The 56,094-nt window shown below is 71.7% G+C and carries 54 protein-coding genes, 1 tRNA gene and 1 pseudogene (2 of these 56 cut by a window edge); 39 read left to right on the forward strand and 17 right to left on the reverse strand.

The window, feature by feature from the left end; genetic code table 11:
• From IOE58_RS04995 to IOE58_RS05005, 3 genes are all read left to right on the forward strand, one after another.
• Positions 1-752, forward strand: partial view of an ABC transporter ATP-binding protein gene (locus IOE58_RS04995; protein ID WP_193865304.1) — the 3' portion only. The gene continues 73 nt to the left of window position 1, outside the view; 752 of the gene's 825 nt are visible here — the last part of the coding sequence; the start codon falls outside the window, past its left edge; the stop codon is at positions 750-752.
• Entirely contained in the window at positions 749-2,092 is a 1,344-nt protein-coding gene (locus IOE58_RS05000) for an FtsX-like permease family protein (RefSeq protein WP_193865305.1), read from the forward strand. The genes IOE58_RS04995 and IOE58_RS05000 overlap by 4 nt, the downstream gene beginning before the upstream one ends.
• Before the next feature lie 116 nt (positions 2,093-2,208).
• On the forward strand, positions 2,209-2,532 hold the full coding sequence (locus IOE58_RS05005) for a rhodanese-like domain-containing protein (protein WP_193865306.1): 324 nt from the start codon (positions 2,209-2,211) through the stop codon (positions 2,530-2,532).
• A gap of 69 nt (positions 2,533-2,601) precedes the next feature.
• Here the strand turns inward: IOE58_RS05005 and IOE58_RS05010 are convergent, their stop codons facing one another.
• Positions 2,602-3,372 carry a CPBP family glutamic-type intramembrane protease gene (locus IOE58_RS05010; RefSeq protein ID WP_193865307.1) on the reverse strand — a complete coding sequence of 257 codons (771 nt, stop codon included), beginning with the start codon at positions 3,370-3,372 and terminating at the stop codon, positions 2,602-2,604.
• A gap of 113 nt (positions 3,373-3,485) precedes the next feature.
• Between IOE58_RS05010 and IOE58_RS05015 the strand changes: the two genes are divergently transcribed.
• Both IOE58_RS05015 and IOE58_RS05020 read left to right on the forward strand, forming a co-directional pair.
• Complete coding sequence (locus IOE58_RS05015; protein ID WP_193865308.1) at positions 3,486-4,196, forward strand: SDR family oxidoreductase; 711 nt, start codon at positions 3,486-3,488, stop codon at positions 4,194-4,196.
• A gap of 41 nt (positions 4,197-4,237) precedes the next feature.
• Positions 4,238-4,594 (forward strand): VOC family protein, encoded by a 357-nt coding sequence (locus IOE58_RS05020; RefSeq protein ID WP_193865309.1) that lies wholly within the window; start codon positions 4,238-4,240, stop codon positions 4,592-4,594.
• Between the two features lie 81 nt (positions 4,595-4,675).
• Here the strand turns inward: IOE58_RS05020 and IOE58_RS05025 are convergent, their stop codons facing one another.
• From IOE58_RS05025 to IOE58_RS05050, 6 genes are all read right to left on the reverse strand, one after another.
• Positions 4,676-5,416, reverse strand: a complete 741-nt coding sequence (locus IOE58_RS05025; RefSeq protein WP_259890731.1) for a DNA-3-methyladenine glycosylase — start codon at positions 5,414-5,416, stop codon at positions 4,676-4,678.
• Positions 5,413-5,835 carry a metal-sensitive transcriptional regulator gene (locus IOE58_RS05030; RefSeq protein ID WP_193865310.1) on the reverse strand — a complete coding sequence of 141 codons (423 nt, stop codon included), beginning with the start codon at positions 5,833-5,835 and terminating at the stop codon, positions 5,413-5,415. The genes IOE58_RS05025 and IOE58_RS05030 overlap by 4 nt, the downstream gene beginning before the upstream one ends.
• Entirely contained in the window at positions 5,835-7,259 is a 1,425-nt protein-coding gene (gene purB, locus IOE58_RS05035) for an adenylosuccinate lyase (protein WP_193865311.1), read from the reverse strand. The genes IOE58_RS05030 and purB overlap by 1 nt, the downstream gene beginning before the upstream one ends.
• 78 nt (positions 7,260-7,337) lie before the next feature.
• Complete coding sequence (locus IOE58_RS05040; RefSeq protein WP_228018941.1) at positions 7,338-7,772, reverse strand: phage holin family protein; 435 nt, start codon at positions 7,770-7,772, stop codon at positions 7,338-7,340.
• Between the two features lie 12 nt (positions 7,773-7,784).
• On the reverse strand, positions 7,785-8,195 hold the full coding sequence (locus IOE58_RS05045; RefSeq protein ID WP_193865312.1) for a type II toxin-antitoxin system VapC family toxin: 411 nt from the start codon (positions 8,193-8,195) through the stop codon (positions 7,785-7,787).
• Positions 8,195-8,437, reverse strand: a complete 243-nt coding sequence (locus IOE58_RS05050; RefSeq protein ID WP_193865313.1) for a type II toxin-antitoxin system Phd/YefM family antitoxin — start codon at positions 8,435-8,437, stop codon at positions 8,195-8,197. The genes IOE58_RS05045 and IOE58_RS05050 overlap by 1 nt, the downstream gene beginning before the upstream one ends.
• 111 nt (positions 8,438-8,548) lie before the next feature.
• On the opposite strand from IOE58_RS05050, the gene IOE58_RS05055 reads away from it, so the two are divergent.
• The gene (locus IOE58_RS05055) at positions 8,549-9,490 is read left to right on the forward strand and encodes an alpha/beta fold hydrolase (protein ID WP_193865314.1); all 942 of its coding nucleotides are present in this window, start codon (positions 8,549-8,551) and stop codon (positions 9,488-9,490) included.
• A 58-nt stretch (positions 9,491-9,548) separates the two neighbouring features.
• Here IOE58_RS05055 and IOE58_RS05060 read toward each other — a convergent pair whose 3' ends face one another.
• Both IOE58_RS05060 and IOE58_RS05065 read right to left on the reverse strand, forming a co-directional pair.
• A complete protein-coding gene (locus tag IOE58_RS05060; protein WP_193865315.1) occupies positions 9,549-9,932 on the reverse strand; it encodes a type II toxin-antitoxin system VapC family toxin in 384 nt (127 codons plus the stop codon).
• Entirely contained in the window at positions 9,929-10,153 is a 225-nt protein-coding gene (locus IOE58_RS05065) for a FitA-like ribbon-helix-helix domain-containing protein (protein ID WP_193865316.1), read from the reverse strand. Before IOE58_RS05065 ends, IOE58_RS05060 begins: the two co-directional genes overlap by 4 nt.
• A 91-nt stretch (positions 10,154-10,244) precedes the next feature.
• On the opposite strand from IOE58_RS05065, the gene IOE58_RS05070 reads away from it, so the two are divergent.
• From IOE58_RS05070 to IOE58_RS05080, 3 genes are all read left to right on the forward strand, one after another.
• Positions 10,245-11,351 carry a histidinol-phosphate transaminase gene (locus tag IOE58_RS05070; RefSeq protein WP_193865317.1) on the forward strand — a complete coding sequence of 369 codons (1,107 nt, stop codon included), beginning with the start codon at positions 10,245-10,247 and terminating at the stop codon, positions 11,349-11,351.
• Between the two features lie 118 nt (positions 11,352-11,469).
• Complete coding sequence (locus IOE58_RS05075) at positions 11,470-12,792, forward strand: MFS transporter (protein ID WP_193865318.1); 1,323 nt, start codon at positions 11,470-11,472, stop codon at positions 12,790-12,792.
• Positions 12,793-12,957: 165 nt separating this feature from the next.
• Positions 12,958-14,247 carry a Gfo/Idh/MocA family protein gene (locus tag IOE58_RS05080; protein WP_193865319.1) on the forward strand — a complete coding sequence of 430 codons (1,290 nt, stop codon included), beginning with the start codon at positions 12,958-12,960 and terminating at the stop codon, positions 14,245-14,247.
• Between the two features lie 36 nt (positions 14,248-14,283).
• Here the strand turns inward: IOE58_RS05080 and IOE58_RS05085 are convergent, their stop codons facing one another.
• Positions 14,284-14,886: a hypothetical protein gene (locus IOE58_RS05085; RefSeq protein WP_193865320.1), complete on the reverse strand. Its 603-nt coding sequence runs from the start codon at positions 14,884-14,886 to the stop codon at positions 14,284-14,286.
• A 47-nt stretch (positions 14,887-14,933) separates the two neighbouring features.
• Positions 14,934-15,911, reverse strand: a complete 978-nt coding sequence (locus IOE58_RS05090) for a CPBP family intramembrane glutamic endopeptidase (RefSeq protein WP_193865321.1) — start codon at positions 15,909-15,911, stop codon at positions 14,934-14,936.
• A 322-nt stretch (positions 15,912-16,233) separates the two neighbouring features.
• On the opposite strand from IOE58_RS05090, the gene IOE58_RS05095 reads away from it, so the two are divergent.
• The 8 genes from IOE58_RS05095 (at position 16,234) to IOE58_RS05130 (ending at position 23,781) form a co-directional block, all read left to right on the forward strand.
• Entirely contained in the window at positions 16,234-17,487 is a 1,254-nt protein-coding gene (locus tag IOE58_RS05095; protein ID WP_259890728.1) for a thiamine pyrophosphate-dependent dehydrogenase E1 component subunit alpha, read from the forward strand.
• A complete protein-coding gene (locus IOE58_RS05100) occupies positions 17,484-18,473 on the forward strand; it encodes an alpha-ketoacid dehydrogenase subunit beta (RefSeq protein WP_193865322.1) in 990 nt (329 codons plus the stop codon). The genes IOE58_RS05095 and IOE58_RS05100 overlap by 4 nt, the downstream gene beginning before the upstream one ends.
• Positions 18,474-18,503: 30 nt before the next feature.
• The gene (locus IOE58_RS05105) at positions 18,504-20,057 is read left to right on the forward strand and encodes a dihydrolipoamide acetyltransferase family protein (RefSeq protein ID WP_193865323.1); all 1,554 of its coding nucleotides are present in this window, start codon (positions 18,504-18,506) and stop codon (positions 20,055-20,057) included.
• A gap of 87 nt (positions 20,058-20,144) precedes the next feature.
• A complete protein-coding gene (locus IOE58_RS05110; protein ID WP_259890727.1) occupies positions 20,145-20,696 on the forward strand; it encodes a fluoride efflux transporter FluC in 552 nt (183 codons plus the stop codon).
• On the forward strand, positions 20,693-21,112 hold the full coding sequence (locus IOE58_RS05115) for a Fluc/FEX family fluoride channel (protein WP_193865324.1): 420 nt from the start codon (positions 20,693-20,695) through the stop codon (positions 21,110-21,112). The genes IOE58_RS05110 and IOE58_RS05115 overlap by 4 nt, the downstream gene beginning before the upstream one ends.
• The gene (locus tag IOE58_RS05120; RefSeq protein WP_348981875.1) at positions 21,109-23,037 is read left to right on the forward strand and encodes a CopD family protein; all 1,929 of its coding nucleotides are present in this window, start codon (positions 21,109-21,111) and stop codon (positions 23,035-23,037) included. The genes IOE58_RS05115 and IOE58_RS05120 overlap by 4 nt, the downstream gene beginning before the upstream one ends.
• 97 nt (positions 23,038-23,134) lie before the next feature.
• Complete coding sequence (locus tag IOE58_RS05125; protein ID WP_193865326.1) at positions 23,135-23,356, forward strand: CopG family transcriptional regulator; 222 nt, start codon at positions 23,135-23,137, stop codon at positions 23,354-23,356.
• Positions 23,353-23,781 (forward strand): TA system VapC family ribonuclease toxin, encoded by a 429-nt coding sequence (locus tag IOE58_RS05130; RefSeq protein WP_193865327.1) that lies wholly within the window; start codon positions 23,353-23,355, stop codon positions 23,779-23,781. Before IOE58_RS05125 ends, IOE58_RS05130 begins: the two co-directional genes overlap by 4 nt.
• A gap of 150 nt (positions 23,782-23,931) precedes the next feature.
• Here the strand turns inward: IOE58_RS05130 and IOE58_RS05135 are convergent, their stop codons facing one another.
• The 3 genes from IOE58_RS05135 to IOE58_RS05145 form a co-directional block, all read right to left on the reverse strand.
• A complete protein-coding gene (locus tag IOE58_RS05135; protein ID WP_193865328.1) occupies positions 23,932-25,359 on the reverse strand; it encodes a flavin-containing monooxygenase in 1,428 nt (475 codons plus the stop codon).
• A gap of 117 nt (positions 25,360-25,476) precedes the next feature.
• Positions 25,477-26,325 (reverse strand): DUF1345 domain-containing protein, encoded by an 849-nt coding sequence (locus IOE58_RS05140; RefSeq protein WP_193865329.1) that lies wholly within the window; start codon positions 26,323-26,325, stop codon positions 25,477-25,479.
• Complete coding sequence (locus tag IOE58_RS05145) at positions 26,322-27,326, reverse strand: N-acetylglucosamine kinase (protein WP_193865330.1); 1,005 nt, start codon at positions 27,324-27,326, stop codon at positions 26,322-26,324. The genes IOE58_RS05140 and IOE58_RS05145 overlap by 4 nt, the downstream gene beginning before the upstream one ends.
• Positions 27,327-27,429: 103 nt before the next feature.
• Here IOE58_RS05145 and IOE58_RS05150 point away from each other — a divergent pair, with 103 nt between their 5' ends.
• From IOE58_RS05150 to IOE58_RS05210, 14 genes and pseudogenes are all read left to right on the forward strand, one after another.
• Positions 27,430-28,737: a sugar ABC transporter substrate-binding protein gene (locus tag IOE58_RS05150; RefSeq protein ID WP_193865331.1), complete on the forward strand. Its 1,308-nt coding sequence runs from the start codon at positions 27,430-27,432 to the stop codon at positions 28,735-28,737.
• On the forward strand, positions 28,734-29,696 hold the full coding sequence (locus tag IOE58_RS05155) for a carbohydrate ABC transporter permease (RefSeq protein ID WP_193865332.1): 963 nt from the start codon (positions 28,734-28,736) through the stop codon (positions 29,694-29,696). Before IOE58_RS05150 ends, IOE58_RS05155 begins: the two co-directional genes overlap by 4 nt.
• A gap of 131 nt (positions 29,697-29,827) precedes the next feature.
• Complete coding sequence (locus IOE58_RS05160; RefSeq protein WP_193865385.1) at positions 29,828-30,598, forward strand: carbohydrate ABC transporter permease; 771 nt, start codon at positions 29,828-29,830, stop codon at positions 30,596-30,598.
• Positions 30,595-32,136, forward strand: coding sequence for a glycoside hydrolase family 3 N-terminal domain-containing protein (locus tag IOE58_RS05165; protein WP_193865333.1), 1,542 nt, complete (start codon positions 30,595-30,597; stop codon positions 32,134-32,136). The genes IOE58_RS05160 and IOE58_RS05165 overlap by 4 nt, the downstream gene beginning before the upstream one ends.
• Before the next feature lie 14 nt (positions 32,137-32,150).
• Positions 32,151-33,329, forward strand: a complete 1,179-nt coding sequence (locus IOE58_RS05170) for an anhydro-N-acetylmuramic acid kinase (RefSeq protein WP_250646991.1) — start codon at positions 32,151-32,153, stop codon at positions 33,327-33,329.
• Between the two features lie 134 nt (positions 33,330-33,463).
• The gene (locus IOE58_RS05175; protein WP_193865335.1) at positions 33,464-34,492 is read left to right on the forward strand and encodes an N-acetylmuramic acid 6-phosphate etherase; all 1,029 of its coding nucleotides are present in this window, start codon (positions 33,464-33,466) and stop codon (positions 34,490-34,492) included.
• Entirely contained in the window at positions 34,489-35,409 is a 921-nt protein-coding gene (locus tag IOE58_RS05180; protein ID WP_193865336.1) for a MurR/RpiR family transcriptional regulator, read from the forward strand. The genes IOE58_RS05175 and IOE58_RS05180 overlap by 4 nt, the downstream gene beginning before the upstream one ends.
• Positions 35,410-35,725: 316 nt before the next feature.
• Complete coding sequence (locus IOE58_RS05185; RefSeq protein ID WP_193865337.1) at positions 35,726-37,567, forward strand: ABC-F family ATP-binding cassette domain-containing protein; 1,842 nt, start codon at positions 35,726-35,728, stop codon at positions 37,565-37,567.
• 128 nt (positions 37,568-37,695) lie between these two features.
• On the forward strand, positions 37,696-38,982 hold the full coding sequence (locus IOE58_RS05190; RefSeq protein ID WP_193865338.1) for an O-acetylhomoserine aminocarboxypropyltransferase/cysteine synthase family protein: 1,287 nt from the start codon (positions 37,696-37,698) through the stop codon (positions 38,980-38,982).
• Positions 38,983-39,180: 198 nt separating this feature from the next.
• Positions 39,181-39,822 (forward strand): HAD family hydrolase, encoded by a 642-nt coding sequence (locus IOE58_RS05195; protein ID WP_348981876.1) that lies wholly within the window; start codon positions 39,181-39,183, stop codon positions 39,820-39,822.
• A gap of 71 nt (positions 39,823-39,893) precedes the next feature.
• A pseudogene (locus IOE58_RS05200) lies at positions 39,894-40,324 on the forward strand (HAD hydrolase-like protein); the annotation flags it as partial.
• A 9-nt stretch (positions 40,325-40,333) separates the two neighbouring features.
• On the forward strand, positions 40,334-40,492 hold the full coding sequence (locus IOE58_RS14235) for an HAD family hydrolase (RefSeq protein WP_228019036.1): 159 nt from the start codon (positions 40,334-40,336) through the stop codon (positions 40,490-40,492).
• A 67-nt stretch (positions 40,493-40,559) separates the two neighbouring features.
• Positions 40,560-42,479, forward strand: a complete 1,920-nt coding sequence (locus IOE58_RS05205) for a thioredoxin-like domain-containing protein (RefSeq protein ID WP_193865339.1) — start codon at positions 40,560-40,562, stop codon at positions 42,477-42,479.
• A 352-nt stretch (positions 42,480-42,831) separates the two neighbouring features.
• Positions 42,832-45,120 (forward strand): pyrophosphatase, encoded by a 2,289-nt coding sequence (locus IOE58_RS05210; protein ID WP_193865340.1) that lies wholly within the window; start codon positions 42,832-42,834, stop codon positions 45,118-45,120.
• Positions 45,121-45,202: 82 nt separating this feature from the next.
• Here IOE58_RS05210 and IOE58_RS05215 read toward each other — a convergent pair whose 3' ends face one another.
• Both IOE58_RS05215 and IOE58_RS05220 read right to left on the reverse strand, forming a co-directional pair.
• Entirely contained in the window at positions 45,203-45,775 is a 573-nt protein-coding gene (locus tag IOE58_RS05215; RefSeq protein WP_193865341.1) for a TetR/AcrR family transcriptional regulator, read from the reverse strand.
• Positions 45,776-45,969: 194 nt separating this feature from the next.
• Positions 45,970-46,040: transfer RNA gene (locus tag IOE58_RS05220), tRNA-Gly, on the reverse strand.
• Positions 46,041-46,140: 100 nt separating this feature from the next.
• On the opposite strand from IOE58_RS05220, the gene dcd reads away from it, so the two are divergent.
• A complete protein-coding gene (gene dcd / locus IOE58_RS05225; RefSeq protein WP_193865342.1) occupies positions 46,141-46,737 on the forward strand; it encodes a dCTP deaminase in 597 nt (198 codons plus the stop codon).
• Entirely contained in the window at positions 46,734-47,537 is an 804-nt protein-coding gene (locus IOE58_RS05230) for a hypothetical protein (protein ID WP_193865343.1), read from the forward strand. The genes dcd and IOE58_RS05230 overlap by 4 nt, the downstream gene beginning before the upstream one ends.
• Before the next feature lie 96 nt (positions 47,538-47,633).
• On the opposite strand, the gene IOE58_RS05235 is transcribed toward IOE58_RS05230, so the two are convergent.
• Positions 47,634-49,142, reverse strand: coding sequence for an MFS transporter (locus IOE58_RS05235; RefSeq protein ID WP_228018944.1), 1,509 nt, complete (start codon positions 49,140-49,142; stop codon positions 47,634-47,636).
• A gap of 167 nt (positions 49,143-49,309) precedes the next feature.
• On the opposite strand from IOE58_RS05235, the gene IOE58_RS05240 reads away from it, so the two are divergent.
• The 6 genes in view from IOE58_RS05240 to mnhG are tightly spaced (at most 2 nt apart) and all read left to right on the forward strand, a layout consistent with a single transcriptional unit that may run on beyond the window.
• A complete protein-coding gene (locus tag IOE58_RS05240) occupies positions 49,310-52,234 on the forward strand; it encodes a Na+/H+ antiporter subunit A (protein ID WP_228019047.1) in 2,925 nt (974 codons plus the stop codon).
• Positions 52,224-53,036, forward strand: coding sequence for a Na(+)/H(+) antiporter subunit C (locus IOE58_RS14765; RefSeq protein WP_348981878.1), 813 nt, complete (start codon positions 52,224-52,226; stop codon positions 53,034-53,036). The genes IOE58_RS05240 and IOE58_RS14765 overlap by 11 nt, the downstream gene beginning before the upstream one ends.
• A 2-nt stretch (positions 53,037-53,038) precedes the next feature.
• Positions 53,039-54,592 carry a Na+/H+ antiporter subunit D gene (locus IOE58_RS05250; RefSeq protein WP_193865388.1) on the forward strand — a complete coding sequence of 518 codons (1,554 nt, stop codon included), beginning with the start codon at positions 53,039-53,041 and terminating at the stop codon, positions 54,590-54,592.
• Positions 54,592-55,128, forward strand: a complete 537-nt coding sequence (locus IOE58_RS05255) for a Na+/H+ antiporter subunit E (protein ID WP_193865345.1) — start codon at positions 54,592-54,594, stop codon at positions 55,126-55,128. The genes IOE58_RS05250 and IOE58_RS05255 overlap by 1 nt, the downstream gene beginning before the upstream one ends.
• The gene (locus tag IOE58_RS05260; protein ID WP_193865346.1) at positions 55,125-55,583 is read left to right on the forward strand and encodes an MrpF/PhaF family protein; all 459 of its coding nucleotides are present in this window, start codon (positions 55,125-55,127) and stop codon (positions 55,581-55,583) included. The genes IOE58_RS05255 and IOE58_RS05260 overlap by 4 nt, the downstream gene beginning before the upstream one ends.
• Positions 55,580-56,094, forward strand: the 5' portion of a protein-coding gene (gene mnhG / locus IOE58_RS05265; protein ID WP_193865347.1) for a monovalent cation/H(+) antiporter subunit G. The gene runs 73 nt beyond the window's last position; only the first 515 of its 588 coding nucleotides appear in the window; its start codon is at positions 55,580-55,582; its stop codon lies beyond the right edge, outside the window. Before IOE58_RS05260 ends, mnhG begins: the two co-directional genes overlap by 4 nt.

The following is a 56,094-nucleotide window of genomic DNA, read 5'->3' on the forward strand; positions in this document are numbered from 1 at the left end:
TGCACCACGGCACCCCCGCTCCGCTCGCCGATCCGCGCCCGGTTCCCGTGCTCAGTGCTCGTGGCCTGGTCAAGAGCTACGGCGAGGGTGGCGCCGGCACCGTCGCCCTGGACGGCGTGGACCTCGACATCGCCCGTGCCGACTCGATCGCGGTGATGGGACCCTCCGGCTGCGGCAAGACCACGCTGCTGCACACCCTCGCCGGGATCCTCCGCCCCACCTCCGGCACCGTCCTGCACGACGGCACCGACCTGGCCTCCCTGAGCGATCGCCGCCGTACGCGCCTGCGCCGCAGCGCCTTCGGCTTCGTGTTCCAGGACGGGCAGCTGCTGCCCGAGCTCACCGCCACCGAGAACGTGATGCTCCCGCGCATGCTGGGCGGCATCCACCGCGGTGCCGCTGCCACCGAGGCCCGCAGCTGGCTGGACCGCCTGGGCCTGCAGGGCATGCACGACCGCAGGCCGGGCCAGCTCTCCGGTGGTCAGGCCCAGCGCGTGGCGATCGCCCGGGCTCTGGCCGGCCGCCCCTCGGTGGTGTTCGCCGACGAGCCCACCGGTGCCCTGGACCAGACCACCGGAAAGGCCGTGCTGCGGGTGCTGGTGCAGGCCTGCCACGACACCGGGGCGAGCCTGGTGATGGTCACCCACGACGCCTCGGTGGCCACGGCCTGCCTCCGCACCGTCGCCATGCGTGACGGTCGCATCGAGCGCGAGTTCCACCGCCCGACCGACGGGATCGGAGGTGTGCGATGACCGCCCTGGTCTCCGCAGCGCCCTTGCTGCTGCGCCGTCGCGGCGCCCTCGCCGACGCCCTGCCGGTGATCGCCTTCACCGCGGCCACCGCCATCATCGCCACCGTGATCGGGGGCGCCGCGGCCTTCGCCCGCCGCATCCCCGCCGACACCAGTGGCCCTCTCACCGGTGAAGCCGAACTGATGCCGCTGCTGATGCTGTGCGCCGTGTTCGCCTCCGTCCTGCTGGTGCCCAGCGCCATCGCTCTGGGCGGATCCGCCGCCCGGCTCTCCCTGGCCCGGCGCGAGCGCGACCTCGCCGCCATGCGCCTGGTCGGAGGCACCACCGCCCAGGTAGGGGGCATCGCCGTCCTCGACGTGGCCGCCCAGGCCCTGCTGGGTGCCGCGGCCGGTGTGGTGCTGCACATGCTGGTGGCACCTCCGCTGACCGCGCTGGACTTCGGGATCACCCCCTTCACCGTGGGGGAGCTGCTGTTGCCCTGGTGGGCCTATCCGCTGCTGATCGCCGGTGTGGTGCTGCTGGCGGCTGCCTCGGGCGCGGTGTCCCTGGCCGGGGTGGTGCTGAGCCCCCTGGGGGTGGCTCGTGAGTCCCGCACGGTGCGGATGTCCGTGCTGCGCCTGCTGATCTGGGCGGTGGTGATCGTCGGCTTCGTGGCCTTCATGCAGATCATGCCGATGATGGACGCCGACGGCTCGGCGCTCGGCATGCTGATCGCCATCGGCTTCGTGGCCCTCATCGTGGCCGGCATGAACGTCGTCGGTCCGTTCCTGGTGTGGATCGTCGCCCGGATCACGGCGGCCCTCGCCCCCACCCCGGCCCTGCTGGTGGGCGCGCGCCGTCTGGCCGCAGACCCCCGCGCCGGGTGGAGGGCAGTCTCCGGGATCACCTTCGCGATGGTCATCGCCGGGTTCCTCACCATCATCGCCACCATCGAGCCCTCCACGCCCGGGGACCAGATGCTGGCCACCGCCCTGCACACCGGCGGTCTGCTGACCCTCGGGATCGCTGCCGTGCTCGCTGCGGGCACCACGGGGGTGGCGCACACCGCCCGGGTGATCGACCACGCCCCGCGGATCCGGGCCCAGCACATCGCCGGTGCCGAGGTGCCCCAGCTGCACCGCGCCCGCCTCGCGGAGATCACACTGCCGGTGCTGCTGAGCTCCGTGGTGGCCACCTTCACTGCCGGCCTGGTGCTGCTGACCGTGTTCGGCGGGGGAGCGGCCGATGTGCGCACCGCAGGGCTGTACTTCCTCGGGGTGATCGGGGCCTACGCCATGGTGATCGCCGCCGTGGTGGTCTCGGCGCCCGTGGTGCGGCGAGCGGCACTGCGCGCCGCCTGACACCGGGGCCCATGCCATGACCGCGTCGATGCGGGACCCGGGGCCACGACCGCGGCATCCTGCACCGTGCCAGGAGGGTCTCATGGCTGGTGGGTGCGGCGCGTAGGGTGGACGACATGGAAATCGAGACCGTCGCCCCGACCGAGGTGCCGGAGGGCGCCCAGCTGATCGACGTGCGCGAGCAGGCCGAATGGGATGCCGGGCATGCACCCGGTGCCCAGCACCTGCCGGCGAGCTCCCTGCTGGAGAAGCTCGGGGAGCTGCCCGAGGACGGCGACCTGTACATCGTGTGCCGCTCCGGCGGTCGCAGTGTCCAGGTCACCCAGTGGCTCAACGGCAACGGCTATGACGCCATCAACGTGCGCGGCGGCATGGACCAGTGGTTCGAGTCCGGCCTGCCCATGGAGTCCGATGGGGATGCAGAGCCGTACGTGCTCTGAACCTCGCGGCTCGATGAACGGCCGCGGGCCACGTGTGCTGGCAGCCGAGGCTCGCTCCGGGTTCGGCCCTCAGGTGCTGATCACGTCGCGCAGCAGCGCGTAGCCCACGAACGCCACCACGTCCAGCAGGGTGTGGGCGATGATCAGCGGCATGGTGCGGCGCGTGCGCCGGAACCACTCGGCGAACACCACCCCCATCAGCATGTTGGCCAGTCCCGGCCCGATCCCCTGGTACAGGTGGTACGCGCCGCGCAGCAGCGCCGAGGTGGCGGTGATCGCCACCGGCTGCCAGCCCATCTGCTCCAGCCGCAGCACCAGGTACCCGGCAACGATCACCTCCTCCACGAGCGCGTTCTTCAGCGCGTGGAGGATCAGCACCGGCACCGTCCACCAGTGCTGGTCCAGGGCGGCGGGGATCACCTCGAGGGTGGCCCCCAGGGCCCGGCCCAGGTAGTAGATCGCCAGGCCCGGAAGCCCGATGCAGGCCGTCAGTGCGACGCCCCACAGCGCGTCCCGCACAGGGCGCCGCGCATCCATGCCGAGCGCCTGGACGGCCCGGGTGCCGGTCACCGTCAGCAGCAGCAGGACCAGGGCCACGGGGGCAAGGGTGAAGACCACATCGGCCAGCTGGTACACCAGATCGAACCAGGGCCGCTCGGAGGCGGACCGGTTCAGCGCAGTGCTCTGCTCACTGAGCGGCCCCCGCGTGAACGCGTCGATCAGCGCCATGATCGAGTAGAACGCCGAGCGCCCCAGGGACAGCGCCAGCACCACCAAGATCTCCAGGCCCAGCAGCAGCTGGATACGGGACGGGGCAGAAGAGGAGGCGGCGGGCTGCACGGCCCCATCCTCCCACCGGCCGGCAGGAGTGACCGTGCCGCACCCACCCGTGACCGTGCCGCACCCACCCGTGACCGTGCCGCACCCACCCGTGACCGTGCAACACTCGAGGGATGACCACCGATGCTCCCTCCCAGAACCGTCCCGTCGTCCTGATCACCGGTGCCTCCCGCGGCATCGGCCGCGCCATCGCCCACGAGCTCGCCGCCGATCATCACCTGATCCTCGGCGGCCGCGACCGGGACGCGCTCGAGAGCCTGGTCTCCGAGCTCCCCTCGGCCGAGCCCTTCGTCGCGGACCTCTCCGACCCGGCCTCCCTGGCCGATGCGGTGGGCGCACTGGAGCTGCCCCATGGCCTGGACGGCGTGGTCCACTCCGCCGGGATCCTGGTCAGTGGCACCGTCGAGGAGCTCACCGCCGAGGACTGGACCCGCTCCTTCGCCCTGAACGTCACCGCGGTCGCCGAGCTCACCCGAGGGCTGCTGCCCGCCCTGCGCACCGCCCGCGGCACCGTGGTCACCATCAACTCCGGCTCCGGGTACACCTCGGGCGCGGCCGGCGGGGCCTACAGCGCCTCCAAGTTCGCGCTGCGGGCCCTCACGGACGCCCTGCGCGCCGAGGAGAAGGAGCACGGGGTGCGGGTCTCCTCCGTGCACCCCGGGCGCACCGCCACCGACATGCAGCGAGAGCTGCGCAGCTTCGAGGGCGGCGAGTACCAGGAGGAGGACTACATGCGGCCCCAGACGGTCGCCGCGACCGTGGGACTGGCCCTGCGCCTGCCGGCCGACGCCGCGATCGACTCCCTGTCCGTGCGGCCCCGCTGAGCATGCCCTCCGATTCGGACGTCGTGATCGAAGGAGTGACCATGTCAGCAATCCGTGCCGTGACCGTGATCCTCGAGGACCCCTCCGCAGCGGCGCAGGCCCTGCACCGCACCTTCGGATGGACGGTCGACAGCGACTTCGGCACCTTCGCCTCGCTCGCCCTCCCCACGGGCATCCCCCTGTGGATCAACGCCCCGGCACCAGGGGAGAGCGTCACCGGCCACCTGGTGCTGCACCTGTCGGCCGCCGATGTCGATGCCGCCTTCGGCCAGGCCGTGGAGCGCGGCGCGGTGGCCGTGCGCGAACCGCAGGACATGGACTTCGGGGAGCGGTCCGCCTGCGTCGCCGTCGATGCCGCCCCCGGCCTGGTGTTCGACTTCTCCCGGCCGATCGGCTGAGCGCACCCGCAGCCGGGTCAGCATCCGCGCAGGTCCTCGTCGCAGCCGGGCGCGCCCCGCAGCGCACGGGGAGGACTGCTCTCAGCGGTTCAGCGCCCCCGGCCCGGAGACGGTCGGGTCCCCGGCGATGCGGTACCGCCACGGGAAGCGCTCGGGATGGGAGGCCTCCTCGCGCAGCCCGATGCGCGGGCCGACGGCGAGCCGCGGATGCGGCATGAGGGGTTCCTGACCGGAGCGGCCGACGCCCGGATGCTCCTCATCGACCTGATCCCGCGGATCCGCACGGCCCGTCAGGTGGAACTCGCCGCCGCTGCACAGGTCCAGGCCGTCATCGGCGAAGGTCACGCCGCAGGCGACGGTGGCGCGGCCCGGTCCCCGCGCCAGGTCCCGCTCGCTGCGGCACACCCCGGAGGCACGTCGGCGCTCGAGGGCGATCTCCTGGCCGGCGATCACCTCACCGGCCCGGATCAGGCACCCGGTGGCGGTGCCCTCGGCGTCGGCCACGATGTTCATGCAGGAGTGCAGGCCCATGTGCCGGTACACGTACAGGTGGCCGGGCGGCCCGAACATCGTGGCGTTGCGCGCGGTGCGGCCCCGGTACGCGTGGGAGCCGGGGTCCTGCGCGCCCACGTACGCCTCCACCTCCGTGATGCGCAGCGCCACCCCGCGGCCCACGAGCACGCAGCCCAGCAGCAGCGGCGCCAACTCCAGGGCGGGCCGGTCGAAGAAGGAGCGGGGCAGCGGACGCTGGCCGGGCAGGCCCGGCGGTGTTCCGGGGCCGGCCGCGTGGGAGCCGGCTCTCTCGTAGCCAGGCGAGGTCACTTCATCAGCCGCTTCACGGCCTGCATGATCTCCTCCATCTTGCGGTCCAGCTCCGCGGCGTCACCGGACTGCGCTGCGGCGTGCACGCAGTGGTGCACGTGGTCGTCCACCAGCCCCACCGCGACGGACTGCAGGGCCTTGGTGACCGCGGAGACCTGCGTGAGCACGTCGATGCAGTAGGCATCGTCCTCCACCATGCGGTGCACGCCCCGCACCTGTCCCTCGATCAGCTTCAGCCGGCGCAGGTAGGCGGACTTGGATCCCTGGTAGCCGGGGTCACCGTGCCGGCCGTGGTCGGACTCTGGAGCATGGTTCGAGCCACCGCAGCAGCCGGCGGCACCGGGGCCTCCGACAGGAGCCACCGGACCGGACGAGCCCGCGGGCTCGACGGGAGCCACGGGCGGAATGTCGTCGTTCATCAACTGTCCTCCCCCTCGGCCTGCTCGAGGTGGTCCACCAGGCGGGCCGCGTAGCCGACGTAGGTGTGTGGGGTCAGCTCCAGCAGCCGCTCCCGCTCCGCCTCCGGCAGTCCGAGCCCCTCGATGAACTCGCGCATCGCCGCGCCGTCCACCCGCTGCCCGCGGGTGAGCTCCTTGAGCCGCTCATAGGGGCTGTCCATGCCGTCCACGCCCTGCACCCCCAGGGTGCGCATCACCGACTGCACGGCCTCGCCCAGCACCTCCCAGTTGCCCTCGAGATCGGCGGCCATGGCCTGCCCGTCGACATCCAGGCCGGCCAGCCCCCGACGGATGTTGGAGATCGCCAGCAGGGAGTGCCCGAGCGCCGGGCCGATGTTGCGCTGGGTGGTGGAGTCGGTGAGGTCACGCTGCAGACGCGAGGTGACCAGGGTCTGGGACAGAGAGTCCAGCAGCGCCCCGGAGATCTCCAGGTTCGCCTCCGCGTTCTCGAAGCGGATCGGGTTCACCTTGTGCGGCATGGTGGAGGACCCGGTGCCACCCTGGGCGGAGAGCCGTTGGCGGAAGTACCCCAGGGAGATGTAGGTCCAGATGTCGGTGGCCAGGTTGTGCAGGATCCGGCCGGCGCGGGCCACATCCGCGTACACCTCGGCCTGCCAGTCGTGGGACTCGATCTGCGTGGTCAGCGGGTTCCAGGTGAGCCCCAGGTGCTCCACGAAGCTGCGGGAGACCTGCTGCCAGTCCGTGCCCGGCACGGAGATCGCATGGGCGGCGTACGTGCCGGTGGCGCCGTTGATCTTGCCCAGGTACTCATCGGCCTCGATGCGGCGCACCTGCCGCGCCAGGCGGTGGGCGAACACCGCCATCTCCTTGCCCAGGGTGGTGGGGGTGGCGGGCTGGCCGTGGGTGCGCGAGAGCATCGGCACCTCTGCGGTCTCGCGGGCCAGGGTGGTGAGGTCATCGATCACCTCGCGCAGCGCCGGCAGCCACACCCGCTCGATCGCGCCCTTGATCATCAGCGCGTAGGAGAGGTTGTTGACGTCCTCGCTGGTGCAGAAGATGTGCACCACCTCCGCGAGCGGCTCCAGGGAGGTGCCGGCCAGGCGACGCTTGATGTAGTACTCGATCGCCTTGACGTCGTGGACCGTCTCCTTCTCGATCTCCGCATGCTCGGCGATGCCCTCGGCGCCGAAGTCCTCAGGGATGGCGCGCAGCAGCGCGATCTCGTCCTCGGTGAGTGTGCGCAGGCCGGGGATCGCGCCGGCGTCGAGCAGGTGGATCACCCACTCGGTCTCCACCACCAGGCGGGAGCGGTTCAGGGCCGCCTCGGAGAGGTGATCGACCAGGGGCGCGGCCTGTGCGCGGTAGCGCCCGTCCAGCGGGGTCAGCGCGATCGGCGGAGTGATGTCGGCGAAGGAGTGGGCCATGGGGACCATTGTCCCATCACCTCGGGCCCGGCCGGCCGGGAGGTCCGCACCCCCGAGCGACCGGGTCCAGCTCGCTGCTCAGGCCTCGCGGCGCTCGCCGTCACCCAGCCCGGTCACGGCCTCCACGATCGCCGAGAGCACGCCGATCACGATGCCGGCCAGCAGCGCCCACCAGAAGGAGTCGAACTGCAGGGTCAGCCCGAACTGGGCCGAGATCCAGCTGGTCAGCAGCAGCATCAGGGTGTTGATGACGAGTTGGAACAGGCCCAGGGTGAGGCAGGTGATCGGCAGGGCCAGAAGCGAGAGGATGGGCCGCACGATCGTGGTCACCAGGGCGAGGATCAGGGCGATCGCGCCGATGGTGAGCACCTGGGTGAGCAGCGGGGCGCTGTCGTCGCCCAGGTGCATGCCCGGCAGGATCAGCGCGGTCACCCACAGGGCGAGGGCTGTGACGATGAGTTGTCCTAGGAAGCGCATGGGACCAGTGTCCCAGGTGAGCTCGGTGGAGTGCATGTCCCGAGGCGGTCAGGCATCCCAGGGGTTGACCAGCTCGACCTCCAGATGCTGGAAGTCCCGGGTGTTCCGGGTCACCACGCGCAAGCCGTGAGCGAGGGCGGTCGCCGCGATGAAGCAGTCCCGGTCAGGGCGCGGGTCAGGCACCTGCAGTGCTGCGGCACGCCGTGCCACCAGTTCGTCGACCGCGAGCACTCGGCCGTGGAAGGACTGTCGGACAGCGCCGTCCAGCCATCTGCGCAGGGCAGCGCCCTGCAAGGGATCGCGGCGCTCGAGCCTGCGCACTCCCAGATCCAGCTCGAACATGGTGATGGCGCTCAGGAACAGTGCGGTGGGCTCCTGCTCCCGGAACCATGCCACCACGTTCGTATCAGCAGAGGGCTTCCGGATCTCACTGATGACGTTCGTGTCCAGGAGATGCATCAGAACTCCGGCACCTTCGTGTCGATCCGTGCAGGGGTGAACTCGACATCCACGTCCTCGCTCATCCTGAGCCGGTTGAGGAGATCGTCCATGCCGCCCTGCGTGAGGCGCCTGTACTCCTCGAAGGTGAGGAGGACGAACGCCGGTTCACTGCGATCGGTGATGACGACCGGCCCGTGCGCAGCGGCGCGCTTGGCGGCGCTCACGTCCTGGTTGAACTGGCGAGACGTCACAGTTGTCATAGTGCCCTCCCCGTGATGTAGTTACGTACCTACATTGTTTCGCCCGTGCCGAGCTCCCGCAAGGGGTGCGGCCCTCTGGGAACGGAGGGCCTCGGCGCATACCGTGCATGCATGAGTTCGACTGCTCGGCTGTCCACGATCGTCCGCACCCCGGACGGCCGCGCCCTGCACATATACGGCCTGCGTCGAACCGGGGCGGGTGTGACGTCGACCGGGGAGCCGACCCAGGCGGCGGCCAAGACTCATGCCGTCCCATCCGGGTCGGCCTCGCTCCGCCCCCTGGTGGTGCTGGAATCGGGACTGGGCGTGAGCGGGCGGTTCTGGGGACCCGTGCAACGGGCTCTCGCCGCATCCACGGAGGCCCTGGTCCTGGCCTACGACCGGGCCGGCCACGGGCGCAGCGATCCTGATCCGGCCCCGCGCACCCTGCAGCGCCTGGCCGATGACCTCGAGACCGTGGTCCATGTCGTCCCGCACGACCGCCTGCTGCTGGTGGGGCACTCCTGGGGCGGGCCGATCGTGCGCACCCTCGCCGCCCGCCTCGCCGCCCGAGGCGCCCCACCCGCCGGCGTGGTGCTGGTGGACCCCGCCGACGAGAACTGCGACCTCTACTTCGCCCGATCCACCCGTGCCAGCGGGGTGCTGCAGGACCTGCTGTACATGCCCCTGGCCCTCACCGGGCTGCTGCAGCCGCTGGGCCGCGCCATCCTCGAGGGTCTCCCGTCGGCCGATCGTGACGCCGCGGCCCGCGCCTCCTCCACGCTCGCCGCCGCCCGCGCCACCATCGCCGAGAACCGCATGTTCACCCGCGAGATGCGGGGCCTGCTCAGCTCGCCGCCGGATCTCGGGGAGGCACCCGTGACGATCATCTCCGGCACCTCCACCAGCCAGTTCGACGACCGGATGCGGCGACTGCTGAACGAGGCGCACCGGCTCAGCGCGCAAAGCCTCCCGCGCGGGCATGTGGTGGAGGCGGATCGCTCCGGGCACATGGTGCCGATCACCGAACCGCAGCTGGTGGTGCGCGAGATCCGCGCGCTGCTGGATGCCTGAGACGCCGTTGCTGCCATGCTACCGCCTCGGCATCGCAGCGAGACCGCGGCAGGAACCGTCAGGGAACGTTGGCGCAATCGGGCGCTGCCGCGGCCAGACGGGCATCGAGTGTGAGCAGGCGGCAGCCGATGACGCGTGCCAGCACCACGTACATCGCGTCGTAGGCCGTGAGGTTGTGCCGGAGTGCCCAGACGGCAGGCAGCCGGTCGATCATCGGCACCTGTTCCACACCCAGCTGCTGGAACTCACGGAACGCCCGTAGCGCGTCGTCCTCGGTCAGATGGCCGCCCAAGGACCAGCCCCGCACAACAGAGGCCACCTCGGCGGTGAGGTGCTGGGGTGCGATCAGATCGTGGCCCTCGAGATGCGGAACGGCAGATGCACCCCGAGCAGTGCCGAGCAGGACCTCGGCGACCACCGACGCGTCGACCACGAGGGTCATGCGCTCGGCCGCTGCTGGGCCAGCACAGCTTCTGCCGGTGGAAGCTCACGCCGCCCCCGCTCGGAGATGCGGGCCAGCAGCTCGGCGCGACTGGGCTGCGTGGCCAGCCGCTCGAGCTCGTCGCGCAGGTAGTCGCTCAGCGACTTGCCCTCGAGCGCGGCCTTCGCCTTGAGTGCCCGACTGGTCTCCTCAGGAACATTGCGCACCTGGATCGTTGTCATGCACCAAGCATAGGTGGCATGCAGAGTGCATGCACAGCCCATCCCTCGGCCCGCCCGGTACGGCGATCGCGACCGGGCATAACCTGAGGCCATGACCGCTACACCGCGCTCCGAGTCGATCCGACTGCGCTCCGCGCTGGAGGCGCTGCCCGCCTACGTGGCCGGCAAGCCCGCCGCCAACGGGGCAGGCCCTCGGTTCAAGGTCTCCTCGAACGAATCGCCGTTCCCTCCGCCCGCGGCGGTGCGGGAGGCCGTGATCACCGCGATGGACAGCGCGAACCGCTACCCCGACATGGGTGCGGTGGCCCTGCGGGAGGCGCTCGGTGCCCTGCACGGCGTGGACCCCACGCAGATCGCCGTGTCCACGGGCTCGGTGGCCGTCTGCGGCGATCTGGTGCGCGCCGTCGTCGACCCCGGCGACGAGGTGGTCTTCGCCTGGCGCTCCTTCGAGGCCTACCCGATCCTGGTGGGCTCCCACGGTGGGGTCAGCGTCCCGGTTCCCCTGACCGCCACCTTCGAGCACGACCTCGAGACCATGGCCGCCGCCATCACCGACCGCACCCGCCTGGTGCTGCTGTGCACACCCAACAACCCCACCGGGCCCTCGCTGACCACCGAGCAGATCCGCGTCTTCCTGAGCCGGGTGCCGGAGCACGTGGTGGTGGCCCTGGACGAGGCCTACCGGGAGTTCCACGACCCCGACTCCGTGGCCGAGACCGCCACGATCTTCCGCGACCATCCCAACGTGGTGCTGCTGCGCACCTTCTCCAAGATGCAGGGCCTGGCGGGCCTGCGGATCGGCTACGCCGTGGCCCACCCCCGGCTGGCCCGTGCACTTGGCCAGGTCACCGTGCCCTTCGGAGCGGGATCCCTGGCCCAGGCCGCGGCCCTGGCCAGCTGCGAGCCGGCCGTGATGGCCGAGCTCGAGCAGCGGGCCGCATGGATCCGTGAGGAACGCGCGCGCGTGGCCGATGCACTGCGGGCGCAGGGCTGGGAGCTGCCGGTGAGCCAGGGCAACTTCCTGTACTTCCCGCTGGCCGAGCGCAGCGCGCAGTTCGCCGCCTTCGCCGAGCAGCGCGGCCTGGTGCTACGGGCCTATGGGGTGGACGGCGTGCGTGCCACCATCGCCGAGCAGGAGGCCAACGACCTGCTGATCGACATCTGCGGCCAGTGGCGCGAGCGCGACGCGCAGGCCTGAGAGGCGCCGACGGTCCACGGCAACCCACGGGGGCCGGTACGCCCCGAGCGGCCCTTGGGCGTACCCTCCTGGCGGCGGACCGGCAGGACCGGGCCGGATCGAGGAAGGAGCAGAGCGGATGAGCAGCGTCAGCGCGCCACGTCTGGGAGGCCCGCGGGCCTACGTGGTGTGGATCGCGGCCGTGCTCGCCTACGCCTCGGCAGTGCTGCAGCGCACCACCATGGGTGTGGCCGGACTTGACGCCACCGAGCGCTTCGGCGCCTCCGCCCCCATCGTCTCCACCTTCGTGGTGGTGCAGCTGCTGGTGTACGCGCTGGCGCAGGTCCCGGCCGGCCTGCTGCTGGACCGGTACGGCTCCCGGGTCACGCTCACCGCCGGCGCCGTGCTGATGGCCGCCGGTCAGCTGCTGCTGGCCCACGCCGACACCGTCACCGTGGCGATCCTGGCGCGAGTGGTGGTGGGTGCGGGGGACGCCCTCACGTTCTCCAGTGCCATCCGCCTGGTGCCGGCCTGGTTCCCCGCCGCCCGGGTCCCGATCCTCACCCAGCTCACCGGGATCCTGGGCCAGGTGGGGCAGATCGCCTCCGCCGTGCCCTTCGTGATGATCCTGTCCCTGCACGGGTGGACCCCGGCCTTCACCGCCTCTGCCGGGGTGGCGGCCTGCGGAGCGCTGCTGGCACTGCTCCTGGTGCGAGCCACCCCACCCGGGATGCGCCGTCCCACCGTGAAGCAGGACCTTCGGCGCATCCCCCTGGTGCTGGGACGCATCCTCCGTCACCCCGCCACCCAGCTCGGATTCTTCACCCATCTCACCTCCGGGTTCCCCGGGATCGTGTTCTCCATGATGTGGGGGTTCCCGTACCTCACGGCGGGGGAGCGGCTGCCGCTGCCGGTGGCATCCGGGGTGATGACGGTGCTGGTGATCGCGGGCATCGTCTCCGGGCCCGTGATCGGCGCGCTCACCCAGCGCCACCCGCTGCGCCGCTCCACCCTGGTGCTGCTGATCATCGCCACCATCCTGGTGCCGCTGATCGCCCTGGTGCTCTGGCCGGGACCCGCCCCTATGTGGCTGCTGATCGTGCTGGTGGCAGGCCTGGCGATCGGCGGTCCCGGTTCCAACGTGGGCTTCGACTTCCCGCGCACGGACCTGGCCCGGCACCGCCTGGGCACCGCGACCGGTGTGGTGATCATGGGCGGTTTCGTCGGCGGCCTGGTGGCGATCCTGGTGATCGGCCTGGTGCTGGACGCCCTGCGTCCCGACGGTGCCTACGACCTGGAGGCCTTCCGCATCGCCTTCGCGGTGCAGATCCCGCTGATCCTCGCCGGGATCACCGGGATGCTGGTGAGCCGCCGCAACCTGCGCCGCCGCATGGCTGCCCGCGGGCAGGTGGTCCCGCCGTGGCGCGAGGTGTTCCGCAACGGCCGATGGCGGAGGATCTGACCCCCGGTCCGGATGCAGCAGGCCATCCCGGGGGACGCTCGCGGCGTGTCGGCCCGGGAACGATCACTAGGCTGGTCCGCAACCACCCGCCCGGTGCCGCGTGGCCGCGACCCAGCCCCGCAGCCCCGCCTCCACTTCGTCGTCCTTCCAGCTCAGGAGCCTTCCATGACGTTCACTCTCGGCATCGTCGGCATCGGCCAGTTCGGCTCCCACTTCGCGGAGCTGTTCGCCGCTCACCCCGAGATCGACGCCCTCTACGCGGTGGACTCGATCCCCGAGCGGATCGACGCCGTCGAAGCACGCGGTGTGCCGTTCGCCGGGCGCTTCGACACCCTCGAGCAGCTGCTGGACTCCGACGTGGACGCCGTGGCGATCTTCACCCAGCGCTGGACCCACGGCCAGCACGCCCTGGCCGCCCTGCGCGCCGGCAAGCACGTGTACTCCTCCGTGCCGATGGCCATCGAGGAGGAGGAGATCCGTCAGATCACCGAGGAGGTGCAGCGCAGCGGCCTGGTGTACATGATGGGCGAGACCAGCCAGTACAACGCCGCAGTGGTGCTGGCCCGCCGCCTGTACCGGCAGGGCGTGTTCGGTGAGGTGTTCTACGCCGAGGGCGACTACGTCCACGACATGGACCTGGGGTTCTACGACGCCTACAAGTACTCCGGCGGCGAGCAGTGGAAGTCCACCGCCTCCTACCCGCCGCTGCTGTACCCCACGCACTCGATCGGCGGCATCCTGGGCGTGATCCCGAACCACGCGGTCTCCGTCTCCGCGATCGGCCGCCCCGACACCCGCGGCGACGGGGTGTTCGACAAGAGCGTCTCGATGTTCGGCAACGACGTCTCCAACGCCTTCGCCCTGTTCGAGATGGACAACGGCGGCGCGTTCCGCACCAATGAGCTGCGCCGCGTTGGCTACCCCTCCCACAAGCGCGAGTCCCGCTTCCGGTTCTTCGGCGAGGAGTCCTCCTTCGAGGAGACCGTGGAGGTCACCTACTGGCACGACAAGCAGCGGGTGCTGGAGGTGACCGACCTGATCGCCACCGGCGCCACCATGAGCCTGGACGATCCGCGCCTGGCCGACGTCTCCCCGGCCCTGCGCGACGCCTTCGTGGCCGGTGCCGCCCCCGCCCACCACCAGGCGCGCCTGCCCAAGGAGCTCCAGGGCAAGCCCAACGGCCACGAGGGGGCCCACCACTTCCTGGTGGACGATTTCGCCCGCGCCGTGGCCGACGGCATGCAGCCCATGGTCAACGCCTGGCAGGCCGCCCGCTACACCCTGCCCGGGGTGATCGCCCACCAGTCGATGAACCGGGACGGCGAGCGCCTGCCCATCACCGACCTGGGCGACTGCCCCCTGCCGGTGCAGGACCTCGACGTCGACCAGGAGCCGCTGGACCTCGAGGCCCTGTTCGCGGCGCAGGATGCACGGAAGGGCTCCGCTGTGCAGTGAGGAGCTGCCGGGCCGTGACCGGGAGCGTGCTTCCTCTCACTCGGCGTCCGACTCGGTGTACGCCAGTCCCAGCAGCGTGCCGTCCTCGGCCACGGTGATCTCCGCTCGGGTTGCACGTCCGGTGCGTTCCTCGATCCGGGAGACATGCAGGACACGCCCGATCAGCCTGGCCTGCGGGGGGCCGGCGCGGGTGAGCTCCCCGTACACCGCCGGGACGGCGTCGAAGGCGCGCGCCACGCCGCCGGATCCCGCCATGCGGCGGATATGGGCGGAGGCGCGCTGCTCCAGCTCCTCGTAGCGGCGCTCCGCGGCTGCATCCAGCAGCCCGACGGCAGCGGCCACCTGGGAGGCGGAGGGATCCGGCTGCGGGCGCGTGACCTTGAGGGGCACCTGGCGCCCGAACCGCTTCTGCGCGGCCTGCCGAGTGATCCCCAGCTGCTCACCGATGGCGGCCCAGGTCATCCCGGTGGCGCGGGCCTCGGCGACGAACAGGTGCAGGGTGCGCTCGGCGGTATCGGCCAGATGGGCGGCCGCCGCGAGGGACTGCTGGACCTGTGCGCCCGGTGCGTCGGCCAGCGGCCCCAGGCACAGGGCCGAGGCCACGCTGATCTCATCGCGCAGTCGGGAACGGTCGTCCATGGCGGCATTGTCTCGCGCCCCGGGTCCCGTGGCTGCGCGACGTCGAGCTACAGCACATCGGGGGTCTGCGGGCCGTGCTGCTGCGGCCCGAAGGTGCCCCGAGCCCCTCGCGGCATGATCAGGTAGGCGGCGAACACCGTCAGGGCGATCCCGATCACCCCCAGCGGGGTGTCGATGAACCAGTTCATCTGCTCGAGCGTTCCCTGGGTCGCCACGATGGACACCGCCAGCCCCACGGTGCTGTTGAGCGTGGAGTGTGCGAAGGCCGCGGGCAGGGGGTTGCCGCCCGCGCGCTCGGTGATCGCCCCGAAAAGGAAGTGCAGTGCCACACACGCGATGATGAACATGCCGATCGCCAGAGGACGGGGCGCTCCGGGGTAGTTGTGTCCGATCAGCGTGATCGGCAGGTGCCACAGCGACCAGATGAGAGCACCCACCACGATCGCCCCGGTGAAGCCCAGGGGCTTCAGCTGCCGCCACAGCCAGCCGCGCCAGCCGATCTCCTCTCCCAGGGCGGGGATCACGGAGACGAGCAGGTTCACGGCGGTGACAGCCAGCACGACGGTCACGGCGACCGGCACGGGCATCTCGGCGCCGGCGTCGGCCATCGCAATGGTCGTCGCGTGTGCCCAGGTGCTGCCGGTGAGATCACCCGGCACGCCGCGCAGCACCATGATCACGGCGGAGGCGGCGTTGATCGCCAGCATCACCAGCACGGCCAGCGGGATCCACAGCGCCAGGCGCTTCCAGCGACCGCGGAAGCGCAGCCCCACCTCATCCCGCCAGGAGCCCCTGGTCACCAGCTTCACCACGATCACGGTGGCGATCGCAGGGGCGAACATGCCTGCGGACAGCACCCATGAGTACAGGGGGTGGGTGATACCGCCGGGCAGGAACCAGAACGGGGCAGCGCTCAGGGCGAGCAGCGCGTAGGCGATCGCGGCGAAGATCAGCACCGGTTTCCAGGGGACCGAATGAGGCGGGGGCAGCATCTCGGCGGGTCGGTGTGCGGGATGGGGGCTCATGACAGGAGTGTGATGCGACAGCCACCAGGAAGTCAACTGATGGTTGACATGCGCGGGCCTGCGGCCTGGATCGACTGCTCCTTGTGTAGTGGATGGTCCTCGCACGGTGGGATGCGCGGCTGCCGGAGAGTCCGCTCATGCTGGTGTACGTCGCCCTGCCCTGCATCCTCCTCGCCGTGGTGACCCTTGCAGCTGGGATGCGCGCGTGGCAGTCGCGTCCAGCTGCCGCGATCGTGAGCAGCAGTGGTCCCCACGGCGCGCCGGAGTCGGTCGGCGAGGCTCCTCCCTCTCACCCTACGGAACCGTAGGTTACGATCGAGCGGTGAGCGCGTTCTCGACCACCATCCCGCCTGTCGCCGACCAGGAGCCGATGACCCAGCTCCTGGCTCCCGACGGCACCCGGACCCCCCACGAGGAGTTGGACGCCGTCCTGGCGGGGCACAGCACCGCATCCCCCGCAGGTGCCGCTGAGGGCGATGCGTCAGCAACCGCCGACCCCGGACCGGACCTGGCCTCCCCGGAACGCCTGCGCGGCTACTACCGCGACATGGTGATGATCCGCGCGGCAGACCTCGAGGCCACCTCGCTGCAGCGGCAGGGCCAACTGGGCCTGTGGGCCAGTGCGCTCGGGCAGGAGGCCGCGCAGATCGGCGCCGGGCACGCGGCCCGCACCCAGGACTACCTCGTCCCCACCTACCGCGAGCACGGGGTCGCCTGGGCGCGCGGCATCGAGCCGATGCGCCTGCTGGAGATGTACCGCGGGATCTCCCACTGCGGCTGGGACCCGTACGAGCTGCGCACCCACCCGTACATGATCGTGCTGGGCTCCCAGGCCCCCCATGCCGTGGGCTACGCCATGGGCCTGCAGCGCGACGGCCTGGTGGGAACCGGCGACCTCGACAGCGACACCGCGGTGCTGGCCCTGTTCGGCGACGGCGCCTCCAGCGAGGGCGAGGTCTCCGAGTCCTTCACCTTCGCCGCCTCCTTCCAGGCACCGGTGGTGTTCTACACCCAGAACAACCAGTGGGCGATCTCCGTGCCCACCTCCGTGCAGACCCGGGTGCCACTGGCCCAGCGCTCCCGCGGCTGGGGCATCCCCTCGATCCGGGTGGACGGCAACGACGTGCTGGCCGTACTCGCCGCCGTGCGCTCGGCCATGGACGCGGCCCGCGCCGGGGAAGGGCCCCGCTTCATCGAGGCCATCACCTACCGCATGGCCGCCCACACCACCAGCGACGACGCCTCCCGCTACCGCAGCAGCGAGGAGGAGCAGCAGTGGGCCGACAAGGACCCGATCCTGCGCCTGCGCCGCCACCTCGCCCAGCTCGACGAGATCGACGAGACCTACGTGAAGGCCTGCGAGGAGGAGGCCCACGACCTCGCCATGCGCCTGCACCACTTCATCCACGACATGCCCGATCCGGACCCGGTAGCCATGTTCGACCACGTCTACGCGGAGCCCCATCCCGTGGTGGAGCGCGACCGCGAGCAGTACCTGCAGTACGTCGCCCAGTTCGAGGACGACGCAGACAGCACCGAAGGATCCGGCGCGACGGGCGGGGGGAGCGGCCGATGAGCACCACCAGCAGCACTCTTCCCATCGCCAAGGCGATCACCGCGGGACTGCGCGACGCCATGCGCGCCGATGACCGCGTGCTGATCATGGGGGAGGACGTGGGCGTGCTCGGCGGCGTCTTCCGCGTCACCGATGGTCTGCACGCCGAGTTCGGCTCCCAGCGGGTGGTGGACACCCCGCTGGCCGAGGCCGGGATCGTGGGCACCGCCGTGGGCCTGGCCTACCGGGGGTATCGGCCCGTGGTGGAGATCCAGTTCGACGGCTTCGTGTTCCCGGCCTTCAACCAGATCACCACCCAGGTCGCCAAGATGCACTACCGCACCCAGGGCCGGGTGAGCCTGCCGATCGTGATCCGCATCCCCCACGGCGGCGGCATCGGCGCGGTGGAGCACCACTCCGAGAGCCCCGAGGCACTGTTCGCCCACACCGCCGGACTGCGCATCCTGGCCCCCGCCACCAGCCAGGACGCCTACTGGATGACCCGCCAGGCCATCGAGAGCGACGACCCGGTGATCATGCTGGAGCCCAAGCGCCGCTACTGGGTCAAGGGCGACGTGGATCCCGACCACCGGCCCGAGCTGTCCCCCTGGGAGGCAGCCGTGGCCCGCCCCGGCACCGACGCCACCCTGCTGGCCTGGGGCCCCAGCCTCCCGCTGGCCCTGGAGAGCGCCGAGGCCGCGGCGGCTGAGGGCGTCGACCTCGAGGTGATCGACGCCCGCTCGCTGGCACCCCTGGACCTGCCCACGGTCTACGAGTCGGTCAAGCGCACCGGCCGCCTGGTGATCGTGCACGAGGCCCCCGTGCTCGGAGGTCTGGGCGGTGAGATCGCCGCCCGCGTGGCCGAGGAGTGCTTCTCCCACCTGGAGGCGCCCGTGCTGCGAGTGGGCGGCTACCACACCCCTTACCCGCCGGCCCGCATGGAGCACGCCTACCTGCCCGATCTGGACCGGGTGCTGGACGCCGTGGATCGCGTCCTCGCACACTGACTGTTCCCACCCCCGTGGAAGGACCACCCCATGGCTGACCCCACCGACCCCCAGGCATCCGGCTCCGCGCCCGACAGCCGGATCGTCCGCATCAATCTCACCGACCCCGGTGAGGGCCTCACCGAGGCCGAGATCGTCGACATCAAGGTCTCCGTGGGCGACACGATCGCCATCAACGACGCCGTGATCGAGGTGGAGACCGCCAAGAGCGCCGTCGAGCTGCCCAGCCACGTCGCCGGTACGGTCACCAAGGTGCTGGTGTCCATCGGCCAGGAGGTGCCCGTCGGCGCCCCGCTGTTGGAGATCGACACCAGCGGCGGCCCCGCCCCCGAGCAGAGCCCTGCTGCCGGAGACGCGGTGGAGGCCACCCCGCAGGAGACCGCCCAGGCCGCGGAGCAGGACCGTGGCCAAGATCCTGACTCGCAGCGGGACGCCGACCCCGGGCAGAGCGTCGGTTCCGCGCAGGATGCCGGTTCAGCGCAGGACGCCGGGGCCGACGGGGCCGCGGAGGACGCGGGGGAGGACCAGCCCAAGAACCTGGTGGGCTACGGCGCACCGTCGGCCCCCCAGCGCCGCCGGCGTCGCCGCACCGCCCAGGAGGAGGACACTCAGGTCCCCATCGACCGGATCCTCGCCAAGCCGCCCGTGCGCAAGCTCGCCCGCGACCTCGGCATCGCGCTCGCCGACGTGCTGGCCACCGGGCCCGATGGCACCGTCACCCGTGAGGACGTGCTGGCCGCCCAGCAGCGCGCCATGAGCGGCGACACCGTCACCGTGCACGACGGCCAGTACTTCCCCGAGGAGTCGCCGCAGGCCCCCGAGGGCCTGGACGCCGCAATGAAGTCCAGTCGCCACCAGCCCTTCGCCGGCGTCACCAGCGACGAGCGCACCACCCGGGTCCCGATCCGCTCGGTGCGCAAGCGCACCGCCGAGGCGATGGTGGCCTCCGCCTTCACCGCCCCGCACGTGACTGTGTTCAATGAGGTCGACATGACTGCTGCCACGCGCATCGTGCAGCAGCTGCGCGGTTCGCGCGAGTGGTCCGGGGTGAAGGTGAGCCCCCTGGTGGTGGTGGCCAAGGCGCTGCTGGTGGCGATTCGCCGCAACCCGGAGGTCAACGCGTCCTGGGACGAGGACGCCGGCGAGATCGTCTACAAGCACTTCGTGAACCTCGGCATCGCCGCGGCCACGCCGCGGGGTCTGATCGTCCCGAACATCAAGGACGCCCACCTGATGACCCTGCGGGAGCTGGCCGAGGAGATCGACGAGCTCGCCAAGACCGCACGGGCCGGTCGCACTCCGCTGTCGGCAACCCGCGAGGGCACCATCACCATCACCAACTTCGGCGTGTTCAACATCGACTCGGGCACCCCGATCCTGAACCCCGGCGAGTCGGTGATCCTGGGGATCGGCGCCATCAAGGAGAAGCCATGGGTGGTGGACGGCCAGGTGGTGCCCCGGCAGATCGCACAGCTCGCCCTGAGCTTCGACCACCGCCTGATCGACGGGGCCCTCGGTGCCGAACTGCTGCGCGACATCTCCGCCGTGCTGGAGGACCCGGCGCTCGGACTCGTGTGGGGATGACCGCTGCGTTCGACTCCTCCGTCACAGCGGGCCCGCACCCGAGGCCGGCGGTGACCGCGATCCGGTGCGCCTCGGTACTCTGAGGCGGTGACCTCCCCCTCCCCACGCCCGACGGCCCGCCGCGATGACGCGCGCATGCACACCGTCGAGATGGACGCGCTGCGACTGGAGGACAGCACCGAGGCCGAGACCCTCAGCTCCGGTCCTCCGCGGACGCCCCTTCCCTCCCGGCAGGTCGTCCTCCTGGTCGCGGCCGGCGGGGCGCTCGGTGCACTGCTGCGGTTCCTGCTGAGCGCGGCCGTACCGAGCCTGGCCACGCCCACCCTGGTGGAGCTGCCCTGGGCGACCCTGCTGGCCAACGTGCTGGGATGCCTGGGGCTGGGGGCACTGGTCGGAGTGCTCGAGGTGCGGCCGGGCAGGCCCTGGATGCAGCCGCTGCTGGGCACCGGCCTGTGCGGGGGCTTCACCACCATGTCCACGGCAGTGCTGGACGGGGCGGCCATGATGGGTGCGGACTTCGCGATCCTCGCCATCGTCTACGCCACCCTCTCGCTGGTGCTCAGCATCGGCGCGCTGGTGGTGGGCATGCTTATCGCGCGCTTCCTGGCACGCCGTGGTCCGGAGCAGGTGAGCGCATGACCTTCCTGCTGAGCATGCTCGTGGTCGCCCTGGGCGGCGCCGGGGGAGCGGCCAGCCGCTGGGGCCTGATCGTGCTCATGGAGCGGCGTGCCGCCGCCCGCGAGCGGTCCGGCCACGGGCACCTGCCCACCGGCCTGGAGATGATGCCGTGGGCGACGTTCCTGGCGAACCTCCTGGCCTGCCTGCTGCTGGGGATCCTGGTGATGCGGCTGGGATCGGTGGGAGGGACCCTCGAGCTGCTGTACCTGCTGCTGGGCGTGGGGTACTGCGGGGCCCTGTCCACGGTGGCCACCGCGGCGCTGGACGTGGTGAACCTGGTGCGGCGCGGGGCGCCGGTGCTCGGGCTCGGCTACGTGCTGTTCACCATCGGCACCGGCATGGCCGCCCTATGGCTGGGCCTGGTGATCGGCTCGTGACCGCACCCCCCTCCCGGCGCGGCGCCCGCGACGCTGCAGCCCGCCGCCCTGACGCCGACTCCCGTCCCGACCGCTCCCCGCTGATCCCGGCCCTCATCGGAGGCGCCGTCCTGCTGGTGCTCGCCGCGATCTCGGTGCTCGCGGCCGACGCCGCCGGGGCCGGCAACCCCGTGCTGCGCGATGCAGGACTGATCGCCCGCACCGGGGCGCCTGTCGCCGCCCTGATCGCCGACCTCGCCGGCGCGATGTCCCTGGGCGGGGCGCTGCTGGCCGGATGGCTGCTGCGCGAGGAGGCCGACCGCTCCCGCGCCATGCTGGTGGTGGCGGTGACCGCGGGCGTGACCACGGTGGCGCGCGGCGTCGCCCTGCTGTTCTCCTACGCGATCGCCACTGGACAGCCGGTCGGATCGGACCGATTCGGCTCCGACCTCAGCGTGTACCTGGCCACGGACCTAGGGGTGTGGCTGCTGACAGCCCTGCTGGTCAGCGCCGCAGCCACCGCTGTGGCCGTCACCGGGTCCTCCCGGGGCCTGGCCCGCGTGGTCACCGTGATGATCGCCGCCGTGGCGTTCTGCGCCGCCATGACCGGGCACGCCTCCGGCGGGGACACCCACGAGGTCGCCACCTCCACCATGATGGTGCACCTGCTGGCCGTGGGCATCTGGCTGGGCGGCCTGGCCGTGCTGCAGCTGCTGCCGGCCACCTCCCGGGACGATGCTGCCGTGGTGCGCGGCTACTCCCACCTGGCCCTGATCGCCTGGATCGCCCTCGCCCTCAGCGGCGTGTGGGCGCTCGCGGTGCGCATGAACTCCCCGGCCGAGCTGCTCACCCACCCCTATGTGCAGCTCGGTGCCGCCAAGGCCGTGCTGCTGCTGGCCCTGGGGGCGATGGGCGCGCTGCAGCGCCGCCAGATCGCCACCGGCCTCGCTCGCACCGCTGCCGAAGGGCAGGGCCCGCCGCCGGTGGCGGTGTACCGCAGGCTCGCCCTGATGGAGCTGGCCCTGCTGGGGCTGGCCGTGTCCCTGGCCGCGGCCATGAGCTCCTCCCCGCCGCCGGCCGAGGCCGTCCCTCCGCCTCCGGGCCCGGCCGCCGTGCTCTCCGGCTACCCGCTGCCTCCAGCCCCGGAGCTCACCACGGTGCTCACCCAGTGGCGGCCCGACCCCTTCGGCATGGCCCTGGCCTGCGCCCTGCTGCTGTGGTGGTGGCGCCCCGCCGCGCCGTCCCGCGAGCGGGCAGCGAGCATCCGCCTGGTGGCAGGGGCTGCGCTGCTGGTGCTGGTCACCTCCGGTGCACTGAACGTGTACGCCAAGGTGCTCGTCTCCGCCCACGTGCTGCAGCACGTGCTGCTGGTGGCGGCGGGCGCCCTGATCGGCAGTGCGCTCACCGTGCCGGCGGCTGTGCGCGTGCTGGGGCGGGGACGCACTTGGCTCGCCGCCCTGGTGGCCGCCGCCCCGGTGGCGCTGCTGATCGCGGTGTACGCCGGGCCCGGGCTGCGCGTCGCGCTCGAGAGCCACGTCGCCCATCTGGGGCTGCAGGTGCTCGCCCTGGTCGGTGGTGCGCTTGCGGTGCTGCTGGTGCGCACTGCGCTTGAGGAAGCTCCTGCCGCCGAGGTTGCTGGCAAGCGTCGACGCTCCACGGTGGCCCGTGCCGCGCTGGTGGCGGGCGGGCCGCTCCTTCTGCTCGTGGTGGCGGGCATCGCCCTGTCCACCACGGACATCCTGCTGGCGGCCAGCTGGTTCGGCGCGACGGGTCGGCAGTGGTGGCCGGACGCCCTGGCCGATCAGCACGGGGTCGGATTCCTCATCGCCGGGCTGGCCGTGCTCTGCGCGGCGGTCGTTCCGGTTGTGCTCCGGAGGGGTCGCCGCCAGGCGGCCGGTTCGCAGCTCGTCCTGAAACCAGGAGTGCGCACCACAACCGGGAGCTGACAGTTCGATCCGGCGCTGGTGCGGGGATCCCGCGGGGATCCCCGCAGTGCGCATCAGTGATGCATGATGCGTGCATCACTGATGCTACGCTGAATGCATGAGAACCACCGTCAATCTCACGCCGGATGTCGAGGCCGAGGTCGCCAGGCTGCGCCGTGAGCACGGGCTGGGCACCAGTGAAGCTGTGGTCACCCTTGCGCGACGGGGGATGCAACGCGGCAGCGCGCGGCAGCGGTTCGTCCAGCGCACCGAATCGCTCGGAGCTCGCATTGATGTCAGCAACATCGGCGAGGTCCTGGACACTCTCGATCACGAATGATCGTCGACGCCAACATCCTGCTCTATGCGGTGGACGAGTCAGCTCGGGACCACCCCTCCGCCAGGTCCTTCCTCGAGGAGCACCTCAACGGTGAGGTGAGGATCGGACTTCCATGGCAGAGCCTGTCGGCGTTCCTGCGCATCGCCACGCACCCCCGGATCATGGGCACGCCCTTGTCGGCACCCACCGCAGCGGTCTTCGTGGACGACTGGCTCGGGGCCCCCGCGGCGTGGATGCCCGATGTCACCCCGGCGAGCTGGTCGATCCTGCGTGGCCTGATGGAGAAGCACGATGTGACCGGCAACCTGGTTCCCGATGCCCAGCTCGCGGCTCTGGCCATCCAATACGGGGTGCCGGTTGTCAGCGCAGACTCCGATTTCGCCCGATTCACGGACGTCACGTGGCTCAACCCCTGTGCACGGTGAATGACATGGGCAGGTGCCCATCGATCCGAGCGCACGGCACGGCGCATTCCGTCCTGCGCGGGAGCTGACGAACCGGCTCGGAGTGACGTTCCCGCGGGAACGCCTCAATGCTCCCGGTGGAGGATCGCCCCGAGCCGTGCCGCGGGCGGGTCAGGCGAACAGCGACCGCACCGTGCGCAGGCGCCCCAGCAGGCGGTCGCGGTCCACGAACGGCACCACACGGCCCTCGGAGGAGTCGGCCGGATTGCGAGTGGCCGGCGGCGTGGACTCGGCAGCGCGGCGGTTGACCGGGGCGGTGCCCAGCTTCCCGGTAATCCGGCCCAGCAGGCCGCCGCCCTTGCCCGCGGTGGTCACCGGCACCGCGGAATCGGAGCCCGCGCGGGCGCGGTGGAACTGGGTGAGGGCGGGGGAGCCGTCGCGCACGGCCTTCATCAGGTAGGCGGCGATGTCGGCCTGTTCCACCAGGATCGGCAGCACCCCACCGGAGACCCGGTTCTGACCGAGCACCACCAGGTCGTCGCGACCCCGTGGGAACGCTCCCAGGAACAGGTCCAGCTCACCGCGGGCGGTGCGGGGGATGACGTCCTCCGGGAGGTGGTCCGCACCGGTCTCGTACCCGGTGGCCAGCACGATCAGGTCGGGCCGGTAGTCGGATTCGTCGGCGTAGACCACCGTGCCGTCGGCCCGTACCCCGGTCACCGGGGCGATCGGGGTGATGCGGCCCTCGCGGATCCGGTCCAGCACGTCGTCGGAGATGATCACCGCGTCCTCCAGGACGCTCGCGGACGGCTTGGGCAGCCCGACGTCCGACGGGTCCCCGGCCATCCGGCCGATGACCGTCTGTGCGATCGCGTCGTTGAGCTTCCCGAGCGCGGCGGGCTCGCGGGAAGCAGCCACGTCCCCGGGCATGCCGGCGATGTGGCGGGGCACGATCCAGTGTCCGGTGCGCACGGACCAGCGCACCTCCAGGGCGCGACGGGCGGCGTCCACCGCGATATCGGCCGCGGACTGGCCGGACCCCACCACCAGCACACGCCTGCCCTCCAGGCCGTCGGCGCCGTTCCACTGCTTGGAGTGGATCACGCGGACCGCGGGATCGACCTCGGCCGCCCAGGCGGGGAGGTGGGGTCGCTCGGAGATGCCGTGGGCGGAGATCACCGCGGCGTAGATGTGGATCTCCCCGGTGGAGAACTCCACCTGCCACACGCCCTCGGAGAACGGGCGCGCAGAGCGCACCTCGACGCCGGGCCGGAAGTGCTCGGTGAGGTCGTAGCGGGCCGCATAGGCGCGCAGGTACTTGCCCATCTGCTCGGGCCGCAGGTAGTCGGGGAAGGACACCGGCTGGATCATGTCCTCGTACTGCGTGAAGCGGCGCGAGGAGACCATCTCCATCGAGCGCCAGGTGGGGGAGTCCTCCCGCTCCTCGTTCCAGATGCCGCCCACGTGGGCGGAGCGGTCCACCAGGTCGAAGGGCACCTCCAGGGCCTTCAGGGCGGCGGCGGCGGCGAGTCCCGCGGGACCGGCGCCGATCACCAGCACCTTCTCGCGGGTGGGGACCGGGTCGTGGAGCTCGGACATCGAGGGGCCTTCCGGATCGGGCGTCGGGCGGGTGCACGCGGAGGTGGCTCCGGCACCGCGCCCAGCGGCAAGCAGACGTGCACCATCCTAGGCGCTGGCCTGGAGAGCCGCGCGGCCTCAGCCCAGGGCGGTGACCACCACGGACACGCCAAGGGTGATCAGGATGGTGACCGTCACGTGGGCCAGGACGGCCTGATCGCGCACCAGCTTCCGTGCGGCCGACGTGCGCGGCAGGAAGTCGCCCACCCCGGCGGTGGTCTGGATCAGCGTCGCGGCGTACACGTAGTCGCGCATCGAGCGCTCCGGCCCGGGCGTGGCCTGCAGGTCGAAGGCGTCCCCCCAGGCGTCCTCCGCCACGTACTCCAGGGCGTAGGTCATCACCGAGCCGATCCAGGCGGAGACCAGCGCACCGATGGTGAAGGCGAGCAGGATCGGGATGGCGATGCCGGGCGGCCTCATCACCATCAGGGCGATCGCGATGCCCGCGCTGAGCATCAGCTGCAGCACCTCCATCACGGGCCCGCCGTACCCCGTCACCCACCGGTACAGGCGCCGGTAGCGCCGCACGCGCAGCAGCCGCATCGAGGCCACCAGGCGGTTGCGCGAGACCCCGGTCGCCGCCCAGTAGGTCAGCGCGGCGTTGATGACACCGAACGCGGCGACCGCGGCGACGGTGATCAGCATGGCGGCCGCGGTGGCATCGGCCTGATCGTCGGCCAGCACGTAGTTCAGCTCGGGGATCGTCAGGACGAGCACCATCGTGATGGCGGTGGCGATGCCCATGGCCAACAGCACCCGCAGGCCGGGGGAGAGCAGCCGCTGCCGGAGGGTGCGGGAGCGGCGTCGCTCCCGAGCGGGACGGGGACGCGCCGGCCGAGGCTGCCGCACCGATGCGGGGCGAGCGGGCTCGGCCCCGGCCTGCTGGGAGGGTGCCGTGGCGCCGGCCGACGACGCGCCGGCATTCATCGGTTCTGCCCACCCGCCATCTCGGCAGCCATCTCGGTGGCCAGGCGCACCGCTCCCGGCAGTCCGGAGGAGACGGTGCGGTGCTCCCGGCCCTCGGCGTCGAACCCGGTGACCACCTCGTCCCGGATCGGACCGGGGGTGGCAAGCACGGAACCGGCCAGCACCACGGGCAGGCCCAGGGAGGGGTCCATCTCCCGCACCGTGGTGCAGAAGTGGCGGATCGCGGTATCGAGGATCTCCCGTGCGGCCGGATCCTCCAGCACCGTGCCCGGCAGGGGAGCGAAGCGACCCAGCCCCGCCGGGTACCCGGCCGGGGCGATCCGGTCCACGGCCCGGATCAGGTCCTGGCGCACGTCGCCGGTGGGGGAGGGCGGCAGCAGGCCGTCGCGCAGATCCAGGTCCAGCATGTCGCCCACCCGCTCGGTGAGCAGGGTGCGGCGACCGCGACTGTCGAGGTCCGCGGCCACGGCCTGCACGGTGCGGCGGCCCAGCCACACTGCTGAACCGATGTCCCCCAGCAGCCACCCCATGCCGTCGCGCCGCTCCACTGCCCGGCGCTGCCGGTAGGTGACCGCAACGGCCCCGGTCCCGGCCAGCAGCAGGATCCCGTCGTCCCCCACCTCGCCGGCCAGGAACGCCACCAGGTGGTCGTCGGTGACGGTGAGTCGGGAGGCGTCGATCCCCAGCGGCGCTGCGGCCTCGTGGGTGGCGCGCTGCACTTGCTGATGCTGCGCGGGTCCCGCCCCGGCGAAGGCGAGCACCGCGTGGCTCACCTCGTGCCCCGACACCTCCCCGAGCGCGTCGCGCATGGTGGCCGCGAGCGTCGTGAACGCCTCCGGACCGCTCGAGCGCAGGTTGCAGCCCGGGCCGGTGGCTGCGCCCAGCAGCTCACCGGCGTCGGCACCGGCGCCAGGGGTGCCGGGCACCGCCCGCACCTCGATGCGGCTGCTGGTGCCCCCGATGTCGGCAGCGAGGATGATGCGCCGTGGGTCCCGTTCCATACCGGCTCCGATCGTGTTAACTTCTGTGGCACATCGCATGATGTGAAAGTTTCTTCGATCCCCCCAGGATCCTCGCTCAGCCGCGAGCCTCAAAGGAGTTTCCATGATCGCACGACGACGTGTTCTCGCAGCCGGTGCCGCCGGCAGCGCCGCTCTCACCCTGGCCGCCTGCGGGGCGGGAGGCACCGGTGGCGGCGGCACCGACCCCACGGACACCGAGGCCAATGCCGACAAGACCATCACCCTGTGGATCATGCAGGGCACCAACGCCAAGACCGATGAGTACGTCGAGGCGCTGAAGACGGCCTTCACCGAGCAGACCGGCGCCACCCTGGACGTGCAGGTCCAGCCCTGGGACGGTGCCCACGACAAGTTCGTGACCGCCATGAGCGGCGGCACCGGTCCGGACGTCGCCGAGGTGGGCACCACCTGGACACCCGAGTTCGCCGACGCCGGCGGGCTCTCCGACCTCACCGCCGAGATCGAGGAGGCCGGCCTCAAGGACAGCCTGGTCCAGGGGCTGGTCGAGTCCGGCACCCTGGACGGCAAGCTCTACGGCATGCCCTGGTACGCCGGGGTTCGCTCGATCCTCGGCAACAAGGAGAAGCTCGAGGCCGCGGGCGTGGCCGAGCAGCCCCAGTCCTGGGACGACCTGCTCACCATGATCACCGCCCTCAAGGAGTCCGACCCCGACTCCATCCCCTTCCCCGTCGCCGGTGCCAGCTCCTTCTCGATGCTGCCCTTCGTGTGGGGTGCGGGCGGCGACATCGCCACCGAGGAGGGCGGCGAGTGGACCGCCACCATCAACTCCCCGGAATCGGTGGAGGGCCTGACCTGGTACACCGACCTGGCGCTCAAGCACGACGCCTCCACCGCCGCCGCCTCCACCTGGCTGGAGACGGACTCCCTGGCCGCCTTCCTGCAGGGCGACGTGGGCATGTTCATCACCGGCTCGTGGGTGCCCGCCACCATCGAGCAGGACAACCCGGAGATGTTCGAGAAGCTCGTGGCGTACACGATCCCCGCGAAGGACAGCCCCGTGGCCAAGTCCTTCCTGGGCGGATCCCACCTGTGCCGCTTCGAGGAGTCCCAGGAGCCCGAGCTGGCCTTCGAGCTGATAAAGCTGATGGCCACCGGCGAGTTCGCCACCCGCTGGGCCACCGAGACCAACTTCTTCCCCGGTGACCAGGCCGCGCTGGACGAGGTGGTCGCCTCCGGTGACGAGCTCACCCAGGTGTTCGCCCAGCAGATGAGCGAGGGCGGCACCTCGGTGCCGGTCACCCCCGCCTGGGGCAAGATCGAGGGCAAGAAGACCATCACCACCCTGCTGACCGAGGTCCTCGGCGGCACTCCGGCCCAGGAAGCGGCCGACGCCGCCGCCGAGGAGATGGACCAGATCTTCCAGTCATGACCGCTGCCCACACCGCGGGAAGGGCCCCCACCCCGGGCCCTTCCCGGACAGTGCCCCTCGGCCGACGAGTGCGCCGCACGGCTGCGCCATGGATGCTGCTCGCCCCGGCGCTGATCGTGCTCGCGGTGCTGCTGCTGTGGCCGCTGGGCCGCGTGCTGAACCTCTCCCTGCAGGACTACGGGCTGCGCAACCTGATCCGCGGCGACTCGAACTACATCGGCCTGGACAACTACGTCCAGGTGCTCAGCGACCCGTTCCTGTGGAGGACGGTCCTGCCCAACACGGTCGTCTTCGCGGCGGTGTGCGTGGTGCTCACGATGGCGGTGGGCACCGCGGTGGCCCTGTTCCTCAACACGCTCTCCGATTTCTGGCGCGTCATCTGCACCACCGCGATCATGGTGGCCTGGGCGGTGCCCGCGCTGACCAACACCTACGTGTTCGTGTGGCTGTTCGACCCGCGTGCCGGACTGGTCGCCAACCTGCTGGGCGAGCTGGGCCTGTTCGAGCCCGGTTCGGTCAACTGGTTCTCCGACCGCCTGTCCTTCTACGCCATCGCCACCATCAATGTGGTCTACCACGGCTTCCCCTTCATCGCGGTGACCGTGCTGGCCGGTCTGATGACCGTGCCCGAGGAGCTGTACGAGGCAGCCGAGATGGACGGGGCAGGCGCGGTGCGACGCTTCACCAACATCACCGTGCCGGGGCTGCGCCCCATCTTCGCGGTGTGCATCATCCTGTCGACCATCTGGGACTTCAAGGTGTTCACGCAGATCTACCTGATGCCCGGCGGTGACGGCACCAACCGGTCCGTGATGAACCTGGGTGTGTGGTCCTACACCGAGTCCTTCTCCCAGGGCGCCTACGGCATGGGCTCCACCATCGCCGTGCTCCTGACCCTGCTGCTGCTCGCCATCACCGTGGTGTACCTGCGGTTCCTGATGAAGGAGGAGGAGCTGTGAGCATCACCGCCACCCGGGCCTCCTCGGCCGAGACCACCCACGGCAGGAGGGACGCCCGGCGCCCCGCCCGCAGCCGCAGTGCGCGACGTGCCGGCAGCGCGGTGCTGAAGGCGATCGGCATCGTCCTGGTCATGGTCTTCTCCCTGTTCCCCTTCTACTGGATGCTCTCCACCGCGGTGGACACCAGCCCGCTGTCCCGCGGAGCCTCCCTGCTGCCCAGCGGCTTCACCCTCGAGCACTTCCGGTACGTGCTGGTGGACGCCGACTTCCTGCGGTACGTGCGGGTGTCGCTGCTGGTGGCCCTGGGAACTGTGCTGATCAGCGGCATCCTGGCGCTGCTGGCGGCCGTGGCCGTCGCCCGGTTCCGCTTCCGGCTGCGCACCGTGGTGCTGGTGATGGTGCTGATGGTGCAGATGGTGCCGCTGGAGGCCCTGGTCATCCCGCTGTTCCTCCAGGCGCGCTCCCTGCAGATGCTCAACTCCCTGCTGGGCCTGGTGATCGTGTACCTGGCGTTCTCCCTGCCGTTCGCGATCTGGAACCTGCGCGGCTTCGTCGCGGCCGTGCCCAAGGAGCTGGAGGAGGCCGCCTACATCGACGGCGCGAGCTGGTTGCGCATGTTCCGCTCCGTGCTGCTGCCCCTGGTGGCGCCCGGGCTGGTCGCGACCTCGGTGTTCTCCTTCATCACCGCGTGGAACGAGTTCATCTTCGCCCTGACGTTCATGCAGGACTCCTCGAAGTACACCGTCGGCGTGGGGCTGCGCACCTTCTTCACCCAGAACACCGCCGACTGGGGCTCCATCATGGCCGCGTCGACCATCATCGCCATGCCCGTGGTGATCTTTTTCGTGCTGGTGCAGCGCAACCTCGCCTCCGGCCTCACCTCGGGAGCGGTGAAGGGATGAGCACCGGGTCGGGCAGCAGGGGTGGGGGCCAAGCCGAGCTCTGGGACCGCGACGCCCTGGGCGTGCTGCTGGCCCCCTTCACCGGCACCGAGGTGCCCGCCTTCCTGGAGGCCCCGCTGCGCGCGGGCCTGGGCGGCGTGATCCTGTTCGGCCACAACATCCCCGATGCGGCCACCTGCGCACGCCTCGCCCGCGCCCTGCACGCGATCGAGCCGGAGGTGCTGGTCGCCGCCGACGAGGAGGGCGGGGACGTCACCCGGCTGCAGGCCGGAGTCGGCTCCTCCCTCCCCACGGCCTGGGCCCTCGGCGAGGTGGACGACCCCGATCTCACCCGCGCCGCCGGCAGAGCACTGGGTGACCTGCTGGCCGCCTGCGACATCGACCTGGACCTCGCTCCCGTGCTCGACGTGTCCACCGACCCGAAGAACCCGGTGATCGGCACCCGTGCCTTCGGCGCCGATCCCGACCTCGTGGCCCGCCACGCCCGTGCCATGGCCGGGGGCATCCGCGATGCGGGCGTGGGGGTGTGCGGCAAGCACTTCCCGGGCCACGGCGCCACCCACGTGGACTCCCACACCGCGCTGCCCACGATCGAGCTGGCCCGCGAGCAGTTCGAGTACGAGCACCTCGAGCCCTGGCACCTGGCCCCCTGGATGGACGCAGTGATGACCGCCCACGTCCAGGTGCCCGCGCTCGGCGAGGGGCCGGCCAGCATCTCCCCGTGGGCTCGCGAGGTGCTCGACGAGATCTGCGGTGAGGGCGGCTTCCGCGGACTGCTGATCACCGATGCCCTGGACATGGCCGGGGTCTCCGGCCCCATCGGGTACGGCGAGGCGGTGGTGCGGTCCGTCGAGGCCGGGGCCCACCTGCTGTGCCTGGGCACCTCGATCCGCCGCGACGACGAGCAGATGCTGCGCGAGGCCCACGACGCCCTGGTCGCCGCTGCTGACTCCGGGCGCATCCCTCGCGACGTCCTCGCTCGGCGCGCCGCCGAGGTGCGGCAGCGCCGCGGATGGATCCGAGAGCGCCGGCACGGCATGGGCAGCCCCGATCTCACGGGCGCCCTGATCGCCCTGGAGCGCATCGGATCCGAGGCTGCCGCCCGCGCGGTGCGGGAGCGGCGCAGCGCCGGTGCCCTCACCGGCGGGCCCGTGGTGATCGCCGATGCGCGCCGGCGCCGCGACCACGCCTCCGGCAGCCGCCGCAGCGTCCTGGCGGAGGTGCTGCGAGAGCGGGGCGTGCAGGCACAGGAGGCGGGCTGCCCCGCGGACCTCGCCCGGCCCGGTACAGATGCGCTGGTGATCACCCGCCTGCCCCGCTCGGACCGGGAGGAGCAGGCACGGCTGGCCGAGCTGCTGCGCCTGCGTCCCGACGCGATCCTGGTGCACGTCGGGGTGCCCGACGCCGCCCGCCGCCACGACAGGTACGTGCTCGCCCACGGCGCCGGCCGCGCCTCGATGGTGGCCGCTGCGGAACTGCTGCTGGGACGCGCCTGCTCGATGGGGCGCCCGTCCTCGACGGGAGGGTCGGGCCGATGAGGGTGCTGGGGATGATGTCCGGCACCAGCCTGGACGCGATCGACGTGGCCCTGGTCGAGTTCCGGCGCGACCAGGACGATCCTGCCCTCGCTCACGCCCGGATCCTCCACCATGGCGAGCACCCCTGGCCGGTGCGGCTGCGCCGCGACCTGCTGGCCGTGCTGCCCCCGGCCAACAGCGACGTCGGCACCTGGTGTCGCCTGCACGCACAGGTAGGGGAGGCCTTCGCCGATGCCGCTCACGCTGCCCTGGAGGGTGGTGGCGCGGAGCTGATCTGCACCCACGGCCAGACCCTCTACCACTGGGTGCAGGATTCCCGCGCCGCGGGCACCCTGCAGATCGGCGACGCCTCCCGCATCGCCCTCGCGACCGGTGTGCCCGTCCTGTACGACGTGCGTTCGGCCGATGTGGCCCGAGGAGGGCACGGGGCGCCCCTGGTGCCGATCCTGGACCAGCTGGTGCTCGGCGACCGCCCCACTGCGGTGGTCAACATCGGTGGCATCGCCAACGTGTCCCTGGTGGGCGCGGGCGAGGTGATCGCGGGGGACATCGGGCCCGGGAACGCTCTGATCGACGCTGCCGTGCTGAACGGCACCGGCGGTGAGCAGGCCTGCGACCTCGACGGGGCCCTGGCCCGCGCAGGAAGCATCGATCAGGAGCTGCTGGCGGCACTGCTCGCCGACCCGTTCTACGCCGCGCCGATGCCCCGCTCCACCGGGCGCGAGCAGTTCGACGCCGCCTACGTGGACCGCCTCGCCGCGGCCCGCGGCCTCGCGCTGCCGGGCCTGCCGGACCTGGCCGCCACGCTCACCGAGCTCACCGCCACCACCATCGCCCGAGCGGTGCTGGACCTCGCCCCTGAGCGCGTGGTGCTCACCGGCGGGGGGATCCACAACCCCGCACTGCGGGAGCGGCTCGAGGACCTGCTGGCCGGTCCGGTCATAATGGACGCCGAGAGCGCCGGGCTCCCGGCGGATGCCAAGGAGGCCGTGCTGATGGCACTGATCGGCTGGCTCAGCGCCGAGCAGGTCCCCGCCGTGCTTCCCCGCGCCGACGGCACCGCGATCACCGGTGCGAGCGGGCCCGCCGTGCTGGGATCCCTCACCCGCCCGGGCGCTCCCGCCGCCCAGCATCCCGGCCGGCCCCTGCGCCGCCTGCACTTCCCCGCCATCCCGACTCCCGGCGATCCCTGACACCGCAGCCCTGCCACCCCACACCTCGACCCGACCACGAGCCCACCCCGCTCCTCGACCCACCCCGCACCCCCGACCGGACCACGAACCCTGCCCCGCCCCTGATCCCCCGCGAGGACGCCCCAGGAGGACCCATGACCGACACGGACGCCACCACCCCGATCCCGCAGCGCGAGGCATGGCGGACCCTGGTCTCCCTGGTCTCCCCCACGGAGGAGCGCAATCCGCGCAGCGAGGACCTCGACACCCTGGCGGCATCGGACCTGGTGGAGCGGATCCTCGCCGAGGACGCCACGGTGGCGGCCGCCGTGCAGGCCGTCAGCGATGACATCGCCCGCCTGGTCGAGGTGTGCGTGGCCGCGATCGACGCCGGTGGCACCGTCCACTATGTCGGGGCCGGCACCTCCGGGAGGCTCGGGGTGCTGGATGCGGTGGAGCTGGTGCCCACCTACAACGCCACCCCCGACATGGTCACGGCCCACCTGGCCGGTGGCGACGCCGCCATGATGCGGGCCGTCGAGGGAGCCGAGGACGATCCCGAGGCCGGGGCCCGCGTGGTCTCCGAGCAGTGCGAGGACGAGGACGTCGTGATCGGCCTGGCCGCCAGCGGCCGCACCCCCTTCGTCGGCGGTGCCCTGCGGGCCGCTCGCGGGCGGGGCCTTCCCACCGCGCTCATCGCCGCCAACCCCGCCGCCCAGCTCGCAGGCGACGTGGACATCGCGATCCTGCTGGACGTGGGCCCCGAGGTGGTCACGGGCTCGACCCGTATGAAGGCCGCGACCGCCCAGAAGCTCACCCTGAACGCCTTGTCCACGGCGACGATGGTGCGCCTGGGGACCACCTTCTCCAACCTGATGATCAACGTGCGCCCCACCAACGCCAAGCTCATGGCCCGCACCGTGCGGATGCTGGTCCAGGCCACCGGCGCCGATCCCGACCACGCCGCTGACGTCCTCGAGCAGGCCGACGGGCAGCTGCGCGTGGCACTGGTGGCCCTGCTGGCCGGTGCCGGCGCCGTGGGCAGCGGCTCGGCCCACGGGCCCGTCGACGTCGAGGCGGCACGCGAGGCCGTCGGCCGCTTCCCCGCCGACCCGTCCCGCGACGGCGACCCCGCCGGGATCCGTTCGGCCGTGGCCGCACTGACCGAGAAGGACGGCCGGTGAGCGCGGGGACCGACGGCGGGGCCGCACGGAACGGGGGTGCGGCCGCCGGCAACGGAGGCGGGCCCGTCACGGTGCGGCTGCGGGGGCGGCTGGAGGACCTCCGGCCGGCGCTGCGCCGCATCGCCGAGATCGTGCTGGCCGATCCGCAGGCCGCCGGCGGCATGACCATCAGTGCGCTGGCCAAGGCCGCCGCCTGCTCCGAGGCCACCGTGGTGCGCCTGTCCCACGAACTGGGCTACAGCGGCTACCGGGAGTTCCGCTTCAGCCTGCTGGAGGAGACCGCGATCCACCGGGAGCGCACTTCCGGCAGCGCTTACGAGAGCGATATCGACCCTGCTGATGACCTGGAGACCGTGGTCGGCAAGATCGCCTTCGCCGACGCCCGCGCCGTGCGCGACACCGCCGGCTCCCTCGACACCGCGGTGCTGGGCACCGTGGCAGAGCTGATCGCGGGGGCACGCCGGATCGCCGTGTTCGGTGCGGGGGCCTCGGGCCTGGCAGGCATGGACCTGGCGCAGAAGCTCACCCGCATCGGCCTGTCCTGCAGCGTGCACCGGGACGTGCACGAGGGCCTGCCCGCCGCCGCCCTGCTGGAGGAAGGGGACGTGGCCGTCGGGCTGTCCCACACCGGGCAGACCACCGATGTCCTCGATGCGCTGCGCGTCGCAGCCGACTCCGGCGCGGCCACCGTGGCGATCACCAACGCCCCGGCCTCGGCCCTGGCCCGCAGCGCCCAGCACGTCCTGGTCACCGCCGCCACCGAATCGGCCTTCCGCTCCGGTGCGACTGCTTCGCGCATCGCCCAGCTCACCGTCATCGACTGCATCCTGGTGGCGGTCGCCCAGCGCCTACCGGACCTGGGCCGCCAGGCACTGGAGCGCACCCGCACCGCCGTAGAGTCGCGCCGGGTGCCCTGAGCCGGCGCGGGTGCGCCTGCGAGGTGCCGTGAGCTGGTGCCTGGTGCCTGGAGCCCCGTGCCTGGTGCCTGGTGCCTGGTGACCTGAGCCGGTTACGGGCGAGTACGTTCCAGCTCCTGGAAGCTGACCGCCCGGTACTGGGCTGGAGAGGGGGAAGCGCTGGAGGCGGCGCATGACGTCGAAGCCTCGGCACGGGAATGCCGAGGCCCCGGCGTGGAAAACAGGTGGTGTGCGGCCTCGGCGCCTCACTACACTGACCGCATGCGCATCTGATCAGCCCCGAACCCGACCGACCTTCGCGTCCAGGAGCTGATCCATGCCCTCCCATTCCTCTGCCGCCTCATCGGCAGGCGCCCCCGCCGCCCGCAGCGCGTCGACCTCGAACCCGGCTGCCCGCGCCGACGCAGGCGCCTCCGGCCTCCATCTGCGAGCCGACGGCATATCCCTGTCCTACCCGGATCGTCGAGTGCTCACCGACGTCGATCTGGTCGTGCCCGCCGGCCGGCCCACGGGGTTGCTGGGGGAGAACGGCAGTGGCAAGACCACCCTGCTGCGGATCCTGGCCGGGCAGCTGAGCCCCGATTCCGGCACCGTCATCGTCCCGAAACCGGTGGGCCTGCTCCACCAGGAGCTCCCCTTCGCGGGGACGACCACGCTGGCCGAGGTGGTGGAGGATGCCCTTTCACGATCGCGGCGACTGGAACGCGAGCTCACCGCGGCAGGGGAGGCCCTGGCCGAGGCGCACCCGTCGGCGGACGAGGCGCACCCGTCGGCGGATGAGGCGCACCCGTCGGCGCCTGCGCGGCATGGCAGCCCCGCCGCAGGGTCCACCACAGCCCCGACCCCCGCTCAGACCGCCCAGCTGTACGACCGCCTGCTCGCCGAGGCCACCCTCGCGGACGTGTGGAACGCCGACCGACGCACTGAGGACGTGCTGCACGGCCTCCACCTCGACGACGTGCCGTCCACCACCCGGCTCGAGGAGATCAGCGGCGGGCAGCGCGAGCGACTGGCCCTCGCCCACCTGCTGATCGCCCGCCCCACCACGAGGCTGCTGGACGAGCCCACCAGCCACCTCGACGACGACGGTGCCGCCTTCCTCGCCGCCGCAGTGCGTGCCCACCCGGGGCCCGTGCTGATCGCCAGCCACGACCGCGCCTTCCTCGACGACGCCACCGCCGCACAGCTGGACCTCGATCCGGCCGAGGCCCCGCTTCGCACCCCCGTCGGCGGCCTCACCTCCTACACGGGAGGCTTCAGCGACTACCTGCTGGCCCGCATGGACGCCCGAGAGCGGTGGGAGCAGCGGTTCCGCCGCGAGCAGGACGAGCTGGACCGCCTGCGAGAGGCCGTCAAGGACGCCGCCCAGGTGGGACACGCAGGTCGCGGGCCCCGCACCGAGGCCAGGGCCTCCAAGAAGTTCTACGCCGACCGCAACGCCAAGACCGTCTCCCGCCGCCTGCGGGATGCCCGCGCCTGGCTGGAGCAGTTGGAGGACGAGCAGGTGCGCAAGCCCCCGGCCGAGCTGCCCTTCACCCGCCTGCCCGTCGCTACGGGCGGTGCGGGCACCGTGCTGCTGGCGGCCACGCAGGTCGCGGTCGAGGACCGGCTGGATCCCGTCTCGCTGTCCCTCTCGGCAGGGGAGAAGCTGCTGATCACCGGAGCGAACGGGAGCGGGAAGTCCACCCTGCTGGACGTGCTCACCGGCCGGCTCCAGCCCACTACCGGATCCGTGTCCAGGCCCCGCAGCCTGCGGATCGGATACCTGGGACAGGACGACGAAGCGATCCCCGGCCGTACCGTCCGCCAGCACCTGGGGGCCGCCGCGAGTGCGGGGGAGGGGGCTGACGCCGCGGCGACAGAGCCCGATCCGGACTCCCGGGAGGTGCCCGAGCTGTTCGGACTGGTCCACCCCCGCGACCTGGACCGCCCGCTCGAGCTGCTCTCCCGCGGCCAGCTGCGTCGGGTGATGCTGGCCGGCCTGCTGCTGGAGGGGCCCGAGCTGCTGGTGCTGGACGAGCCCACCAACCACCTGGCCCTGGTCACCGCCACCCGGCTCGAGACCGCACTGCAGGAGTGGGGCGGCGCGGTGCTGATCGCCTCCCACGACCGTTGGCTGCGCAGTCGCTGGCAGGGAGAGCTCCTGGCTCTGCACTGACCGGGCTGCCACACACGTTCACGTTCCTGCCGTGCCGCGCCCGCTCTGCGGCACCCTGGCCGCACGGACCGTCGCGGGCCCCTGGCTCCTGCGACCGTCGAGCGCCCACCGATCCCCAGGAGGACCCCATGGCCGAGCCGCCCCTGAAGTTCGAGACCCTGGCCATCCACGCCGGGCAGGAGCCCGATGCCGCGGCCGGCTCCCGCGCCCTGCCGATCCACCAGACCACCAGCTTCGTGTTCCCCAGCGCCGAGTCCGCAGCGGACCGCTTCGCGCTGGCCGAGGCCGGCCCCATCTACACCCGCATCACCAACCCCACCCAGGGCGCCGTCGAGGACCGCATCGCTGCGCTCGAGGGCGGCGCCGCAGGCCTGCTGGTGGCCTCGGGGCAGAGCGCCATCACCCTGGCGATCCTGAACCTCGCCGGGGCCGGGGACTCGGTGGCTCTCTCGCCCAGCCTGTACGGCGGCACCTTCAACCTGTTCAAGCACACCCTGTCCCGCCTGGGCATCACCCCGCAGTGGGTCGAGGACCCCACCGACCCGGAGTCCTGGCGGGCCGCGGCCGATGACACCACGCGCGCCTTCTTCGCCGAGACCATCCCCAACCCCAAGCACGACATCCTCGACATCGAGGCCGTCGCCGGCGTCGCCCACGAGGTGGGGGTGCCGCTGGTGGTGGACAACACGGTGGCCACCCCCTACCTGCTGCGCCCCCTCGAGCACGGGGCCGATGTGGTGGTCCACTCCGCCACCAAGTTCCTGGGCGGCCACGGCACCTCGATCGCCGGGGCCATCGTGGACGGCGGCAGCTTCGACTTCACCGCCCGCGCCCAGAAGTACCCGCAGTTCACCCAGCCCGACGAGTCCTACAACGGTCTGGTGTTCTCCCAGGTCCCCGCGCCCTTCGCCACCCGTGCCCGCACCAACCTGCTGCGGGACATCGGCCCGGCGATCTCCCCGTTCAACGCCTTCCTGATCGGTCAGGGCCTGGAGACGCTGCCGCTGCGCATGGACCGCCATCTGGACAACGCCCGCGCGGTCGCCGAGTTCCTCGAGGCCGATGACCGCGTCCAGTCCGTCACCTGGGCCTCCCTGGACTCCTCCCCGTACAAGCAGCTCGCCGACAGGTACCTGCCGCGCGGCGCCGGCAGCGTACTGGGGTTCGTGCTGCCCGGGGGGATCGACGCCGGCAGGCGCTTCGTGGACGCCCTGACCCTCCACTCCCACGTGGCCAACATCGGCGATGTGCGCTCCCTGGTGATCCACCCCGCCTCCACCACCCACTCCCAGCTCAGCGAGGCCGAGCACCGCGCCGCCGGCATCGAGCCCGGGTTCGTGCGGCTCAGCGTGGGAATCGAGCACATCGACGACATCCTCGCCGATCTGGAGCGGGGCCTGGCCGCCGCCGGCTGAGCCGCGTCCAACGGCCGCGGGCCGCTGGCTGAGCACCCCGGTCAGGGCGGCTGGATACGCTGGGCGCATCATGCACAGCGAACCCTCCGCCCTGACCGACGCCTCTCCTGCCGGTGCCCCGCTACGGACCAGCCCGGCTCGGCGCCCCTGGCCCCGTCCCCGCTGGACACCTGGCCCCCCGCCTGGACGCCCGCGGCCGTGGTCTTCGACTGCGACGGCATGCTGGTGAACACCGAGGCCGCCTGGGTGGAGCTGCAGGACGAGTACCTGGCCCGCCACGGCGCCGCCTTCGACGAGGAGACCCGCCGCTCCATCACCGGCCGCGCCGCCGAGGTGGTGATCGCCGCGATCGCCGAGCTGATCGGCAAGGACCCCTCCGTGGTCACCGAGGAGCTGCTGCTCGCTCACCGCACTGCTCGCCGGGAGATCCGCATGGTGCCGATGGCCGGGGCGTACGAGACCGTCAGGGCCGTCGCTGCGGTGGTCCCCGTGGCCGTGGCCTCCAACTCCCCGCGCGAGGAGCTGCAGCACAAGATCGACGAGCTGGGCCTTGCCGAGTTCGTCACCGCACAGGTGGCGGTGGAGGACGTCGCCGCCCCCAAGCCCGCCCCGGACATGTATGTCCAGGCGGCCCGTCTGCTCGGTGCGGACCCGGCCGACTGTCTCGCCTTCGAGGACTCCGAGACCGGCGCCGAGGCCGCACTCGGAGCGGGCATGCAGCTGATCGCGGTGCCGTCCCTGCCTGGGCAGGACCCCCGCGCGCCGCGCCGCCTCACCTCCCTGGAGGACCCGGTGCTGCGCAACTGGATCGCCGGCTGGACGGGGAAGGACCCGCGGTGACCGGCATCCACCGCTTCCGGGAGGCCTTCGGCGACTGGACGCCGCAGGCCGTCGTGTTCGACTGCGACGGGATGCTGCTGGACACCGAGTCCATCTGGAACCGCGCCCAGGCCGCTGTGGTCGAGACCGCCGGTGCCCGCCTGAGGGCTGAGGACCACGAGCACCTGCACGGCTCCACCATCGAGGTGGCCGCCGAGATCATCGCCGAGCGGGCCGGCGCCCCGGAGCCCGAAGTCCTGGCGCAGCTGCACGAGGCCTTCGACCGGGAGCTCGCCGTCGGCATCCGCGCCATGCCCGGCGCGACCGCGGCGGTGGAGGCAGCCGCCGCCCGGGTCCCGCTGGGCTGCGCATCCAACTCCTGGCTGGAGGCCCTCGAGGGCAAGCTCGCCGCCGGCGGCCTGCGGGAGCACTTCACGGTGCTGGAGGCCTCCGACACCGTGGCCCGCCCCAAGCCCGCCCCGACATGTACGCGGCCGCTGCCCGTGCTCTGGGCGCCGAGCCGCAGCACGCCCTGGCCTTCGAGGACTCCGGCACCGGGGCCCGGGCCGCCCGCGATGCCGGACTGCGCCTGATCGTCGTTCCCACCCCCAGCACCCGGGCGCCCTCGGCGGATCTCGCGCTGACCACGCTCGAGGACCCCGCGCTGCTGGAGTGGATCGCCACCTGGTGAGCACGCGCGGACCGGCGGATCTCACGCGGACTGGCATCGGTGCGCCGCTGAGGTGTTCACTGGCCCCATGACCACTCCGGCCGATCCCTCTCAGCCCCTCACCGCCCGTGCTCACGGCTCGCCCCTGCGCGGCCGTTCCTGGCTCAACACCGGCGGGGTGGAACTGGACCTCGAGGACCTGCGCGGCAAGATCGTGCTGCTGGACTTCTGGACCTTCTGCTGCGTGAACTGCCTGCACGTGCTGGACGAGCTGCGACCGCTGGAGGAGAAGTGGTCCCAGGAGCTCGTGGTGGTCGGCGTGCACTCCCCGAAGTTCGAGTTCGAGAAGGACCCCGAGGCGCTGGCCGACAACATCGAGCGCTACGAGGTCACTCACCCCGTGCTCGATGATCCGGAGCTTCGCACCTGGAGCGAGTACGGGGCCCGCGCCTGGCCCACCCTGATGGTGCTGGACACGCACGGCCGCATCGCCGGGAACCTCTCCGGCGAGGGGCACGCCGCCAACCTCGACGCCCTCATCGAGCGCCTGGTCGCCGAGGGCGAGGCCGATGGCTCCCTGCGCCGCGGGCCCGCCCCCACGGTGCTGACCGAGCGCACCCCCCAGACCCTGCGCTACCCCTCCAAGGTCGCGGCTCTCCCCGATGGCCGCCTGGTGGTCTCCGACGCGGGCCAGCACCGCCTGGTGGTGTTCCGTGCCGACGGGCTCACCGTGGACGAGGTGATCGGCGAGGGCGTGCGCGGCCATCGCGACGGTGAGGCCGAGCAGGTGCGCTTCGCCGAGCCCAACGGGGTGCTGGTGCTGCCCGAGGAGGTGGCCGCCGAGGTCGGCTACGACCTGCTGGTGGCCGACACCGCCAACCATCTGCTGCGCGGCGTGCGGCTGGGGCAGGACCGCCTGCTGCGGGCCCGCACCGCCACCGAGGTGGTCACCGTCGCCGGCAGCGGCGGCCAGTGGATGCAGGGCCGGCCCCTGCCCCGCGGTGAGGGCGATCCGCGCACCTTCGACCTGTCCACCCCCTGGGACCTGGCCTGGTCCGGCGTTCTGAACCGCGCGGTGATCACCATGGCAGGCATCCACCAGATGTGGATGTTCGACCCGGTCACGCAGGGTCTCGCGGTGCTCGCCGGCACCACCCAGGAGGGTCTGGTGGACGGGCCCGTGGTGGGCTCGTGGTGGGCCCAGCCCTCCGGTGTGGACGAGATGGCAGACGGCCGGCTCGTGATCGCCGACTCCGAGACCTCCGCCGTGCGCGTGCTGGACCCGCGGGCCATGCGCGTGAGCACCCTGGTGGGGGAGGGCTTGTTCGACTACGGCTACGTCGACGGCGCCGCCGCCACCGCGCGCCTGCAGCACCCCCTGGGGGTGACCGTCCTGCCCGACGGCCGCATCGCGGTGGCCGACACCTACAACGGCGCCATCCGGGTGATCGACGAGCACGGCGCCGAGGACGGCACCGCCACCGTCGTCACCGTCGCCACCGACCTGCGAGAGCCCTCCGACGCCCTGGTGGGGCCCCCGGTGGACGGCATCGGGCAGCTGATCGTGGTGGAGTCCGGCACGCACCGGCTCACCTGGGTGCCCGTGGCCAAGGCCGCCGAGCGCGTGATCGACGAGGGCGCCCAGCGCTCCGAGCGCCCGGTGACCGAGGTGGGCCCTGGCCCGCTGCGGATCCGGGTGCTGTTCACCCCGCCCGAGGGCCACAAGCTCGACGACTCCATGGGGCCCTCCACCCAGGTGTCGATCACGACCTCGCCGGCGAGCATGGTGCGCGCGGGGGCCGGTACCAGGACCGAGCTGGAGCGGGTGCTGGAGCTGGACCCCTCGATCACCGAGGGCGTGCTGCACGTCAACGCCCGCGCCGCCTCCTGCGACGCCGATCCTGCGGTCGAGTTCCCCGCCTGCCACATGCACCAGCAGGACTGGGGCGTGCCGATCCGCGTGGTCGAGGGCGGCCCTGACCATCTGGACCTCTCCCTGCTCGCCTGACCTGCCGTCATCGGCCCCGCGCGGGCCGCTGGCCTCTCCCCCCGGACGGAAGCGCCTTCGTGGATCTCATCACCCAGTACCCCCTCGGGGACGACATCGCCGTGACCCTGCTGGTCCTGGCGGTCCTCTCGATCATCGCCCTGGTGGCGGGGGCCATCGTCCCCACCCGCCTGCGCAGACCGGCTCGCCCGGCCGCGAGGACCGGCCGTCGCCGCAGCGAGGACCCGGATGTCGAGAATCCCGACGACCGGGACCCCGACGTCGGGATCCCGACGACCGGGACTCCGACGTCGAGGACCTCGACGACGCGGGAACGGACGGGGACGAGGATCTCGAACAGGGCGAGGCCCTCGTGGCGGACCCCGACTTCCGCGACCTCGCCGCCGATCCCGGTCTGGCGCGGCGCCTGGGCGCACAGCTGTCCACTGTCGCGTCGGTGACCGTCGCGGTGGGCATCCCCGCCCTGGTGCTGGCCTACCTGGTGCCCGGATCCACCGACCAGCGCCTGCTGCGCTCCGCGATGCTGCTGGCCGGTCTGCTGCTGGGCCCGCTCGCCGCCTGGCGGGGCGTGGCCCTGCAGATCGCCGCGCTGTCCATCGGCCCCAGCCGGCGCGAAGCGCTGCTGGGTCGCCTGGGTGCTCTCAGCGTGACCGGCGCCCTGGCCCTGGGTGTGCTGCCGGTGGCGATCGCGGTGTGGTTCCTGCGCGAGCAGGCCGGCAGCGCCCTGGTGGCCCTGGCTGGTGGCGCTGCGATCGGGGCCCTGGCCGTGCGGGTGTGCTCGGCCCCCCTGGAGACCGTGGGTGCGGCCTCCGCGGTGCTGGTGGGCACGGACGAGAACGATCTGGAGCCCGACGGCGAGGACAACCTCGGTGCCGAGCACCTGCTGACCGCCCGCATCATCCGCCACGGAGGCGGGCGCGCCGCTGACCTGGTGCTGCTGACCACCGCTCTGGCCGCCGGCGGGATCCTGCTCGGCGTCCCGGTCCTGGCGGGCGAGGGGATCCTGGTGGTGCTGCTGGGCCTGGGGGCTGCCATGCTCACCGCGGCCGCCGCCGCGGTGGTCCCGCATCGGATGAATGATGGCCAGGAGCGCACCGGGCTCCGGATGGGCGGGCTGATCCCCGCCGTGCTGAGCGGTGCGCTCACGGTGGCCGCGGCCGCGCTGTGGCTGCCCACCCAGTACAAGTCCCTGCGCTTCGACCACGTGGGGATGAGTGAGTTCACCGATCCGGCCGTGGCCGGCCCCCAGCCGTTGCCGCGAGAGGAGATGGTGCCGCAGATCGAACAGGCCACCCAGGACATGGGCCAATGGATCTCCGTCACGGACGACTCCCGCGACGCCGGCGCCTTCCTGGACGTGCTGACCCTGCACACCGTGTCGCCGAGCGCCGTGGTCGCCGGCGCGATCGGAGCCGGTGCACTGGCCGCCCTGCTGGCCCTGTTGCTGCTGGATGCCACGGCCGACCGCCGCGGCGAGACCGCGCTGCGTGCGGCCCGCACCAGCCGCACCGGGGGTGCGCTGGGTGCCACCGCGGCCTTCGGCGCTACTGCTCTGAGCGCCGCGCTCGCCCTGGCGCTGCTGCTGGGCGTGCTGGGTGTGCTCAGCGTGCTCAGCGCCGGTGTGCCGGGCCTGGCCCTGGCCCTGCTCGCGTACAGCGGCCTGGGTGCCCTGGTGGTGACGCTCGGCTTCGCGGGCTCGCTGGCCGCCCCGGCTCTGCTGGATGACCCGGGCACCGAGCCGGCTGCACGGGAGGCCGCGGCCTCGGCCGGCACCGGTCCGCGCAGCGCTCTGCTGCTGGTGGCCGCCCTCGCCGCGCTGCCCCTGCTGGGGCCGGTGGTCACCGCTCTGCAGGCGGCCCCTCGGGCCGCCACGGTCTGGGAGGACCGTGCCCTGCACGCCCTCACCCCGCAGGCCCTCCCGCTGCTGGCGGGCATAGGCATGGGCGTGGTGACCGTGCTGCTGGTCATCGCCTCGATGCTCGACGCATCCCGACGGGCAGGCGCCGCTGCAGTGGTCGAGACCCGCGCCACCATGCTCAGCGACCGTGAGCACGTGCTGCTGGATGACCTGACCTACGGGCTGCGACGCTCCGCGCTGACGCCGCTGACGGTGGCGCTGCTGATGCCGGTGGTGGCGGGCTTCGGCCTGGGGCCGGCCGCCCTTCCCGGCTTCGTGGCCGGCCTGGTGCTGACCGCAGCGGGCCTGGGGCTGTGGTCCCATGGCGCGGCCTCCGCGATGCGCTCGGCCCTCGACCTGATCTCCGCGGGCCGCTACGGCGGCCCCGGCTCCTGGGGCCACTCCGGTGCGCTCTCCGGAGCGGTGCTCACGGGGGTGATGCGCTCCAGCATCGGCGCCGTCGCGCCCGCCCTGATGCTCGCCGGTGCGCTGACTGCTGCCATCGCCGTGCCCTCGCTGGTGTCGATGGTGGCCGACGACTCCAGCCCGTTCCTGCGCTGGGGCGTGGCCGTCATCGCGCTGGTGATCGCCGCTGCGGTGTGGGTGGCCTCGGCCGCCGCACCCGAGGTGGACCTCGAGGACGAGCTGGAGGACAGCTCCAAGCCGCTGTTCGCGCGCCGCGATGAGGACGACCGCGAGCTCACGCTGGACGCGATGAGCTGGGAGGACGACGACAAGCGCTGAGACCGCCCGGACCGGGCCGGGCCCCATCGGCCCTGCCGCTCGGGGCCCTCGACGGCCCCGAGGCTCCGGTCAGGGGAGTGGTTCAGGCCTCGACGCCCAGGCCCCGCAGCACGAAGGCCTCCAGTGCATCCTGATCGAAGCGTCCCGGTGCCGTGCCGATCAGCAGACCGTTGACGATCCGCACGGTGGCGTCGAGATCGAGGTCCGCAGCGAAGTCACCGCTGTCGATGCCGGCGCGGATGATCCGTCGCAGCACGTCCTCGATCAGCACCACGTGGTCCCGCAGGCGGGCCGCCGTCTCCGAGGTGAGGCGGTTGCGGCTGACCGAGTGCGGCATGTGGAAGGAGACCGTCAGCTGCAGCTGGGTGCGCACGTACTGCAGCACCGCCTCCCTCGGGGTGGCGGCCTGAACTCCGGCCTGCAGTTGCGCGATGTAGCCGGAGGTCTCGTGCATCGCGTACTCGACCAGCAGGGTGTCCTTGTCCGGGAAGTGGTTGTACATCGCGGTGCGACCCACCCCCGCGGCCCCGGCGATCGAGGAGAACGTGATCTGCTCGAACGTCTGGTCCTCCAGCAGCTCGTCCAGAGCCTGGAAGATCTTCTCGCGTGTGCGCTCGCGGTGCTCCTCGAGCGAACCGCCGATGATCTTGGGCATGGCACATTATTACACCGTGACATATCGGCGTCGGAACCCTGAAGGTCCCGCGCAGAGGTCCTGGGCCCTGCGGTCCCGGGTCCTGTGGTCCCGCTCAGTTCACGCAGTCAGCGAGCCCCATGGAAAGACGAGCCCCATGGAAAGAACTGGGTCGCGACATCGTCTGTCAACGATGTCGCGACCCAGGACACGAGAGCGGGTGACGGGAATCGAACCCGCGCTGTCAGCTTGGGAAGCTGAAGTTCTACCATTGAACTACACCCGCGAACGCCGTCCATCATAACCCCATCGCGGGGTGCTCCCTGAACATGGGCGGGAGTGGACTCTCCCCTGACGTTCCCGGAATCCGGGGCTAGGCTGGGCTCGTGCTGCTGAGTGATCGTGACATCCGTGCCCAGATCGAGGCCGAGCGCGTGCGGCTGGAGCCCTTCGACGCCTCCATGGTCCAGCCCGCCTCCGTGGACGTGCGCATCGATCGCTTCTTCCGCGTCTTCGACAACCACAAGTACGCGATGATCGACCCGGCCACGGAGCAGGCCGAGCTCACCCGCGAGATCGCCGTGGATCCCGAGGAGGCGTACATGTTGCACCCCGGGGAGTTCGTGCTCGCCTCCACCTACGAGCAGATCACCCTGCCCGATGACATCGCAGCCCGCCTGGAGGGCAAGAGCTCCCTGGGCCGCCTGGGGCTGCTCACCCATTCCACCGCAGGCTTCATCGATCCCGGCTTCCAGGGCCACATCACCCTGGAGCTGTCCAACATGGCCACCCTGCCGGTGGCCCTGTGGCCGGGCATGAAGATCGGCCAGCTGTGCTTCTTCCAACTGTCCAACGCGGCGGAGCGCCCCTACGGCAGCGAGGGGAACCTCAACCGCTACCTCGGTCAACGCGGCCCCACCCCCTCGCGCTCGGCCCTGAACTTCCATCGCACCCGGATCCCCGTGGAGGACGAGCAGGCATGAGCACCGATCTCACCTCCCACCGCGTCCAGCTCCCCCGCGACACCGATCCGGCCGACGTGTACGCCATGGTGCGCAACCTGCGCCCCCATGCCGTCCTCGAGGACGACGGCAGCATCGACCTGGGGCAGGACGCCCGGCTCGTTCCCGACAGGGGCCCGCGCGGTGCCGGCCGCTGGGACCTGGAGGTGACCCGGGTGCGGGAGGACCCGGCCCCCGAGGGGCTGGGCGACTCCCACGGGTATGCCCGCGCCTTCCCGGAGGGCCTGCCCTTCGGGACCGAGCGCTCCGCCCTGGACCTGGTGTGGTCGCTGGGCCGGCGCCTGTACGGCGCTGTCGTGACCGATTCCGGGGTGCGCCTGGAGCCGCATCCGTACCACGTGCGAGACCTCACCGTGGTCAGCCCCCACGCCCTGGCGCCGGAGTCCCTGGCCCAGCTGCTGGCACCGCTGGAGCCCGAGGCCGAGCTGGACCAGGTGCCCGAGGAGGCCGACGCCGCAGGGTACAGCATCACGATCCCCGCCGATGGCGAGGACGTGATCAGCCTGCGGGTGGGTCGCAGCGCGCGCCCGGTGGCCCTGCAGCAGCTGAGCTGGCTTGACGAGGCGGTGGACTACCAGCTGGTGCACCTTCCGGCCGATGAGACCGAGGACTCCCTGGAGTCCCCGGACGCCGAGACCACCGAGCGCTGGGCGGGGGTGTACCGCCGGATCGGGCTGATCGCCGGGCTGCTGGTGGAGACCGTCGGCGGCTACGTCGTGGACCTCGAGGGCTTCCTGGTCGACCCCGACGATCTGGCCTGACCCGCCTGATCCGCGCGACCGGCTCGCCGACGCGTTCAGTCGCGACCGGCTCGCCGTCGCGCTCGGCATGGTGGTGGCGCCGGCCGACCGGTCCGATCAGCCCGCGCTCGCGGGCGTGCCGTCGGCCTTGGCGGCCCGGCCCGCCGCCCCCAGCGGGATCGGGAAGAACGCCAGCAGGCCCAGGGCCATCACCAGCACGATCCCCAGGATCCCGGTGCGGGTGTCCCCGGTGATCCACACCGTCAGCGCGAAGGCGCCGGTGCCCAGGAAGCCCAGCGCCCGGCCGGTGGTGGCGTACAGGCCGAAGTTCTCGGTCTCCCGGCCGGGCCGGGAGAGCCGCGTGAGAAGGTTCCGGGACGCGGACTGCACCGGCCCCACGAACAGGCAGATCGCCAGGCCGGCCACCCAGAACACGGCGGTGGAGCCGAACGCCAGCACCACCAGGCCCAGCACGATGATGCCGATGCAGCCGCCGATGATCACCGGTCGCGGGCCCACCCGGTCGTCGATCCGGCCGCCCATGAACACGCCGATGCCGGCCACCAGGTTCGCGATGATGCCGAAGATGATCACTTCGACGGTGGAGAAGCCGTACGCGTTGGCCGCCAGCACGCCGGCGATCGAGAACACCGCCCCCAGGCCGTCGCGGTAGATCGCGGAGGCCACCAGGTACAGCAGCATCGCGGGCTCCTCGCGGAAGGCCCGCTTCACGTGCCGCGCGATGCTCACGTACCCCTGCACCGGGGTCCATCGCGCGCCGGGGGTGCGGGCGTGGTGACGGGGTGCCCAGATCATCAGCGGCAGGGTGCCCACCAGGATCCAGATCGCCACGAAGACAGGGATGGCGCGCAGGTTCCAGCCGTCGTCCCCGGTGATGCCCAGCAGCCCGGTCCCCGGCATCACGAACAGCACCAGCACCAGAGCCAGGCACACGATGGAGCCCCAGTAGCCCACCGCCCATGCGGTCCCGGAGACCCGGCCGCGGTTGGCGGGGGTGGAGATCTCCGGCAGCACCGAGTTCACGAACACCCCGGCCAGCTCGCTGAACACGACCGCCAGGGCGATCAGCACCGCCCCCAGGATGAGGAAGTCCGAGTCCAGCGCCACCATCGGCATCAACGCGATCACCACGACGGTGGCGAGGGTGGTGATGCGCAGCAGGGCGTTGCGGGCACCCCCGGAATCCGCGAGGTTTCCCAGCAGCGGGGCCAGCAGGGCCACCGCCACCGCACCGATCGACTGCCAGGTGGTCAACATCTGGGAGCCGTGGTCCTGTGCCGCCTTGATCGCCTCTTCGCCCACCGCGCCCTCGGCGGCGACCGCGCTGGCCACGTAGGTGGCGAACACGAAGGTGAGGATCACCGAGCTGAAAGCGCTCATGCCGCCGTCCCAGGCGGCGAAGGAGACCACCTGCGTGCGCAGGGTGCGGCGGTCGACGGCGGTGCCCGGGGCCGCGCGACGGGGGTCGGCCTCGACAAAGGCGCGTGTGCCGGGAGCGGCAGCATCGTGCAGGGCGTCGGGGGAGGAGTGCGGGGAGGAGCGGGCGGAGGAGGAGAAGGACGGGGAGAGCCGGTCACCGGGGTCCCGGTCCGCAGTGGGGGCCATGGGACCACTCTACGAAGATCAGAGCGCTCCGCCATGCAACTGCGCACGTCCCGGCACAGCCTGGATGTGACCTAGTGCCGCGACCTCAGGATTCCGACAGGTCCTCCCGTAGGATGTACTCGGCCCATCCCCCTTCCCGCACCCAGGACGGAGACCGCGTGTACACGATGCTCCTCGCCCACCTGGTGGCGGCGATCGCGGGTCCGCTGCTGGTGCGCGCGATGGGCCGCAACGCGTTCTTCCTGCTGGCGCTGGTGCCCGGCGCCTCCGCGGTGTGGCTGGCCACCATCGACCCGCTCTCCCTGGCCGATGCGCCCCGTGAGGTCGTGACGCCATGGATCCCCGCCTTCGGGATCGAACTGGCCTTCCGCCTGGACCCGCTGAGCTGGGTGATGGCCATGATCGCCACTGCCATCGGCGCGCTGGTGATGCTGTACTGCGCCCGCTACTTCAAGGACACCGAACCCGGGCTGGGACGCTTCGCCGGTGTGCTCACCGCCTTCGCGGGGGCCATGATCGGCCTGGTCCTGGCGGACGACGTGATGATGCTCTACGTCTTCTGGGAGCTCACCACGGTCTTCTCCTACCTGCTGATCGGCCACTACCAGGACAAGCAGTCCTCGCGGCGCGCGGCAATGAACGCGCTGATCTCCACCACCGCCGGCGGTCTGGCGATGCTGGTGGGCCTGCTGATGTTCGCGCAGGCCGCCGGCTCCATGCGGATCTCGGCGATCATGGCGGCCCCCATCTGGGAGGGTGCCGGGCCGTTCCTGATCACCGCGATGCTGCTGGTCCTGGCCGGCGCCCTGTCGAAGTCCGCACTGGTGCCCACGCACTTCTGGCTGCCCGGTGCGATGGCTGCTCCCACCCCGGTCTCCGCCTACCTGCACGCGGCCGCGATGGTGAAGGCCGGCATCTACCTGATCCTGCGCCTGGCACCGGCGATCGCCCCGCTGGAGGCGATCAGCATCGTGATCGCGGTGCTCGGTGCCGCGACCATGCTGCTGGGCGGCTGGCGTGCGCTGCGGCAGACGGACGTCAAGCTGCTGCTGGCCTACGGCACCGTCTCCCAGCTCGGCTTCCTCGCCGCCGTCTCCGGCCTGGCCACCGACGATGCGGTCCTCGCGGGGGTGGCGATGCTGATCGCCCACTCCGTGTTCAAGGCACCGCTGTTCATGGTGGTCGGCATCATCGACAAGAAGTTCGGCACCCGCGATCTGCGGATGCTCTCCGGCGTGGGGCGCGCTGCCCCCGTGGTCGCGATCATCGGCACCATCTCGGCGGCCTCCATGGCCGCTGTGCCCCCGCTGTACGGCTTCGTGGCCAAGGAGGCCATCTACGCGGCCCTGTGGGAGGCCGGCACCTGGCAGCGCGCCCTGCTGATCGCCCTGGTGGCGGGCTCCATCCTCACCGTCGCCTACTCCTGGCGCTTCGTGCGCGGCGCCTTCGGCCGCGCCCCCGGTGCGCCTTCGGTCGCCACCCCCGAGATCTCCCCGCTGTACTGGCTGGCCCCGGCACTCATCACCCTGGGCAGCGTGGGCCTGCCCTTCGTGGCCGGTGACGTGGAGAAGGTGGCCGGGAGCATCAGCGCGGGTCTGCCCGGTGCGGGGGAGGGGATCCACCTGGTGGTGATCCCGCACCTGGGCGTTCCGCTGCTGCTGTCCGCCCTGACCCTGGGACTGGGCGCGCTGCTGTGCGTCCTGGCCCGGCCGATGGAGAGGCTGCAGAAGGCCGTCTCGCCCATGACCTGGGGCCGCGACGGCGTGGAGGACTGGGTGGATGCCGAGCGCGGCTTCCGGCGCCTGATGCGCGGGGTCGACAAGCTCGCCATCGCCGTCACCCCCCTGTTCCAGCGCGGCTCCCTGCCGTACACCCTGGGCACCATGCTGCTGGTGCTGATCCTGCTGGCCTCGCCGATCACCATCGCCCGCTCCCCGGTGCCGGACAACCTGGTGCTCTTCCACCACCCCGCCGAGCTGCTGATCCTGCCCGTGGCGGTGGCAGCAGCGATCGGCGCCGCCCGCTCCCGCAGGCGACTGCGGGCCGTGTTCCTGATCTCCGTGACCGGCTACGCGGTGGCACTGCTGTTCCTGGTCGCCGGCGCGGTGGACGTGGCCACCACCCAGGTGCTGGTGGAGACCGCCCTGACCGTGGTGCTGGTGCTGGTGCTGCGCCGCCTGCCGATCCACTTCTCCCGCAGGCCGCTGCGGATCGGGGCCCTGGGTCGGTGGGGGATCGCCATCGGCACCGCGGTGGTGCTGTGCGGCGGTGCGCTCTACGCCGCCGATGCCCGTTACCAGGCGCCCCTGGGACCGCAGCTGATCGAGCCCGCCTACGAGGTCGGCGGCGGCCACAACGTGGTCAACGTGGCCCTGGTGGACGCCCGCGTGTGGGACACCATGGGTGAGATCGGCGTGCTGCTGGTGGTCGCCACCGGCGTGGCCTCCCTGATCTTCGTCACCCGCCGCGAGCAGGGCATCTCTCGGGTGCGGGACCTGGATGCCGACACCTCCATCTGGAGGCGCCGGGCCGATGCCCCGCTGCCGCAGAACGCCCTGAACTTCGACGCCCGCCCCGATGAGGTCACCGGGTCCAACCGCTGGCGCACCTGGCTGTCGGCCGGACTGACCCTGGCCCCGGAGCGCCGCATGGTGATCCTCGAGGTGGTGACCCGCCTCGGGTTCCCGCTGATCATGCTGTTCTCGGTGTACCTGCTGATGGCAGGGCACAACTACCCCGGCGGCGGCTTCGCCGGCGGTCTCGTGGCAGGCCTGGGCCTGGCCCTGCGGTACCTCGCCGGTGGCCGCTACGAGCTCTCCGAGGCCGCCCCCGTCCAGGCCGGCTTCGTGCTGGGCCTGGGCATGGCCATCGCCGTGTCCGCCTCCGTGCTGCCCCTGCTGTTCGGCGGCACGATCTTCGCCACCGCCACCCCCGTGGTCCATGTGCCGGTGCTCGGCGAGCTGGAATTCCCCAGCGCCCTGATCTTCGACATCGGCGTGTACCTGGTGGTCGTGGGCGTGCTGCTGGACTTCCTGCGCTCGCTCGGCGCCCAGATCGACCAGCAGCAGGAGGTGGAGAACGATGTCCGTTAGTCTCGCGCTGCTGCTCACCGCCGGGGTGCTGATCGCGTGCGGCGTGTACCTGGTGCTCGAGCGCACCCTGACCCGCATCATCCTGGGCTTCCTGCTGCTCTCCAACGGCGTGAACCTGCTGTTCGTGGTGGCCGCCGGCCCGCCCGGCAAGCCCCCCTTCGAGGGCACCGCCGACCCGTCCGAGATGAGCGACCCGTTGCCGTTCGCGATGGTGCTCACCGCCATCGTGATCTCCATGGGCGTGACCGCCTTCGGCATGGCCCTGGCCTACCGCGCCTGGCAGCTGTTCGGCCACGACGAGGTCCCCGACGACGTCGAGGACCGCCGCGTGCTGCGCCGCAGCCGCCGCCGCGCAGGCGAGGAGAAGCTCCCCTGGGCGCAGGCCCTCACCGAGGAGTCCCGGCGCGGCGCACTCATGCAGTCCCAGGGCTTCGCACCCGCGGAGGACGAGACGCTGGGCTCGGACCTCTCCAGCGCCGAGGACGTCCCCCAGGACCACACCGAGGCCGACGAGGGCGAGGCCCGGCCCGCTCCCAAGCCCGAGAGGGCCGCCGCCCGGGCGGAGCGCGGCCGTGCCCGCACCGCCACTGCGGACGCCCACGAGGTGCCGCACGGCCACGCGGGCCTCGAGGCGCCGCGGGCGCATCCGGCCGACGAGGACCACACCGCGCCGCCGACCGGGGGAGAGACCACCGTCCCGGGCACCGGCCCGGTGACCGACTCCGATGACCATCTGGGCGGGCACACCCAGTACGACACCCAGCACCACGACGGACGCGACGACGGGAGGGAGAAGCCGTGAGCATGGAACTGCTGCTGGCCCTCCCTGTGCTGCTGCCCCTGGGCGGCGCCGCGGTCACCCTGCTGCTGCGCCACCACCTGCGGATCCAGCTGTGGGTGACCATCCTGACGCTGCTGGTGAACTTCACCGTGGCCCTGGTGCTGGCCTACTACGTCAACGCCGAGAGCGTGCTGGTGCTGCAGATCGGCAACTGGACCCCGCAGCTGGGGATCGTGCTGGTGGCAGACAGGCTCACGGCGCTGATGCTGGTGGTCTCCACCTTCGTCACCTTCGCGGTGCTGATCTACTCAAGCGCCCAGTCGGTCAGTGAGAACACCGCCCGCACACCGGTGGCGATCTACCACCCCACCTACCTGGCGCTGGTGACGGGCGTGTCCATGGCGTTCCTCGCCGGCGACCTGTTCAACCTGTACGTGGGCTTCGAGGTGCTGCTCTCGGCCAGCTATGTGCTGCTGACCTTGGGCGGTTCCGCGTCCCGGATCAGAGCCGCCACGACGTACGTGATCGTCTCGCTGCTCAGCTCGGTGATCTTCCTGTCCGGCATCGCGTTCATCTACGCCGCGGTGGGCACCGTGAACATGGCCGAGCTGGCGGTGCGGCTGGACGTGCTGGAGCCGGGCACCCGGATGGCGCTGGAGCTGGTGCTGCTGGTGGCCTTCGCCATCAAGGCCGCGATCTTCCCGCTGAGCGCCTGGCTGCCGGACTCGTACCCCACCGCTCCCGCGCCGGTGACCGCCGTGTTCGCGGGCCTGCTGACCAAGGTGGGCATCTACGCGATCCTGCGCCTGGAGACTCTGCTGTTCCCCGCCTCGCAGATCTCGAACCTGCTGCTGGCGGCCGCCGGGCTGAGCCTCCTGATCGGCATCCTGGGTGCCGTCGCACAGACGGACCTGAAGCGCGTGCTGTCCTTCACGCTGGTCTCCCACATGGGCTACATGCTGTTCGGCATCGGCCTGACCACCGAGCTGGGCATGGCCGCCACCATCTACTACGTGGCCCACCACATCACCGTGCAGTCCACGATGTTCCTGGCAGCCGGGCTGATCGAGCACCGGGGCGGCACCACCAACCTGATCCGCCTGGGCGGGCTGGCGAAGCTCGCCCCCGTGATCGCGATCCTGTTCTTCATCCCCGCGATGAACCTGGCCGGCATCCCGCCGTTCTCCGGCTTCATCGGCAAGGTGGGCCTGATCCAGGCCGGCATCGAGTACGACAGCACCGCCGCGTGGATCCTGATCGTGGTCAGCGTGCTCACCAGCCTGCTCACCCTGTACGCGATCGCCAAGATCTGGAACCGTGCGTTCTGGCAGGAGCCCGATCAGGACGTCCTGGAGAACGACAAGCCGATGCCGAAGGTGATGATCGGCGCCACCAGCGCCATGGTGGCCTTCTCGATCGCCCTGACCGTCTTCGCCGGCCCCATCATGCGCTACGCCGACGAGGCCGCCGAGGCCGTGCTGGAGCGCAAGCCCTACGTCAGCGCCGTGCTCGGTGACGAAGCGGCCGACCAGCTCGTCTACCACATCGGCTCCGAGGGCCAGAAGGTGGTGGAGTGATGAAGCGCCGCTTCCTGGACCTGCCCAAAAACTGGGTGGGCCTGCTGGTCTCCGTCACGTTCTGGTGCATGCTGTGGGGCGGTGTGGACCTGAAGAACGTGCTGGGCGGCGTGCTCGCGGCGACCCTGGTGTTCGTGCTGTTCCCGATGCCGCCCACCGGGCACGAGATCACCCTGCGCCCCCTGCGGTTCCTGTACTTCGTGGGCGTGTTCCTGTTCGACATGGTGAAGTCGGCCATCGAGGTGTCGTGGTACTCGATCCGGCCCGCGCCCCAGCCGCTGAACTCGGTGATCGCCGTCAGACTGGCCTCCCGGTCCGACCTCTTCCTCACGGGCACCGGCATGCTCTCCACCCTGATCCCGGGGTCGGTGGTGGTGGAGGCGCAGCGCGCCACCGGCACCCTGTTCCTGCACGTGATCGCCGCGGAGGACGAGCAGCAGGCCGAGCAGGCCCGCCAGAGGGTGCTGGAGCAGGAGAAGCGCCTGCTGTGGGCCCTGGCCCGGCGCGAGATCCTGGAGGAGGCGGGTCTGCGATGACGCCGTTCGAGATCGTGCTGCTGGTGTGCGGTGCCGTGCTCGCCGTGACCACCGTGTCCGTGGTGTACCGCATGATCGTGGGTCCCACCATCCTGGACCGCGCCGTCTCCACCGACGTGCTTGTGGTGATGGTGGTGATGGCGATGGCGCTGCACACCGCGCACACCCGGGTCGAATGGGCCGGACCGGCCATGCTCTCCCTGACCGGGCTGGCCTTCATCAGCACCGTCACCTTCGCCCGCTTCGTGGCTCGTGAGGCGGCCCCGATCGGTCGCGAGAGGTCCCAGGACAGCGAGGAGCCCGAGACTACCACCGGCCCCTTGGAGGCCGTGCACCTGCACCGTGCCGATGGCGGGCCGGACGACACGCTGCGGCGGGACGAGAGCACCGGGCGGTCGGACGAGAGCACGGGGAGCACGGAGAGCCCAGCCACGGGCGAGGAGGCAGCACGATGACCGTCCTCGAGATCCTCGCCAGCGTGCTCATCATCGCCGGCACGGTGCTGGCCGTGATCGCCGCGATCGGCCTGAACAGGTTCAGCGATGTGCTCACCCGCATCCACTCCGCCTCCAAGCCCCAGTCCCTCGGGCTGATGCTGGTGCTGGCCGGGGCGGCGCTGGCCGCCGGTTCCTGGTCGCTGGCCGCGATGATGCTGGTGGTGATGCTGGCCCAGATGACCACGGTGCCCGTGGCCAGCGCGATGGTGGGCCGCGCAGCCTTCCGGCGTGGCTTCGTGCGCGGCGGGCAGTACGCGGTCGACGACCTCACCCCGCGCATGGCGGACCCCGACGACCAGGACGACGACGAGGACGGCTTCATCGACGAGGGCTTCGACGACCACGAGGGCCTCACCGGCGGGGAGGACCGCTTCCCGGAGAACGTCGTGGACACCGGCTCGCCCGACACCGATCTCAGCCTGCCCAACTGGGAGGAGCCGGAGGCCGGTGCGGGCGCCCACGACGACGA

Origin of the sequence: Brachybacterium epidermidis (genome assembly GCF_015209585.1) — a bacterium.
GTDB lineage: Bacteria > Actinomycetota > Actinomycetes > Actinomycetales > Dermabacteraceae > Brachybacterium > Brachybacterium epidermidis.

Coding starts and splice junctions, on each gene's coding strand:
- IOE58_RS05000 (WP_193865305.1), top strand. CDS start 749: ATGACCGCCCTGGTCTCCGCAGCGCCCTTGCTGCTGCGCCGTCGCGGC.
- IOE58_RS05005 (WP_193865306.1), top strand. CDS start 2,209: ATGGAAATCGAGACCGTCGCCCCGACCGAGGTGCCGGAGGGCGCCCAG.
- IOE58_RS05015 (WP_193865308.1), top strand. CDS start 3,486: ATGACCACCGATGCTCCCTCCCAGAACCGTCCCGTCGTCCTGATCACC.
- IOE58_RS05020 (WP_193865309.1), top strand. CDS start 4,238: ATGTCAGCAATCCGTGCCGTGACCGTGATCCTCGAGGACCCCTCCGCA.
- IOE58_RS05030 (WP_193865310.1), bottom strand. CDS start 5,835: ATGAACGACGACATTCCGCCCGTGGCTCCCGTCGAGCCCGCGGGCTCG.
- purB (WP_193865311.1), bottom strand. CDS start 7,259: ATGGCCCACTCCTTCGCCGACATCACTCCGCCGATCGCGCTGACCCCG.
- IOE58_RS05040 (WP_228018941.1), bottom strand. CDS start 7,772: ATGCACTCCACCGAGCTCACCTGGGACACTGGTCCCATGCGCTTCCTA.
- IOE58_RS05045 (WP_193865312.1), bottom strand. CDS start 8,195: ATGCATCTCCTGGACACGAACGTCATCAGTGAGATCCGGAAGCCCTCT.
- IOE58_RS05050 (WP_193865313.1), bottom strand. CDS start 8,437: ATGACAACTGTGACGTCTCGCCAGTTCAACCAGGACGTGAGCGCCGCC.
- IOE58_RS05055 (WP_193865314.1), top strand. CDS start 8,549: ATGAGTTCGACTGCTCGGCTGTCCACGATCGTCCGCACCCCGGACGGC.
- IOE58_RS05060 (WP_193865315.1), bottom strand. CDS start 9,932: ATGACCCTCGTGGTCGACGCGTCGGTGGTCGCCGAGGTCCTGCTCGGC.
- IOE58_RS05065 (WP_193865316.1), bottom strand. CDS start 10,153: ATGACAACGATCCAGGTGCGCAATGTTCCTGAGGAGACCAGTCGGGCA.
- IOE58_RS05070 (WP_193865317.1), top strand. CDS start 10,245: ATGACCGCTACACCGCGCTCCGAGTCGATCCGACTGCGCTCCGCGCTG.
- IOE58_RS05075 (WP_193865318.1), top strand. CDS start 11,470: ATGAGCAGCGTCAGCGCGCCACGTCTGGGAGGCCCGCGGGCCTACGTG.
- IOE58_RS05080 (WP_193865319.1), top strand. CDS start 12,958: ATGACGTTCACTCTCGGCATCGTCGGCATCGGCCAGTTCGGCTCCCAC.
- IOE58_RS05085 (WP_193865320.1), bottom strand. CDS start 14,886: ATGGACGACCGTTCCCGACTGCGCGATGAGATCAGCGTGGCCTCGGCC.
- IOE58_RS05090 (WP_193865321.1), bottom strand. CDS start 15,911: ATGAGCCCCCATCCCGCACACCGACCCGCCGAGATGCTGCCCCCGCCT.
- IOE58_RS05100 (WP_193865322.1), top strand. CDS start 17,484: ATGAGCACCACCAGCAGCACTCTTCCCATCGCCAAGGCGATCACCGCG.
- IOE58_RS05105 (WP_193865323.1), top strand. CDS start 18,504: ATGGCTGACCCCACCGACCCCCAGGCATCCGGCTCCGCGCCCGACAGC.
- IOE58_RS05115 (WP_193865324.1), top strand. CDS start 20,693: ATGACCTTCCTGCTGAGCATGCTCGTGGTCGCCCTGGGCGGCGCCGGG.
- IOE58_RS05125 (WP_193865326.1), top strand. CDS start 23,135: ATGAGAACCACCGTCAATCTCACGCCGGATGTCGAGGCCGAGGTCGCC.
- IOE58_RS05130 (WP_193865327.1), top strand. CDS start 23,353: ATGATCGTCGACGCCAACATCCTGCTCTATGCGGTGGACGAGTCAGCT.
- IOE58_RS05135 (WP_193865328.1), bottom strand. CDS start 25,359: ATGTCCGAGCTCCACGACCCGGTCCCCACCCGCGAGAAGGTGCTGGTG.
- IOE58_RS05140 (WP_193865329.1), bottom strand. CDS start 26,325: ATGAATGCCGGCGCGTCGTCGGCCGGCGCCACGGCACCCTCCCAGCAG.
- IOE58_RS05145 (WP_193865330.1), bottom strand. CDS start 27,326: ATGGAACGGGACCCACGGCGCATCATCCTCGCTGCCGACATCGGGGGC.
- IOE58_RS05150 (WP_193865331.1), top strand. CDS start 27,430: ATGATCGCACGACGACGTGTTCTCGCAGCCGGTGCCGCCGGCAGCGCC.
- IOE58_RS05155 (WP_193865332.1), top strand. CDS start 28,734: ATGACCGCTGCCCACACCGCGGGAAGGGCCCCCACCCCGGGCCCTTCC.
- IOE58_RS05160 (WP_193865385.1), top strand. CDS start 29,828: ATGGTCTTCTCCCTGTTCCCCTTCTACTGGATGCTCTCCACCGCGGTG.
- IOE58_RS05165 (WP_193865333.1), top strand. CDS start 30,595: ATGAGCACCGGGTCGGGCAGCAGGGGTGGGGGCCAAGCCGAGCTCTGG.
- IOE58_RS05170 (WP_250646991.1), top strand. CDS start 32,151: ATGTCCGGCACCAGCCTGGACGCGATCGACGTGGCCCTGGTCGAGTTC.
- IOE58_RS05175 (WP_193865335.1), top strand. CDS start 33,464: ATGACCGACACGGACGCCACCACCCCGATCCCGCAGCGCGAGGCATGG.
- IOE58_RS05185 (WP_193865337.1), top strand. CDS start 35,726: ATGCCCTCCCATTCCTCTGCCGCCTCATCGGCAGGCGCCCCCGCCGCC.
- IOE58_RS05190 (WP_193865338.1), top strand. CDS start 37,696: ATGGCCGAGCCGCCCCTGAAGTTCGAGACCCTGGCCATCCACGCCGGG.
- IOE58_RS05205 (WP_193865339.1), top strand. CDS start 40,560: ATGACCACTCCGGCCGATCCCTCTCAGCCCCTCACCGCCCGTGCTCAC.
- IOE58_RS05215 (WP_193865341.1), bottom strand. CDS start 45,775: ATGCCCAAGATCATCGGCGGTTCGCTCGAGGAGCACCGCGAGCGCACA.
- IOE58_RS05230 (WP_193865343.1), top strand. CDS start 46,734: ATGAGCACCGATCTCACCTCCCACCGCGTCCAGCTCCCCCGCGACACC.
- IOE58_RS05235 (WP_228018944.1), bottom strand. CDS start 49,142: ATGGCCCCCACTGCGGACCGGGACCCCGGTGACCGGCTCTCCCCGTCC.
- IOE58_RS05240 (WP_228019047.1), top strand. CDS start 49,310: ATGCTCCTCGCCCACCTGGTGGCGGCGATCGCGGGTCCGCTGCTGGTG.
- IOE58_RS14765 (WP_348981878.1), top strand. CDS start 52,224: ATGTCCGTTAGTCTCGCGCTGCTGCTCACCGCCGGGGTGCTGATCGCG.
- IOE58_RS05250 (WP_193865388.1), top strand. CDS start 53,039: ATGGAACTGCTGCTGGCCCTCCCTGTGCTGCTGCCCCTGGGCGGCGCC.
- IOE58_RS05255 (WP_193865345.1), top strand. CDS start 54,592: ATGAAGCGCCGCTTCCTGGACCTGCCCAAAAACTGGGTGGGCCTGCTG.
- IOE58_RS05260 (WP_193865346.1), top strand. CDS start 55,125: ATGACGCCGTTCGAGATCGTGCTGCTGGTGTGCGGTGCCGTGCTCGCC.